The 53,014-nt window shown below is 70.7% G+C and carries 66 protein-coding genes (2 of these 66 only partly in view); 32 read left to right on the top strand and 34 right to left on the bottom strand.

Features of this window, described 5'->3' with window-relative positions; genetic code table 11:
• Both BJ965_RS05255 and BJ965_RS05250 read right to left on the bottom strand, forming a co-directional pair.
• Positions 1–89, bottom strand: the beginning of a protein-coding gene (locus BJ965_RS05255) for a CoA transferase subunit B (RefSeq protein WP_184907591.1). 556 nt of this gene lie to the left of the window's left edge; 89 of the gene's 645 nt are visible here — the first part of the coding sequence; it begins with the start codon at positions 87–89; the stop codon falls past the left edge of the window.
• On the bottom strand, positions 89–844 hold the full coding sequence (locus tag BJ965_RS05250; protein WP_184907590.1) for a CoA transferase subunit A: 756 nt from the start codon (positions 842–844) through the stop codon (positions 89–91). The genes BJ965_RS05255 and BJ965_RS05250 overlap by 1 nt, the downstream gene beginning before the upstream one ends.
• A 206-nt stretch (positions 845–1,050) precedes the next feature.
• Between BJ965_RS05250 and BJ965_RS05245 the strand changes: the two genes are divergently transcribed.
• Complete coding sequence (locus BJ965_RS05245) at positions 1,051–1,515, top strand: MarR family winged helix-turn-helix transcriptional regulator (protein WP_184907589.1); 465 nt, start codon at positions 1,051–1,053, stop codon at positions 1,513–1,515.
• A 67-nt stretch (positions 1,516–1,582) separates the two neighbouring features.
• Here BJ965_RS05245 and BJ965_RS05240 read toward each other — a convergent pair whose 3' ends face one another.
• Positions 1,583–2,566 (bottom strand): DUF3048 domain-containing protein, encoded by a 984-nt coding sequence (locus BJ965_RS05240; RefSeq protein WP_184907588.1) that lies wholly within the window; start codon positions 2,564–2,566, stop codon positions 1,583–1,585.
• 203 nt (positions 2,567–2,769) lie between these two features.
• Here BJ965_RS05240 and BJ965_RS05235 point away from each other — a divergent pair, with 203 nt between their 5' ends.
• On the top strand, positions 2,770–3,960 hold the full coding sequence (locus BJ965_RS05235; protein ID WP_184907587.1) for a zinc-dependent alcohol dehydrogenase: 1,191 nt from the start codon (positions 2,770–2,772) through the stop codon (positions 3,958–3,960).
• A 21-nt stretch (positions 3,961–3,981) separates the two neighbouring features.
• On the opposite strand, the gene BJ965_RS05230 is transcribed toward BJ965_RS05235, so the two are convergent.
• Both BJ965_RS05230 and BJ965_RS05225 read right to left on the bottom strand, forming a co-directional pair.
• Positions 3,982–5,046, bottom strand: coding sequence for an ATP-dependent DNA ligase (locus BJ965_RS05230; protein ID WP_184907586.1), 1,065 nt, complete (start codon positions 5,044–5,046; stop codon positions 3,982–3,984).
• A gap of 135 nt (positions 5,047–5,181) precedes the next feature.
• Positions 5,182–5,451, bottom strand: a complete 270-nt coding sequence (locus BJ965_RS05225; RefSeq protein WP_184907585.1) for a hypothetical protein — start codon at positions 5,449–5,451, stop codon at positions 5,182–5,184.
• A 181-nt stretch (positions 5,452–5,632) separates the two neighbouring features.
• Between BJ965_RS05225 and BJ965_RS05220 the strand changes: the two genes are divergently transcribed.
• The 13 genes from BJ965_RS05220 to BJ965_RS05160 all read left to right on the top strand — a co-directional run bounded on the left by BJ965_RS05220 (position 5,633) and on the right by BJ965_RS05160 (position 12,154).
• Positions 5,633–6,028, top strand: a complete 396-nt coding sequence (locus BJ965_RS05220) for a hypothetical protein (protein WP_184907584.1) — start codon at positions 5,633–5,635, stop codon at positions 6,026–6,028.
• Positions 6,025–6,162, top strand: a complete 138-nt coding sequence (locus BJ965_RS05215) for a hypothetical protein (protein WP_184907583.1) — start codon at positions 6,025–6,027, stop codon at positions 6,160–6,162. Before BJ965_RS05220 ends, BJ965_RS05215 begins: the two co-directional genes overlap by 4 nt.
• Positions 6,159–6,716, top strand: a complete 558-nt coding sequence (locus BJ965_RS05210) for a hypothetical protein (RefSeq protein ID WP_184907582.1) — start codon at positions 6,159–6,161, stop codon at positions 6,714–6,716. The genes BJ965_RS05215 and BJ965_RS05210 overlap by 4 nt, the downstream gene beginning before the upstream one ends.
• Positions 6,713–7,084 carry a DUF6907 domain-containing protein gene (locus BJ965_RS05205; RefSeq protein WP_313666723.1) on the top strand — a complete coding sequence of 124 codons (372 nt, stop codon included), beginning with the start codon at positions 6,713–6,715 and terminating at the stop codon, positions 7,082–7,084. Before BJ965_RS05210 ends, BJ965_RS05205 begins: the two co-directional genes overlap by 4 nt.
• Positions 7,081–7,278: a hypothetical protein gene (locus BJ965_RS05200; RefSeq protein ID WP_184907581.1), complete on the top strand. Its 198-nt coding sequence runs from the start codon at positions 7,081–7,083 to the stop codon at positions 7,276–7,278. Before BJ965_RS05205 ends, BJ965_RS05200 begins: the two co-directional genes overlap by 4 nt.
• A complete protein-coding gene (locus BJ965_RS05195) occupies positions 7,275–8,615 on the top strand; it encodes a hypothetical protein (protein WP_184907580.1) in 1,341 nt (446 codons plus the stop codon). The genes BJ965_RS05200 and BJ965_RS05195 overlap by 4 nt, the downstream gene beginning before the upstream one ends.
• Positions 8,612–8,785, top strand: coding sequence for a hypothetical protein (locus tag BJ965_RS05190; protein ID WP_184907579.1), 174 nt, complete (start codon positions 8,612–8,614; stop codon positions 8,783–8,785). The genes BJ965_RS05195 and BJ965_RS05190 overlap by 4 nt, the downstream gene beginning before the upstream one ends.
• The gene (locus tag BJ965_RS05185) at positions 8,782–9,099 is read left to right on the top strand and encodes a hypothetical protein (RefSeq protein ID WP_184907578.1); all 318 of its coding nucleotides are present in this window, start codon (positions 8,782–8,784) and stop codon (positions 9,097–9,099) included. The genes BJ965_RS05190 and BJ965_RS05185 overlap by 4 nt, the downstream gene beginning before the upstream one ends.
• Position 9,100: 1 nt before the next feature.
• A complete protein-coding gene (locus tag BJ965_RS05180) occupies positions 9,101–9,271 on the top strand; it encodes a hypothetical protein (protein WP_184907577.1) in 171 nt (56 codons plus the stop codon).
• Between the two features lie 2 nt (positions 9,272–9,273).
• Positions 9,274–9,486 carry a pre-toxin TG domain-containing protein gene (locus tag BJ965_RS05175; protein WP_184907576.1) on the top strand — a complete coding sequence of 71 codons (213 nt, stop codon included), beginning with the start codon at positions 9,274–9,276 and terminating at the stop codon, positions 9,484–9,486.
• A 79-nt stretch (positions 9,487–9,565) separates the two neighbouring features.
• The gene (locus BJ965_RS05170) at positions 9,566–9,781 is read left to right on the top strand and encodes a hypothetical protein (protein ID WP_184907575.1); all 216 of its coding nucleotides are present in this window, start codon (positions 9,566–9,568) and stop codon (positions 9,779–9,781) included.
• On the top strand, positions 9,774–9,950 hold the full coding sequence (locus BJ965_RS05165) for a DUF6257 family protein (protein ID WP_184907574.1): 177 nt from the start codon (positions 9,774–9,776) through the stop codon (positions 9,948–9,950). Before BJ965_RS05170 ends, BJ965_RS05165 begins: the two co-directional genes overlap by 8 nt.
• A gap of 86 nt (positions 9,951–10,036) precedes the next feature.
• On the top strand, positions 10,037–12,154 hold the full coding sequence (locus tag BJ965_RS05160) for an FtsK/SpoIIIE domain-containing protein (RefSeq protein ID WP_184907573.1): 2,118 nt from the start codon (positions 10,037–10,039) through the stop codon (positions 12,152–12,154).
• A 221-nt stretch (positions 12,155–12,375) separates the two neighbouring features.
• Here BJ965_RS05160 and BJ965_RS05155 read toward each other — a convergent pair whose 3' ends face one another.
• The 3 genes from BJ965_RS05155 to BJ965_RS05145 form a co-directional block, all read right to left on the bottom strand.
• Positions 12,376–12,957: a hypothetical protein gene (locus BJ965_RS05155; protein ID WP_184907572.1), complete on the bottom strand. Its 582-nt coding sequence runs from the start codon at positions 12,955–12,957 to the stop codon at positions 12,376–12,378.
• A 59-nt stretch (positions 12,958–13,016) separates the two neighbouring features.
• On the bottom strand, positions 13,017–13,337 hold the full coding sequence (locus BJ965_RS05150) for a PadR family transcriptional regulator (RefSeq protein ID WP_184907571.1): 321 nt from the start codon (positions 13,335–13,337) through the stop codon (positions 13,017–13,019).
• A gap of 206 nt (positions 13,338–13,543) precedes the next feature.
• On the bottom strand, positions 13,544–14,275 hold the full coding sequence (locus tag BJ965_RS05145; protein WP_184907570.1) for a hypothetical protein: 732 nt from the start codon (positions 14,273–14,275) through the stop codon (positions 13,544–13,546).
• A 262-nt stretch (positions 14,276–14,537) separates the two neighbouring features.
• Between BJ965_RS05145 and BJ965_RS05140 the strand changes: the two genes are divergently transcribed.
• The 7 genes from BJ965_RS05140 (at position 14,538) to BJ965_RS05110 (ending at position 19,579) form a co-directional block, all read left to right on the top strand.
• Positions 14,538–15,104, top strand: a complete 567-nt coding sequence (locus tag BJ965_RS05140) for a hypothetical protein (protein ID WP_184907569.1) — start codon at positions 14,538–14,540, stop codon at positions 15,102–15,104.
• 165 nt (positions 15,105–15,269) lie between these two features.
• Positions 15,270–16,010: a DUF6879 family protein gene (locus BJ965_RS05135; RefSeq protein ID WP_184907568.1), complete on the top strand. Its 741-nt coding sequence runs from the start codon at positions 15,270–15,272 to the stop codon at positions 16,008–16,010.
• On the top strand, positions 16,007–16,855 hold the full coding sequence (locus BJ965_RS05130) for a helix-turn-helix domain-containing protein (protein WP_184907567.1): 849 nt from the start codon (positions 16,007–16,009) through the stop codon (positions 16,853–16,855). The genes BJ965_RS05135 and BJ965_RS05130 overlap by 4 nt, the downstream gene beginning before the upstream one ends.
• Positions 16,856–16,942: 87 nt before the next feature.
• Positions 16,943–17,404 carry a hypothetical protein gene (locus BJ965_RS05125; protein ID WP_184907566.1) on the top strand — a complete coding sequence of 154 codons (462 nt, stop codon included), beginning with the start codon at positions 16,943–16,945 and terminating at the stop codon, positions 17,402–17,404.
• Positions 17,401–17,808, top strand: coding sequence for a hypothetical protein (locus BJ965_RS05120; protein ID WP_184907565.1), 408 nt, complete (start codon positions 17,401–17,403; stop codon positions 17,806–17,808). Before BJ965_RS05125 ends, BJ965_RS05120 begins: the two co-directional genes overlap by 4 nt.
• 90 nt (positions 17,809–17,898) lie before the next feature.
• Positions 17,899–18,438, top strand: a complete 540-nt coding sequence (locus tag BJ965_RS05115; RefSeq protein ID WP_184907564.1) for a class IV adenylate cyclase — start codon at positions 17,899–17,901, stop codon at positions 18,436–18,438.
• A 61-nt stretch (positions 18,439–18,499) separates the two neighbouring features.
• Positions 18,500–19,579, top strand: coding sequence for a radical SAM protein (locus BJ965_RS05110; RefSeq protein ID WP_184907563.1), 1,080 nt, complete (start codon positions 18,500–18,502; stop codon positions 19,577–19,579).
• 111 nt (positions 19,580–19,690) lie between these two features.
• Here BJ965_RS05110 and BJ965_RS05105 read toward each other — a convergent pair whose 3' ends face one another.
• The 15 genes from BJ965_RS05105 to BJ965_RS05035 form a co-directional block, all read right to left on the bottom strand.
• Positions 19,691–20,332, bottom strand: a complete 642-nt coding sequence (locus BJ965_RS05105; protein WP_184907562.1) for a hypothetical protein — start codon at positions 20,330–20,332, stop codon at positions 19,691–19,693.
• The gene (locus tag BJ965_RS05100; RefSeq protein WP_184918052.1) at positions 20,329–20,550 is read right to left on the bottom strand and encodes a hypothetical protein; all 222 of its coding nucleotides are present in this window, start codon (positions 20,548–20,550) and stop codon (positions 20,329–20,331) included. Before BJ965_RS05100 ends, BJ965_RS05105 begins: the two co-directional genes overlap by 4 nt.
• 144 nt (positions 20,551–20,694) lie before the next feature.
• Positions 20,695–21,342, bottom strand: a complete 648-nt coding sequence (locus BJ965_RS05095; protein WP_184907561.1) for a hypothetical protein — start codon at positions 21,340–21,342, stop codon at positions 20,695–20,697.
• Positions 21,343–21,371: 29 nt separating this feature from the next.
• Entirely contained in the window at positions 21,372–22,079 is a 708-nt protein-coding gene (locus tag BJ965_RS05090; protein ID WP_184907560.1) for a hypothetical protein, read from the bottom strand.
• A gap of 80 nt (positions 22,080–22,159) precedes the next feature.
• Complete coding sequence (locus BJ965_RS39850) at positions 22,160–22,462, bottom strand: WhiB family transcriptional regulator (RefSeq protein ID WP_184907559.1); 303 nt, start codon at positions 22,460–22,462, stop codon at positions 22,160–22,162.
• Positions 22,459–22,641: a hypothetical protein gene (locus BJ965_RS05080; protein WP_184918049.1), complete on the bottom strand. Its 183-nt coding sequence runs from the start codon at positions 22,639–22,641 to the stop codon at positions 22,459–22,461. Before BJ965_RS05080 ends, BJ965_RS39850 begins: the two co-directional genes overlap by 4 nt.
• A gap of 541 nt (positions 22,642–23,182) precedes the next feature.
• Positions 23,183–23,599, bottom strand: coding sequence for a hypothetical protein (locus tag BJ965_RS05075; RefSeq protein ID WP_184907558.1), 417 nt, complete (start codon positions 23,597–23,599; stop codon positions 23,183–23,185).
• A gap of 91 nt (positions 23,600–23,690) precedes the next feature.
• Entirely contained in the window at positions 23,691–23,963 is a 273-nt protein-coding gene (locus BJ965_RS05070) for a hypothetical protein (RefSeq protein WP_184907557.1), read from the bottom strand.
• Positions 23,960–25,345 carry a replicative DNA helicase gene (dnaB, locus tag BJ965_RS05065; protein ID WP_184907556.1) on the bottom strand — a complete coding sequence of 462 codons (1,386 nt, stop codon included), beginning with the start codon at positions 25,343–25,345 and terminating at the stop codon, positions 23,960–23,962. Before dnaB ends, BJ965_RS05070 begins: the two co-directional genes overlap by 4 nt.
• Entirely contained in the window at positions 25,291–26,034 is a 744-nt protein-coding gene (locus tag BJ965_RS05060; RefSeq protein ID WP_246545840.1) for an ATP-binding protein, read from the bottom strand. Before BJ965_RS05060 ends, dnaB begins: the two co-directional genes overlap by 55 nt.
• A complete protein-coding gene (locus BJ965_RS05055; protein ID WP_184907555.1) occupies positions 26,034–26,927 on the bottom strand; it encodes a helix-turn-helix domain-containing protein in 894 nt (297 codons plus the stop codon). The genes BJ965_RS05060 and BJ965_RS05055 overlap by 1 nt, the downstream gene beginning before the upstream one ends.
• Positions 26,924–27,142, bottom strand: coding sequence for a hypothetical protein (locus tag BJ965_RS05050; RefSeq protein WP_184907554.1), 219 nt, complete (start codon positions 27,140–27,142; stop codon positions 26,924–26,926). The genes BJ965_RS05055 and BJ965_RS05050 overlap by 4 nt, the downstream gene beginning before the upstream one ends.
• Positions 27,139–27,768, bottom strand: a complete 630-nt coding sequence (locus tag BJ965_RS05045; protein ID WP_184907553.1) for a hypothetical protein — start codon at positions 27,766–27,768, stop codon at positions 27,139–27,141. The genes BJ965_RS05050 and BJ965_RS05045 overlap by 4 nt, the downstream gene beginning before the upstream one ends.
• Before the next feature lie 139 nt (positions 27,769–27,907).
• Entirely contained in the window at positions 27,908–28,123 is a 216-nt protein-coding gene (locus tag BJ965_RS05040; RefSeq protein WP_184907552.1) for a helix-turn-helix transcriptional regulator, read from the bottom strand.
• Positions 28,123–28,344, bottom strand: a complete 222-nt coding sequence (locus tag BJ965_RS05035) for a helix-turn-helix transcriptional regulator (protein ID WP_313666718.1) — start codon at positions 28,342–28,344, stop codon at positions 28,123–28,125. The genes BJ965_RS05040 and BJ965_RS05035 overlap by 1 nt, the downstream gene beginning before the upstream one ends.
• Positions 28,345–28,523: 179 nt before the next feature.
• On the opposite strand from BJ965_RS05035, the gene BJ965_RS05030 reads away from it, so the two are divergent.
• From BJ965_RS05030 to ligD, 3 genes are all read left to right on the top strand, one after another.
• Positions 28,524–29,108: a helix-turn-helix domain-containing protein gene (locus tag BJ965_RS05030; RefSeq protein ID WP_184907551.1), complete on the top strand. Its 585-nt coding sequence runs from the start codon at positions 28,524–28,526 to the stop codon at positions 29,106–29,108.
• Between the two features lie 49 nt (positions 29,109–29,157).
• Positions 29,158–30,366 carry a site-specific integrase gene (locus BJ965_RS05025; RefSeq protein ID WP_184907550.1) on the top strand — a complete coding sequence of 403 codons (1,209 nt, stop codon included), beginning with the start codon at positions 29,158–29,160 and terminating at the stop codon, positions 30,364–30,366.
• Positions 30,367–30,519: 153 nt separating this feature from the next.
• Positions 30,520–31,551, top strand: a complete 1,032-nt coding sequence (gene ligD / locus BJ965_RS05020) for a non-homologous end-joining DNA ligase (protein ID WP_184907549.1) — start codon at positions 30,520–30,522, stop codon at positions 31,549–31,551.
• Here the strand turns inward: ligD and BJ965_RS05015 are convergent.
• Both BJ965_RS05015 and BJ965_RS05010 read right to left on the bottom strand, forming a co-directional pair.
• Entirely contained in the window at positions 31,538–33,682 is a 2,145-nt protein-coding gene (locus BJ965_RS05015; protein ID WP_184916779.1) for an OmpL47-type beta-barrel domain-containing protein, read from the bottom strand. The genes ligD and BJ965_RS05015 overlap by 14 nt on opposite strands.
• Positions 33,683–33,726: 44 nt before the next feature.
• On the bottom strand, positions 33,727–36,207 hold the full coding sequence (locus BJ965_RS05010; protein ID WP_184907548.1) for a ThuA domain-containing protein: 2,481 nt from the start codon (positions 36,205–36,207) through the stop codon (positions 33,727–33,729).
• 189 nt (positions 36,208–36,396) lie between these two features.
• Between BJ965_RS05010 and BJ965_RS05005 the strand changes: the two genes are divergently transcribed.
• Positions 36,397–37,404: a multicopper oxidase domain-containing protein gene (locus BJ965_RS05005; protein ID WP_184907547.1), complete on the top strand. Its 1,008-nt coding sequence runs from the start codon at positions 36,397–36,399 to the stop codon at positions 37,402–37,404.
• Positions 37,405–37,511: 107 nt separating this feature from the next.
• Positions 37,512–38,549 carry a LacI family DNA-binding transcriptional regulator gene (locus BJ965_RS05000; protein ID WP_184907546.1) on the top strand — a complete coding sequence of 346 codons (1,038 nt, stop codon included), beginning with the start codon at positions 37,512–37,514 and terminating at the stop codon, positions 38,547–38,549.
• 39 nt (positions 38,550–38,588) lie between these two features.
• On the opposite strand, the gene BJ965_RS04995 is transcribed toward BJ965_RS05000, so the two are convergent.
• Positions 38,589–39,374: a VOC family protein gene (locus BJ965_RS04995; RefSeq protein ID WP_184907545.1), complete on the bottom strand. Its 786-nt coding sequence runs from the start codon at positions 39,372–39,374 to the stop codon at positions 38,589–38,591.
• Positions 39,375–39,600: 226 nt separating this feature from the next.
• On the opposite strand from BJ965_RS04995, the gene BJ965_RS04990 reads away from it, so the two are divergent.
• Positions 39,601–39,846, top strand: coding sequence for a WhiB family transcriptional regulator (locus BJ965_RS04990; RefSeq protein WP_030841026.1), 246 nt, complete (start codon positions 39,601–39,603; stop codon positions 39,844–39,846).
• 142 nt (positions 39,847–39,988) lie between these two features.
• On the opposite strand, the gene BJ965_RS04985 is transcribed toward BJ965_RS04990, so the two are convergent.
• From BJ965_RS04985 to BJ965_RS04965, 5 genes are all read right to left on the bottom strand, one after another.
• Entirely contained in the window at positions 39,989–40,966 is a 978-nt protein-coding gene (locus BJ965_RS04985; protein ID WP_184907544.1) for an acyl-ACP desaturase, read from the bottom strand.
• Positions 40,967–41,158: 192 nt separating this feature from the next.
• Entirely contained in the window at positions 41,159–41,935 is a 777-nt protein-coding gene (ddaH, locus tag BJ965_RS04980) for a dimethylargininase (RefSeq protein ID WP_184907543.1), read from the bottom strand.
• Between the two features lie 192 nt (positions 41,936–42,127).
• Positions 42,128–44,509 (bottom strand): Orn/Lys/Arg family decarboxylase, encoded by a 2,382-nt coding sequence (locus BJ965_RS04975; RefSeq protein ID WP_184907542.1) that lies wholly within the window; start codon positions 44,507–44,509, stop codon positions 42,128–42,130.
• Positions 44,510–44,646: 137 nt separating this feature from the next.
• Entirely contained in the window at positions 44,647–46,923 is a 2,277-nt protein-coding gene (locus BJ965_RS04970; protein ID WP_184907541.1) for an ATP-binding cassette domain-containing protein, read from the bottom strand.
• Between the two features lie 10 nt (positions 46,924–46,933).
• Positions 46,934–48,559 (bottom strand): ABC-F family ATP-binding cassette domain-containing protein, encoded by a 1,626-nt coding sequence (locus BJ965_RS04965; protein ID WP_184907540.1) that lies wholly within the window; start codon positions 48,557–48,559, stop codon positions 46,934–46,936.
• Between the two features lie 310 nt (positions 48,560–48,869).
• Here BJ965_RS04965 and BJ965_RS04960 point away from each other — a divergent pair, with 310 nt between their 5' ends.
• On the top strand, positions 48,870–49,514 hold the full coding sequence (locus BJ965_RS04960) for a GOLPH3/VPS74 family protein (RefSeq protein ID WP_184907539.1): 645 nt from the start codon (positions 48,870–48,872) through the stop codon (positions 49,512–49,514).
• Positions 49,515–49,610: 96 nt separating this feature from the next.
• On the opposite strand, the gene BJ965_RS04955 is transcribed toward BJ965_RS04960, so the two are convergent.
• Positions 49,611–50,027: an SsgA family sporulation/cell division regulator gene (locus tag BJ965_RS04955; RefSeq protein WP_184907538.1), complete on the bottom strand. Its 417-nt coding sequence runs from the start codon at positions 50,025–50,027 to the stop codon at positions 49,611–49,613.
• Between the two features lie 305 nt (positions 50,028–50,332).
• Here BJ965_RS04955 and BJ965_RS04950 point away from each other — a divergent pair, with 305 nt between their 5' ends.
• Both BJ965_RS04950 and BJ965_RS04945 read left to right on the top strand, forming a co-directional pair.
• The gene (locus BJ965_RS04950) at positions 50,333–51,379 is read left to right on the top strand and encodes a WD40/YVTN/BNR-like repeat-containing protein (protein ID WP_184907537.1); all 1,047 of its coding nucleotides are present in this window, start codon (positions 50,333–50,335) and stop codon (positions 51,377–51,379) included.
• Between the two features lie 70 nt (positions 51,380–51,449).
• The gene (locus tag BJ965_RS04945) at positions 51,450–51,773 is read left to right on the top strand and encodes a plasmid stabilization protein (protein WP_184907536.1); all 324 of its coding nucleotides are present in this window, start codon (positions 51,450–51,452) and stop codon (positions 51,771–51,773) included.
• Positions 51,774–51,795: 22 nt separating this feature from the next.
• On the opposite strand, the gene BJ965_RS04940 is transcribed toward BJ965_RS04945, so the two are convergent.
• On the bottom strand, positions 51,796–52,089 hold the full coding sequence (locus BJ965_RS04940) for a YciI family protein (RefSeq protein WP_184907535.1): 294 nt from the start codon (positions 52,087–52,089) through the stop codon (positions 51,796–51,798).
• A gap of 62 nt (positions 52,090–52,151) precedes the next feature.
• Between BJ965_RS04940 and BJ965_RS04935 the strand changes: the two genes are divergently transcribed.
• Complete coding sequence (locus BJ965_RS04935) at positions 52,152–52,844, top strand: endonuclease V (RefSeq protein ID WP_184907534.1); 693 nt, start codon at positions 52,152–52,154, stop codon at positions 52,842–52,844.
• On the opposite strand, the gene BJ965_RS04930 is transcribed toward BJ965_RS04935, so the two are convergent.
• On the bottom strand, positions 52,832–53,014 hold the 3' portion of the coding sequence (locus BJ965_RS04930) for a hypothetical protein (RefSeq protein WP_184907533.1). The gene runs 12 nt beyond the window's last position; the window shows 183 of its 195 coding nt (coding positions 13–195); the start codon falls outside the window, past its right edge — the gene reads right to left on this strand; its stop codon occupies positions 52,832–52,834. The two genes, BJ965_RS04935 and BJ965_RS04930, sit on opposite strands and share 13 nt — an antisense overlap.

Genomic DNA, 53,014 nt, shown 5'->3' with positions numbered 1-53,014 from the left:
GTGGGCAGGCCGATGCCGAGATTGACGTACTGGCCGTCCCGCAGCTCCCGCGCCGCCCGTGCGGCCATCTCCTCGCGCGTCCAGGCCATCAGGACCTCACCGTCCGCTGCTCGATCTTCTTGTCCGCGGCCTGCTCCGGGGTGAGCGCGAGCACTCGCTGCACGAAGATGCCCGGCAGGTGCACCGTGTCCGGGTCGATCGCGCCGGGCTCCACCAGCTCCTCCACCTCGGCGATCGTGATCCGCCCGGCCATCGCGGCCAGCGGGTTGAAGTTCCGGGAGGACTTGTTGAACACCAGGTTGCCGTGCCGGTCGCCCTTCCAGGCCCGGATCAGGGCGAAGTCGGTGCGGATGCCTCGCTCCATTACGTACTCGGTGCCGTCGAACTCCCGGACCTCCTTCGGCGGTGAGGCGAGGGCGACCCCGCCCGCACCGTCGTAGCGCCAGGGCAGCCCGCCGTCGGCGACCTGGGTGCCGACGCCGGCCGGGGTGTAGAAGGCGGGGATCCCGGCGCCGCCTGCCCGCAGCCGCTCGGCCAGGGTGCCCTGCGGGATCAGCTCGACCTCCAGCTCCCCGGCCAGGTACTGCCGGGCGAACTCCTTGTTGGCGCCGATGTAGGAGCCCGTGACCCGGGCGATCCGGCCGGCGGCCAGCAGCACCGCCAGGCCCGACTCCATCGCCCCGCAGTTGTTGGAGACCACCGACAGCCCGGCCACCCCGCGCTCGTACAGCGCCTGGATCAGCACGTTCGGCACACCGCTCAGCCCGAAACCACCCACCGCGAGCGACGAGCCGTCCGGCACGTCGGCCACCGCCTCCAGGGCTGTGGCGACCACCTTGTCCATCCGAGAAGCCCCATCTCTTCCGAGCGACCCGACCAGATTAATCAGGGCACTGAGTATTTCGGTAAGCTGTCCCTCACGCTGCCATCGGTGCGGTGGGGCGTCAAGACCTAGGTAAATAGGCCTGTGACTCTCTGCAGAGGCGGCAGACAGCCGCCGATGCGTTGAGTATTGTTCAGTGCACCGACGAAGACGACCGAGGGGTGCACATGGCGGCCGCGGACCTCACCACCCACCCCGGGCACCTGGCCCGGCGGCTCCAGCAGGCGCACTACCTGCTGTGGAACACGATGGTCTCCGAGGAGATCACCTCGCCGCAGTTCGCCGTCCTCAACGCCCTCGTCGACGAGCCCGGCGTGGACCAGCGCACGGTGGGGGAGCGGGTGGGGCTCGACCGGTCCACCATCGCCGAGGTGATCAACCGGCTCAGCCGGCGCGGACTGCTCGACAAGGTCCGCGATCCCCAGGACGGCCGCCGCTCCCTGCTGCACCTCACGGACGAGGGGGCGCGCACGCATCGCAAGCTGACCGTGCGCACAGCCCGCATGAACCAGGTGTTCCTCGCCCCGCTGACCGCCGACGAGCGGACGGTCTTCTTCGACCTCATCCGGCGGGTCGCGGACGCGGCCGAGGGGCTCCGCAATCCGGAGGAGCCCCTGGTGGCGCCCGGCTGACGACCGCGGTCCGGGCAGGCCGGCCGGCCAGGGCGGGCCCGTCGGAGCGGACCGGAAGGCGGGCCGGTCAGGGCGTCTTGGCGAACACCACCCACACCTGGCCCTTCGCGAAGTTCACCGGCGTGCCGTCACCGGTGGTGAACGTCGTGCCGTCCACGGCCTTCTCCCGCTTCCAGCGCACGTCCCAGGCCCGCCCGTCGCGCAGCACCGTCGCCTTCCCCGAGCCGACCGTCTCCGTGTACGGCGTGTTGTTGCCGAGGAAGTCCCGGAAGGCGGACTCGCGCACCTTCACGTACTGCACGACGACCGTCGCGGCGGCCATCCGCTGACCGTCGGCCGTCGTCGCGGGCATGCCGTCCATGCCGACCAGCCAGCGGTCGCGGGAGTCCGACCAGGTGAAGGTGAAACCGGCCGCCGGGTAGCGCACCGTCCGGGACGCCGTCGCCGTGCCGCCCGCGGGTGCCGCCCCGTAGTGGAAGCCGGTGGTCAGGGCGCTCGTGCCCGGGGCCTCGGGCACGAGCCGCTCGGGCCGCAGGTAGAGGTTGTGCGGGGTGGGTCTGCCGGAGTCGCGGAAGAAGGCGTCGGCGGCGTTGCCCGGCGTCTCCGCCCGCAGCGGCGCCTCGCCGATCAGCGGCAGGAGCTTCTTCTGCGCGCCGGAGAAGGCGAGCGTGGGCCGACCGTACTGGCGCAGCAGCTCCAGATCCGACTCGCGTGCGCTGCGCACCGGTCCGACCGTCTCCGGCAGCCGGGTCGCGTACACCGCCATCAGCCGGCTCAGTCCGCCCTCGACCTGCTCCGCGTAGACCACGTCCGCGGCGTCGACGCCCGTGTGCGGGCGGGCCGGGGAGGCGTTGTCGATCTTGACGACGAGGGCGGAGGGGCCTCTCGCCGAGGGTGATTCCCCCTGCCCCGACTCCTTCGGCGATCCGCGTCCGTCGTCGCCCGGTCCGCCGCCCCCGCCCGTGCAGCCCGCCGCCAGGGCGGCCGTCACCGTGGCGGCCAGCAGCGCCGCCGTCGTCGCGGCGCGCCGTCCGCGCGCTCCTCGTCCCATGCCCACCGTCGCCACCGCGCCTCATGTCATCGATCTGACTTGATTGTGCGCTTATCTGAACATCAATGCCCATAGTCGATCGTTCTTGACGAGGAAGTGTCTCCGCCGCGTCCGTCGATCGGCGCAAGGTTCGGCGCGGGGCGTCCGGGTACCCGGACGTCGCCGTACGACCGACGCGCACGCTACGGAGGGAGCGCGAGGCGATGAGGGCAGTGACCTGGCAGGGCAAGCGGGACGTGCGGGTGGAGAACGTGCCCGATCCGACGATCCAGGAGCCGACGGACGCGGTCATCCGCATCACTTCCACCGGACTGTGCGGATCCGACCTGCATCTGTACGAAGTGCTCACCCCGTTCATGACGCCGGGCGACATCCTCGGCCATGAGCCCATGGGCATCGTCGAGGAGGTCGGAGCCGGTGTCCCGGACCTCCAGGTGGGGGATCGGGTCGTGGTGCCGTTCCAGATCGCCTGCGGCAACTGCTGGATGTGCCTGACCGGCTTGCCCACCCAGTGCGAGACCACCCAGGTCCAGGGCGAGGGCATGGGCGCCGCCCTGTTCGGCTACACCCGCCTGTACGGCGCGGTGCCGGGCGCCCAGGCCGAGTACCTGCGTGTTCCGCAGGCGCAGTTCGGCCCGATCAAGGTCCCCGAGGGCCCGCCCGACGACCGCTTCGTCTACCTCTCCGACGTCCTGCCCACCGCCTGGCAGGCCGTCGCCTACGCCGACGTCCCGAAGGGCGGCAGCATCGCCGTGCTCGGTCTCGGCCCCATCGGCGACATGGCCTGCCGCGTCGCGCAGGTGCAGGGCGCCGGGCAGGTGTTCGGCGTGGATCTGGTGCCGGAGCGGCTGCGCCGGGCGAAGGCACGGGGCGTGGAGACCTTCGACCTGCGGTCCTTCGACGACGAGAAGGAACTCGTCGAAGCGATCCGCGACCAGACCGACGGCCGCGGACCCGACGCGGTGATCGACGCCGTCGGCACCGAGGCCCACGGCAGCGCGGCCGCGCGCCTGGTGCAGAACGCCGCGGCCGTCCTGCCCCGCAAGATCGGCGCCCCCATCGCCGAGCGCTTCAGCGTCGACCGCCTCGCCGCGCTCCACACCGCCATCGAGCTGGTGCGCCGCGGTGGCACCATCTCGCTGTCCGGCGTCTACGGCGGCATGGCCGACCCGCTGCCGCTGCTCACCCTGTTCGACAAGCAGATCCAGATGCGGATGGGCCAGGCCAACGTCCGCCGCTGGAGCGACGACATCATCCCGTACCTCACCGACGAGGACCCCCTCGGTGTGGACGACTTCGCCACCCACCGGGTGCCGCTGTCGGAGGCCCCGCATGCGTACGAGATGTTCCAGCGCAAGCAGGACGGCGCGGTCAAGGTCCTGATGCAGCCCTGACCGGCGCCACCCCGACAGACGCTAGGAGCCGAGGATCTCCGCCAGGTCGTAGCGGACCGGTTCCTCCAGCTGCGCGTAGGTGCAGCTCTCGGGGGTCCGGTCCGGGCGCCAGCGGCGGAAACGGGCCGTGTGCCGGAAGCGCTGCCCGTTCTCCATGTGGTCGTACGCCACCTCGGCCACCCGGTCCGGCCTGAGCGGCACCCACGACAGGTCCTTGCGGCCCGACCAGCGGCTCGGCGCCCCCGGCAGCCGGGCCTTCTCGTGCGCGGCCTCCTCGGACCAGGCCGCCCACGGGTGCCCCGTCACGTCGTCCAGGCGCAGCGGCTCCAGCTCCTCCACCAGTTCGGCGCGCCGCTTCATCGTGAAGGCGGCGGACACCCCCACGTGCTGGAGGGCCCCCCGGTCGTCGTACAGGCCCAGCAGCAGTGACCCGACGACCGGACCGCTCTTGTGCAGCCGGTACCCGGCGACCACGACGTCCGCCGTCCGCTCGTGCTTGATCTTGAACATGGCGCGGGCGTCCGGCCGGTAGCGCACGGTCAGCGGCTTGGCGATGACCCCGTCCAGTCCCGCCCCCTCGTACTCCTCGAACCACTGCCGCGCCACCTCGATGTCGGTGGTCGCCGGTGCCAGGTACACCGGCGCCCGCACCCCGGACAGCACCCCGGTCAGCCGCTCCCGCCGCTCGGTCAGCGGCGCGTCCATCAGCGACTCGTCCCCCAGCGCCAGCACGTCGAACACGACGAGTGACGCCGGGGTCCGCTCCGCCAGCATCCGCACCCGCGAGTCCGCCGGATGGATCCGCTCCGTCAGCGCGTCGAAGTCCAGATGCCCCTCGCGCGCGATCACGATCTCCCCGTCCACCACGCACCGCTCCGGCAACCGCTCCCGCACAGCCGTCACGAGCTCGGGAAAGTACCTGGTCAGAGGCTTCCCGGTGCGGCTGCCCAACTCGACCTCGTCCCCGTCGCGGAACACGATGGCCCGGAACCCGTCCCACTTCGCCTCGTACTGCATGCCGGCGGGGATCGCCGCCACGGACTTGGCGAGCATCGGCAGGACAGGGGGCATCACCGGCAGATCCATGGACCGACTCTACGAGCCGTCCATGGTGTCCGCCTGTTATGCGTGGCGTCCGCAAAAGCCCATGTCACCTGCGGATTCGACGCGGTCTCAGAGCAGGTGTGTGAGACGAGTGTGAGACGACGCCCGGCGGGATCCTCAGGCGGAAGCTGACGGCTCCTGCTTCGGCCTGCCGCCCTTGCGGGCACGGCGCTCGGCGAGTTCCTGTTCGGCCCTTTGGAGGTCGGCTTGATCCTCGTCGGTGCCGTGCTCCAGGACCCGGGCCTTCATGTGGTCCAGGACGTCGTTCGTCCGGTCGGTACCCAGTCGCTCGCACACCCGTCCGTACGCCTGCCACAGCGGGTCCGGCACTCGAATCGGCCGCGGGGTCGTGTGCCTCTTCGGCGCCTCGCTGGACTGCTCAGCCATCGCTCTCCCTCTCGTAGATACACGGAATCCTCGCATGGGGGCTTGTGTATCTACAAGGTTCCCGATACTGTGTATCTACAAGGTTAAGCCCCCCGGAAACGGGGGCGGCCCCAAGCCGGTGTTTCCGCCAAGTCCCACCGGCCCGGGGCCTCACGACCACCTGAGACACCAGGAGATCGCTATGACGCATCCTTCCATCCGCCGCGAGCGCCGCACCAACCGCCGCACCCTGCGTGCCGAGCTCCGCCGCCGCGCCGCCGCCACCCGCCTCGCCGCCTCGTGCCGGCGCCGCCCCCGCAGCCTCGCCACCGTGGCGATCGCCGCCGGGGTCGACCGCACCACCGCCGCCGGCTGCGCCAACGGTCTGCGCACCGTCGCCAAGCGGATCGGCCTCACCCCCGCCGCGACCGCCCGCACCCGCCGCACCGTCGCCGGTGGCCGCGCCCACCGCACCCACGGCGTCTCCCGCTACACCCTCGGCCAGGTCCGGGTGCTCATCCGGGCGTACAAGCCGCGCAAGCCCGAGTACAAGGCCGCCGTCGCCCGCATCGCCGCCCTCGCCGGCGGTGCCCGATGACCGCCTCCCACAACCCGCGCGCCTGCCAGCTCTGCGGCTCGCTGCGCCACCCGGCCACCGCCAAGCAGGGCCGAGAGCTCGCCAAGCACCTCGCCCAGCAGCCTCTGCCCCAGCAGAAGCGAGACGACCGATGAGCCGGACCCCGGCCGAGCAGGCGCCCACCACCACGGCGGGCGCCCTGCCCCCGGCCCTCCCCAGCGACCTCGCCGTCGCGGCCCAGGTCGCGCAGCAGATGCTCACCGACTACGCGCACGTCGACCACGGTGACCTGTTCGCCCTCAACCAGGCGCACGGCGCCATCCGCGAAGCCCTGCGGATCGTGCTGCGCGCTGTGGGAGTCGAGCCGGACGAGGCGGTTACGGGATCGCGTAACCCCGCCGACCTGGGAGAACGCTGCCCGGCCGCGCACCCCGAGGACCCCACCCCGTGCGACGGGCCTCCGGTCGTCACCTTCCTCGACTCGACGAACGCCGGCGCCAAGGGCTGCGAGCACCACGGCGCCCGCTTCCTCGCCTCCATCACCGGTGGCCGCGTCTACGCCCTGCCCGATGCCCCCGACGGCGCGGCCATCCGCGTGTTCAAGGCCTCCGCCTACATCCACCCCTTCCCCTGGCTGGAGTCCGCGCCGCGCACCCGCCCGGAGCAGCGCAGCCACGCCGAGAACCGCGCGAGGGGTGAGGCCGAGTGACTCAGCACCTGCCCCGCACGGTGACCGTGCCCGTCCTGGTCACCAGGTCCCTGGAGATCGAGGAGCCTGACTGGTGCGCCGGCCGTCACGGCGGCCACGCCGAGTCCAAGGTCGACGTCACCCACTACGGTCTCGAGCACGCCATCGGAGCAGGCGACTTCAACCTGCTTCGCGCCATGCTCGCCCAGGCCCCGTTCGCCGAGCGCGCCACCACTGACGTCGTCCTGTACGTCGAGCAGCAGGACCTCACCGGGTCGTACACGCCCGACGAGGTCGAGGAGCTGGCCGACGCCCTCGTCGAAGCCGCCGCCCGCCTGCGCGCCCTCAGCCGTGAGCTGGCCGCGATCCTCGCCCGAGGTGACCAGTGAGCGGCACCGCCCTGGTGCGCCGCCCGACCGAGGCCGCCGCCCTGCGCGCGGCGGCCCGGTCCGCCCGGCGCCTCCCCCCTGTCCCCGCCCTGATGGCCGCGCTGCTCGACGCGAACGAGCGCCGCGACCGTGAAGGCGTCTGCCTCGCCGCGCACCGTGCCGTGCGCGCCGCCGCCCCGGAGGTGGGCGAATGAACTCCGTACTGATGTGGGCCCAGGCCCACCCCCTGCCCGCGGTCCTCGTGGCCGTCACGGTCCTGGCCGCTGTCGTCGCGCTCGCCGTGGCCGGCCGCAGGGCCACGCGCCGAGTACCGGCCGCCGTCCTGGTCGCCGCGCTCGCCGCCCTCGCCTGCACCGCCTACAGCGCAGACACCTCGTGGCGGTTCGCCGAGCACAGCCTCAACATGGTGTCGACCACCGAGCGCGGCGCGATGTTCGCCGCCGCCGAGCTCGCCCTGTTCGCCTGCGCCCTGATGGCCCGCCAGAACCTCCGCACCCAGGGAGCACCCGGCGTCCCCGGCGCCCTCGTCTGGTTCATCACCGGCGTGCAGGTCATCCCCGCATACGCCGAGTCCGGCATCGTCGGCGGCACCGTGCGCGCCGTCGTCGGCCCGGTCCTCGCCGCGCTGCTGTGGCACCTCGCCATGGGGATCGAGCTCCGGCACGCCAGGCCCGGCACTGGCTCGGGCAGCCTGCCCGCCCTGCTCGCCCGCGAGCTGCGTGAGCGGCTGCTGTCCCGCCTCGGTCTCGCAACCCGCGACCGCACCGCCGAGCAGATCACCCGTGACCGGTGGACGGTCAAGGCCGTGGGCCTGGCCGCGAAGCTCGCCGACATGAAGCCCGGCGCCCGGGGCCGCGCCCGCGTCGCCCGGCGGCTGTCCGTGGCTGTGGGCAAGGCGCAGGCCGGCGCGTCCGAGGAGCAGCGCGCGAAGCTGCTGGAGCTGCTCGCGGCCCGCCGGCACGCCTCGTCTCTGGCGACGATCGACCTGGCGTCGCCGTGGGAGACGGGCGAGGAGATCACGGTGGAGCGGGTGCCCGAGGAGCGGCCCGAGCTCCCGCCCGCGCGGCCGGACGTGGTGCCCGCAGGGGTGAGCCTGCTGCCGATCGTGGCCCGGCCCGAGCCGGTCGAGGTGACCACTAACCAACCGCGGGTGCCGTACCGGTGGGACCGCATCAAGGGGCGCCTGGTGGACGTCGAGGAGCCCGCCGAAGTGGTCATGCCGGACGTCGCGGCAGTGGACCCGTGGGCGGACAAGTTCCCCTTTCAGACGACCATCGGCCAGCCTCCGCAGGTGACCAACTCGGTGCCCGCCGAGACCGGCCGCCAGGTGGTCACCGAGGTCATCACCCTCACCCCCGCTGAGCTGCGCCGCAAGGCCCGCGCCCTGAACAAGGAAGCGGTCAGGTCGAACGGCCGGTCGGTGACCATCAAGACGCTTCAGGAGGAACTCGGCCTGTCGCGTCGAGAGGCGACCGACCTTCGCCGCGAAGTGGTCACCACGGCGCTCTTCACGGGGGAGGCCCGGTCATGAAGTGGCTGTTCCTCGGCGCCCTGCTCGGTGTACTGCTCACCGTCCCGCAGGCCCTCGACCTGACCACCTCCGCCGTCGACGGACTGGCGTCGAAGCCCCTGCTCGTCGCGTTCGCCCTCGGTGCCGTAGCCCGCCCGCACCTGCCCCTGCCGAGGAGGTGGACGCGATGAGCGACGCCCTGGAGAAGGCCGAGGCCGCCGCCCGAGAGGCCGCCGTGGACACGGCCGCCGTACAGATCGCGCTCGCGGCCGTCGAACTGGCCAAGGCCGCTACCGCCCAGCAGCAGCCCGCGCACTCCACTTGCCAGCACGAGCGCAAGCCCGGTCGTAGCACCGGCGAGTGGCTCGGCATCAGCTGCGCCATCTGCATCGGTGGCGTCGGTATCGCGTTCGCCTCGATCGCCATCGCCATCGGCGGCATCTCCGTCGCGATCCTCGCCCTCGTCCTGCGCTCCATGTGGCGCGACTACCAGAAGGGCCGCTGACATGCACTTCCACTGCCCCGATTGCCACCCGCAGCTACAGCGCGGTGTCACCCCGGCGATCTGCGGCGCGACCATCCCCCTGCCCATCGCCGGCAACGGCCCGGAGCGCAAGTGCCCGGCCTGCGCGAGGGCCCTGCGCCAGCACAAGGCCAGCCACAAGAGGGGCCGCTGACCATGGGCATCTTCCGCCGCACCGAAACGGCATCGGACGCCGCGGACCGCACCACCCGCATCCTTCAGGGCGTCGAGGACGCCTACGCCGCCCGCACCGGAGACCCCGTCGACGGCGGCCCGCTCGACGAGTTCGAACAGACCGTCCTCGGCGGAGCCGTTGCGCCGCCCGGTGTCGACTACCCGCCGCCCGGCCACGGCTACCCCCGCCGCTGACCTGGCCCTTCCGTCCCCCACGGCCCGACCGTGGGGGAGCGGTGGGGCCGGACAGCCCGGCCCACAACCAGGAGGAACCATGACCCGCGACCAGGCCTTGCAGCAGGCCCGATACGCCGCGCTTCGCGCCCACGACCTGGCGACCGAGGCCGAGCGCCTCGCCCGGCACGAGGACTTCCGGCCCAAGGCACCCGCGTTCGCCGCAGCCGGCACCGTCTGGGCGAACACCGCCCAGGCCTACGCCGCCATCGGCGCCGCCCTGCCCGAGACCGCCGAGGAGCCCACCCATGGCTGACGACCTGAGCCTCAGCGACTACACCCCCGGCGAGCTCGCGAAGCTGAGCCTGCTGACGGCCCGGATGGCGAAGCGCGGCCTGGCCGGTATGGACGTCGACCTCTCCGACCTGAAGCGCAAGGCCGAGCGCATCGAGCAGCAGGCCCTGCGCCGCAAGCAGAAGCCGTAGCTACACCCCGGGGCGGCCGTCAGCTGCCAGGCGAAACCGGCCGCCCCGGGCCCCGGACCGCTACAGAACGACCGGAGACCCACATCATGACGGACACCCTTACCCCGCCCGTAGTCAACGGCCACGACAAGCCGCAGGTGAGCCTGCTCAAGTTCGCCCCCGAACCGGTCGTCGAGGAGACGCCCGGGGTAGAGGCGGTCGACCGCCCGAACAACCCGTTGGCCGACTGGCTGACCGTGCCCGACGTGCCGATCCTCCCGCCCTGGGCGCGGTCCGTGGCGTCCCTGAAGGCCAACACGGCGGCGTTCTGCCGGCTGTCCTGGTGGCACTCCCGTTACCACCTGCTGCGCGTCCCCAAGTACGCGTTCCGCATGACGTGGCTCGCCTCAAAGGGCCTGTGGCGGGCATCCCGCGGACTGTGGCCGACGCTCACAGCGCACGATCAGAGCGCAGCCGTGAAGGCCCTGCGCGCGCAGTTGAAGGTCAAGCCCGACGACGTCGACCTCGCCGTCCGGTACGCGCTGCTGCACCGCGAGCGCACCCTCGCCCGCCGGTGGCGGTTCGGCGCCGCTGCGATCGCTGTTGCGGGCGCTGCCGCGGGCTGGCCGCTGGCGCCGACGCCCCTACAGGCCGGCATGGCCGCCGCCGTGACGATCCCCCTCGTCTTCCTGGGCCGGGGCGATGACGTGCAGCTGCTCGACAACGCGACGCCGCCGCTGCGCGTCGACATGACCGCGCAGCAGCTCAACGACGCGCTCCGCGCGGCGGGCCTGCTCAAGCAGGGCAAGGGCGACGGCGACGGGCCCCGGGTCACCTGCGTGATGGGACCGGTCCGCGACGGCCGCGGCTGGGCGGTCATCTTCGACCTGCCCAAGGGCGGGGGGAAGACGGCCGCTGACGTGCTGGCGAAGCGCACGGCGATCGCCGCCGAGCTGGGTGTCGACGAGATTCAGGTCATCGCCTCCCGCGTCCGCGCTGCGGCCGGCGGCAACGCCGGGCGGGTGTCGATGTGGGTGGCCGACGACGACCCCTACCTCGGCACGCCGAACCCGTCGCCGCTGGTCAAGGCCGAGACGTTCTCCGTGTGGGACCCGATCCCGTTCGGACAGGACGCCCGCGGTACCCGCATCACCGTGCCGGTCATGTGGCAGTCGCTGTTCTTCGGCGGCCTCCCCCGCCGCGGCAAGACGTTCACGCAGCGCCTCATGACCGCGGCCGGCCTGCTCGACCCCTACGTGCGGCACTACGTCGCCGACGGCAAGGGCGGCGCCGACTGGATGCCCATGAAGGCCGTAGCGCACCGGCTGGTGATGGGCGCCGAGGACGACGCGGTCGAGGCGCTGAAGGCCATGCTGAAGGAGCTGCTGGCGGAGATGGAGCGCCGCTTCGTGCTGCTGCGCGGCTTGCCCGTCTCTGTGTGCCCCGAGGGCAAGCTGACGCCGACGATCGTCGAGAAGTACAACCTGCCGGTCATCTTCGTCACCATCGACGAACTGCAGGAGTACTTCACCGCCATGGAGAAGGACGACCGCGACCAGGTCATCAACGACCTGTGCCGCATCGCCCGGCGAGGCCCGGCAGCCGGGTTCATCTCCAACTTCGCCTCCCAGCGGCCCGACGCCGACTCGGTGCCCACCAAGCTGCGGGAGATCATCACCCTGCGGTACTCGACGCAGGTCGTCGACCAGACGTCCAGCGACATGGTGCTCGGCAAGGGCAAGGCCGCCCAGGGTGCCGACGCCTCCGTGCTGTCCGAAGAGCACAAGGGCACGGGCGTGCTGGTCACCGGCCCCGCCTCGTTCGTCACCGTGCGGGCCGACTTCCTCGACGGGCCGGCGTTCGCCGAGATCTGCCAGCGCGGCCGCGCCCTGCGGCAGAAGCACAACCAGCTGACCGGCGACGCCGTCCAGGACGTCACCGCCGCAGCCGACCAGGCCGGCTTCACCATCGCTCCCGTCCTGTCCGACTGCCTCACCGTGATGCGGCACGCCGCCCGCATGCACACCGTCGACCTGCTGCAGCGCCTGGAGAACCTCGACGAGGACTACGGCGACTGGGACGCCGAACGCCTCGCCCGGGAGCTCGAGGACGCGGGCGTGAAGCGCACCACGAAGCAGGTGAACATCGGCGGGAAGAACCTCGCCGGCTACCGCCGCGAGGACCTTGAGGCAGCTGTGCCGCCCGAGCTGCTCGACGCCCGGTAGACCCCCACCCCTCTACAACCGGCCCCGGAACGCCCCGCGGCCCCCCTCTACCCACACCAGTGGATCTAGAGGGGGGCCGCTATCCGCGTATAGGGGGGGTGTAGTGGCCGCTGACCTGCGAAGTAGTGGCCATAGAGGGGGAGGTCTCCCCGTCCCGCTGGAGCACCCCATGCCTGGCTCTGAGCGCTGAGCCCGGGTCCACGGCCAGGACGCCGAGTGTCCTACTCCTCAGGCGTGCTGCTCGCTGCGAGTTCGATGCCGCGGAGGCGGCGCAGCCAGCGGAAGAGGCCTGTGACCGCGAGGGCGCATGCGCCGCACCACGCCCAGCCTTCCGTGAGCAGCATGTGCAGGCCGTCCGTGGCCTGGATGTAGACGATCTGCGCGCCAACGGTCAGGACCGTGGCAGTCCGCGTCCGGGACTCAGCGGCCAGCAGCCAGTCCACAGGACGCCAGGCGGGGGCGGCCATGTCATGGACCCGCATGCGAAGTGCCGCGAGGACGTAGCCGCGGGCAAGCCGACGCTTCTGCCGTGCCGTCAGTACCAGGCCGGTGTCAGGGTCCCCTGCGAGATCCGCCAGCCATACGGGCCGCATGTTCCGCCGGCGTCCGGCGAGCCGAGCAGCGAGCGAAGCAGCGCCCGATCCGGCGCGCTCGCTGTGCTTCCAGCGCTCCAGGTAGACGAGATTAGTCAAGAGGATCGTGTTCGCAAGCGCGCCCGCGGCCGTAAGCCCAGAGTCCCAGTGCTTGAGCAGGCCAGGGTCTTTGAAGACCTCGAAGAGTGCGCCCAGCATGGCGAAGATCAATGCCAAGACCAAGGGCCCGGGGATCTTGTCCTGCAGCCTCGCTGACGATGATCGGCGGGTCATCCGGCGCCTCCGGCCAGGCCAAGGCCGAATCGACGCCGTCGAGCTCTGCGGTCTTCCAGGACTGCGTGGGCCTGCGCCCTGCCGGTGCCGGTCAACTCGTAGTAGCGGCGCGCGGGGCGTCCCGGGTGCGGAGCCGTTTCATCCCAGCTTCTGACCCAGCCGCGTTCTGTCAGCCGGTCGAGGATCGGGTACACGGTGCCGGAGCCGAGGTCTGCGTCTCGGCAGATGCTCAGCCCCCACGCGGGAGCGTCGCCGGTTGCTTCCAGGAGAACTTCGAGCACGGCGATGGTCGGCTTGGTCAGCCGAATGGTCGTCATATCCCCAGTAGACCATGTGTCGAGTACGAGATACAAGGGTCGTCGAGGGTAGGGGCTGTGGAGGCGCGGCGAGGTCCTGCAAGCCGTGACACGCGCCGCAGCGAGCGCACAACGCGTGGCGCCGCACCCACGAGGCAGGCAGTCGCTGACGCACCGACAGACCCTCGCCCAGCGCGCTCGCCTTCGGCGTCGTCGAGAATCCCGGCTCAATCAGGTCTATCACCCGATGATCCGACCGGCTGCTGGCCCGTCGCTCCGCCATCCGGGGCGGTGTCTCCGTCGGCAGTCCCGCCGTCCGCGGTGCCGCCGTCGGTCTGGCCTTGGACTTGCCCCTCGGGGGCGCTCGGGGTCTGGCTCGCGTCGCTGGAACGCCATTCCTTGAGCCCTTGGCTGAACAGTGTGCCGCCGAGCTTCTTACATGTGTGCTGAATTACGCCGCCCACCATGTCATCGCCAAGTAGAAGAGCCGCCAGGCCTGCGCCATACGTCAATGCGCCACTGATCATCTTCAGGGAGCCACGCGTCTTGGGACCCAAATCCCCTACAGTCGCTTCACCCGATCGAAGGGCTTCGACCTTGTATAGGAGTCCCTTGATCTCTTCTGGGGCCTGACTGTCCAGATGCTCGATCGCCTCACGGAGGAGCCCTGAAACAGCTTCTGGGCTGGCTACGCCCCACTCGGCGAAGTCGCCGTGGCTCGTAATACTCTCCTCGAAATCGTCCGCAAAGCGACACAGGAATGGCTTCTGCTCATGCAGAAAAGTCAGCGCCGTAGCCATCTCAATGCCAACATCAATGAGCTCGCGGTGGGCGTCCGAGTCCATGGCCGGGATCTCTGTCCCCAACTGCACTGTCCAAGTGTTGTCCAAGCTCACGACATAAATGCATGTACTGGCGAGGTTCGCCGCCGCTCGCTGCTCCGCGATCGTCAATGACATGAAAACGGCCTCCTAGGCAGCACCGACGTGCCTACACGTCACGCTAAGCGCCCGTGAACATGGACACCTGTGGAGATAGACCAGCTCGGTGAAGGTTGCCGCTGCCGGTGCCGTGCAGTCACCGCAATCGGGATTGGCGGGGCGGGGTGGACATATCCCCCCTCTGGCCGGCCAACATGGTCACAAGACGGCTACATGCCTCACACGCGGCCTTCACGGGGCGCATGATGCCCATTCGGAAAAACAGCACCTCGGGGGGATCATGCGCACCCGCGCCATCACCACTACTGCCGTCCTGCTGCTCGCTCTGAGCGCCTGCAGCAGTAGCACTGAGCCGCGCACCACGCCGAAGGCCAACAAGCCGGCGGCAGAGAAGAGCACGGCGGATCCGAAGCCCAGCCCCGACAAACCCCGGGCCTTCGGACAGGAGCTCACGTTCACCGACGACGGCATCACGATGGGCATCACGGTGCTCGGCTACGAGCAGGACACCTTCCACCCGCAGACCTCAGCTGACGCGGAGTTCGGCACCACCGGCTACACCTGGGCCGCGGTAGAGATCAAGGCCTGCCTGAAGAAGGGCACAAGCGGGGTCACCCGATACCCCTGGGCCCTGGCCTACGCGGACGGGGCACGGATCGAGCCGAGCAGCGCGACCTATGGGGACTTCCCCAAGCCCGAGTACCCATACGAAGCGAAGATGAAGGCCGGCGACTGCGTCCGCGGCAAGACCGTCTTCGCCGTGCCAGCCAAGCAGCGGCCCGAGCAAGTGCTGTACACACCGGAGTCGCTGGATACCCCGGCAGAGTGGACCGTCCCGAAGGCGTGAGAAGAAGCCCCCAGCGGTCCCGTTACGGGCCGTCTGGGGGCTTCTCCGTGTTGCGCGCAATCCGCGGCTGACGTCCTCGGCCAGCAATCTGCTGCAATCCGTGAGCGCCACCGCGCAACCACCGCGCATCCTGGGATCTCCAACCGACCAGGACTCGGAGGCGACATGGCGCTCAGGTTCCTCGGCACCACCAGCGATGACGGTGACTGCCCCACCCTGTACGAGATTCCGGAGACAGACGAGATCCTCGTGCAGGGTGACCGCGAGACCGACCCGCAGCACCTCGTGCAGCTGCGCGACGTCAAGCCGTCCGAGACGTTCGTCCGCGTCCCCCGCAGCCTGCTCACCCGGTACGCGCCCCGCACCGCTGCACCCGAGCTCCGGCCGTTCGCCTCGATCTCGCACCTGTTCCGCGAGTTCCGGCACACCGCGTTCCGCCTGGAGACCCGCCGCGGCTACGCCTCCGACCGCCAGTCCCCGCTCTGGCCGAAGTGGCTCGCCGGCGAGGACGTCGCCGCCGAGCCGGCCAACGCCTGGCGGCAGAACGTCCGCGCCCAGGTCGAGCAGGGCAAGCGGTTCGAGCGTGTGCGCCTGGCCGACGAGCCACTCACCCAGGGGCAGGAGTTCCTGCTGGCCCGCGCCCCGAGCAACGTCGAGGCCGGGGAGGACATCCGCCATCTCCCGCGCAGCGAGGCTCACGCCCTGCGGCTGCCGGACCATGACTTCTGGCTGTTCGACTCCAAGATCGTGGCCCGGTTCGCGTTCGACGAGGACGACACCACCCTCGGCGTGTACGTCACCGAAGACCCCGCCGAGGTGCTCGCAGCCTGCCAGGCCCGGGACGCTGCCTGGCATCACGCGGTACCTACAGCCGAGTTCGCGAAGCGGGTAGCTTCAACCGTGTGACCACCGACTTCCAGACCGCACGCGAGGCCCTCGGCGCGCGCCTGCGGGAGCTGCGCACCGAGGCCGGTCTGGAAGGTAAGGACATCGCCAGCAAGCTGGGATGGCAGACGTCGAAGGTCTCCCGGCTGCAGAACGGCAAGCAGACCCCTACCCGCGCCGATCTGACCGCGTGGACGAACGCGGTCGGCCGCCCGGACGCCGAGCCTGAACTGCACGGCCTGCTCGCCGGCCTGGACATGAAGCAGCGGCACCGCTCGTGGCGTCGGCAACTCGCGGGCGGGCACCGCGGCCGGCAGGAGATCGCCGTCCGGCAGACCGAGAACACGACGCTGATCCGGGGCCTCGAGGTCTCCCGCATACCGGGCCTGTTCCAGACTCCCGAGTACGCGCGGGTCATCTTCGACAGCAACGCCGAGTTCCGCGGGATCCCGCCCACCACCGAGGCGGCCGTTGAGACGCGCATGCGCCGTCAGGAAGCGCTGTACGACCCCGCGAAGACGTTCCGGTTCCTCGTCTGCGAAGCGGCCCTGTACCACCGCTCGTGCCCGGTCGAGGTGATGGCCGAGCAACTCGACCGGCTGTACAACCTCGTCGGGCAACGCCGGATCGAGCTCGGCATCCTGCCGTTCGGCACCCAGCTGCGCCGCACCGCGCCGCACGCCTTCTGGATCTACGACTGGCGACTCGTCATCGTCGAGACCATCAGCGAGGAACTGTGGCTGACTGGTGACGACGACGTCCAGCTGTACGAGCGGGCGTGGGACTGGCTCGCCGAGGCCGCCGAGTACGGGACGCCGGCGCGGCGCCTGATCGGCCGTGCAAGGGCCTCTCTCGACCTCACCTAAGCAACCGGGCGCAAGCCTCCTGCCCGTGCGCGCAATCGCGCGCAATCGCCGCCCAGAGGCGCAATCGGCCTCCGTAGCGTCCCGCTCATGGCCCTTCCGAAGTACACCGAGCGGTACCTGGCGGGGGACTCGTGGCTCGCTGGCTGCTCCACGCACCCCGCCCTCGTGCGCGAGGCGTGGAGCCTTGAGGCCCTGGCACCGATCCCGTCCGGCAGGGCGTGGCTGGCGGCTGAAGCTCCGCTCGTCGCGAGCATGCAGGCGCACGACCGGATCCCTTCCGAGCGCCGAGGGCCAGTCGTCGCCGATCCGACCTTGGACACCGCCTGGTGGCTCGTGCCGCTCGATGCCGCCGACGAACTGGCCGACCTGCGGACCGTGACCGTGCATCCGGCTGGTTGGCCACTCCACTGCCCGCCGACGGGCTGGCCTGTCTGCGGCCGCTTCTGGCTCACGCGCCCTGACGGATCGGGCGAACTCACTGACCCTGCCGTACTCGCCGCCGCCTTCGGCCCTGGCGGGTACCGACGCCCAACGGAGGCACCGGCATGACCATCACCGAGACTCAGACCGAGACGCCCGAGGTCACTGACGAGCTGTCGAGGCTCTGCAAGCAGCTGGCGCGCACCGCGAAGTCGTCGCGCGACAAAGCGGCCGTTCAGGCGCTGGTCGAGGAGCGGACCATCCTGGAGCTCCCGGCCGTCCAGCGCGCCCTGATCGTCGACACCAGCCGAGGCGCCAAGGTCAGCTTGGAGTCACTGTCCGGACGCCAGTACGGCCTCGGCTTGGACGCACAACAGCTCTCGTTCCTCGGCCTGGTCCTGTCGATGTTCGGCATCGGCATCACCACCCTCGCCGCCGTGCAGGACCTCGATGACCGCCGACTGCCGATCCTCCTCCGCGCCATCCTGCGGCTCTCCGGGAACGAGACGATCGCCGTGGGCACCCGCCTGTAGCCCGGGCCCCGTGAGGGGCGTTGCCGGGCTGCCGCCCCCTACGCTGCACGGTCGTTGGACACCAGCAGCAACCCAGCGATCGGAGACTCCATGGCAGGCATTGAGTTCGAAGCGAAGGCCCTCGACGTCGACCCCGCGAAGATCGCACGGCTCATCACCGAGGCCGGCGGCACCTGCACGACCGGCACCCGCCTTATGCGGCGGTACGTGTACGACACCATCCCGGCCGTCCCTGGCCGGTGGGCGCGGCTACGCGACACGGGAGGCGACGTCACGCTCTGCGTGAAGCAGATCAGCACGGACGCCGTCGACGGGACCCACGAGACCGAGGTGACCGTCGACAGCTTCGAGGAAGCCGCCACGCTGCTGCGCCTCATGGGCCTGACACCCCACGGCTACCAGGAGAACCGGCGCACCTCGTACACCCTCGGCACTGTCCGCCTGGAGGTCGACGAGTGGCCACGCATCCCGCCGTATCTGGAGATCGAGGCCGACGACGAAGCGCAGGTGTGGACGGCCGCCGCCGCGCTGGGCATCGACCGTGACCAGCTCACATCGATCAACACCACCAAGGTCTACGGCCTGTACGGCATCGACCTGGACTCCATCGCCGACCTGCGCTTCGAGTAGGCCGGCGCCTGCGACACCAGCCGGGGTACCGCGCCCCGACCGGCCCGGAGAAGGGGGCACCATGCACGACCTGAGCGACGTGCCGGTGGAAGTGAAGCCCGACCGCACCCTGCGCGTGAAAATCATCGACGCATGCGGTCTCGCCTGCTCGTTCTGCCACAACGAAGGAACACCCGTCGCCGCACCGGGCAGCACCGGACGTGTGTCCATCTACCTCCGCACCAACGGCGCCGACTTCCTGCCCGCCCGGATCGCCGCCGACACGGACTTCGCCCTGGCCCTCGCCGCCGTGCGCGGCAGCCTCCCGACGAACGAAGTGCACTTCACCGGCGGCGAGCCGACACTGCACCCCGACCTGCCCGGCCTGATCACCATCGCCCGGCGCCTCGGACTCACCGTCGGGCTCACCTCGAACGGCGAGAACGGCGCCGCGGTCCTGCCCGCCGCCGCAGCAGCCGGCCTCGACCGCATCAACCTGTCCGTGTTCGGCACCACCCCAGCCGAACTCGCCGCCGTCCAGGCCCCGCGCCTTGCCTCACCCAAGCTCGCCGAGCGCAAGCTGGCCGCCCTCGACGCGACCATCGAGACCGCGACCGCACACGGCATCAAGGTCTCCGCCAACATCGTGATCCCCGACCGCGGCCATGTCGACCGCGTCCTACGCATCATCGAGCAGCACGGCCGCTCCGTCGTGGTCCGGATGCTCGTCTCTCTGGAGGACGGAGGCGCCTCCCTGGCCGCCATGCAGGACGTCGTCGACCACCTGGGCGCCGTGCCGGTCCGCCGCATCATCACGGCCGGGGCATCGGATCAGCGGGTGCGGTACCGCCTGCCCGACGGGCGCACGCTGTACGCGAAGAGCATCCGGCCCGTGCGCCTCCCCGAGACGTGCACGGACTGCCGCTTCAACAACCCCGACGACTGCCAGGAGGGGTACTACGGCGTCCGCCTGTACCGCGCTGCGGACGGCCCGTTCATGGTCGGCGTGTGCATCCAGCGCATGGACCTGTGCGTGCCGCTCGGCGAGTTCGTGATGAGCCAGCGCTGCCGCGAGGTGGCGACCTTCCGCGACGACGAAGCGGCCCGGCTGACCCGGCTGCACGCCACGCCGGCAGCGACCGGCGGACCGACCCCCGGCTGACCACCCGCCCGGCGCCGCCCCACAGATGCCCGTCCGCCCTCAGCACCCCCGCCCTCGTGGCGAGAGGGCGGGCGGGTTACCGCCTTGGAGTTCCTGGCCAGTGCCGGGCCATCAGGGCCGCACTACCGCCGCCTTGACGTGGCCGATCCGCACGCCGGTGTGGACCCAGATGCGGTATCCGGCCTGCCGAGCGCGCTCGCAGAATGTGTAGTCCTCGGCGTACGGGTCGCCGTCCACGACCGAGTAGTCCCACCAGGGCAGGCGCGCCGTGGGCCGGTCGGTTCGCATCCGCAGGAACACATCCCGGTGCACCAGGAGGAAGCCCGTGCCGACGAGGGCGACCTCCATGAGGCAGTTCGCGGGCGGGTGCAGCACCGGTTCGAGCCGGCCTCCCACGGTCCTGAAGGCTTCCCCTACCTCCTGCCCGTCGTGCTGGTCGAAGCCCTTGCAATGGCCCGCGACGATGGGCCGCTCCGCAGCGTCCGCCGCCTGAAGCAGCGTGAGGACGTGGTCAGGGGTGAACACCATGTCGCTGTCGATCTGAAGCAGCCAGGGCGCGCCCGAGGCGAGGAACATCTCGGTGATGCCGTGGCGGGAGACGGCGAGGTGAGGACTGCTCAGGTAGGTCACGTGGTCACGTATGCGCGGCCGGGTCCGGTCGTCCTGGTAGAGGCAGACGACGGACTCCAGGAACATCGTGGTGACGTGGGAGGGAGCGCACCAGGCGAGATAGACATCGCCTCCCGCACTCACCCCTCCTCTCCCGCCCGCAGCGACGCCACAGCGCCATCCAGCAGCCGCAGACGCACCCGTCTGATGTCGGCCCGCACCTCCGGGCGTTGACGCCACCGGCGCACCGTCCTGCCCGACACCCCAATCTCGGGGCCTATCTCCTCCGGCACCCGGCCCATCGCCAGCAACACCGCCGCCCGAACTTGCGGCGGGAGTTCCTCATGTTCACTCGTGGCCATAGCTGTCCACCTCCTACAAAGATCGTACGGGGGCATGCAAGTCGACATGCAGAGACACCGGCGCTGTATTGGTGTATTCATACAAACGCGGAAGCGCCCGGCACCCTCACCAGGGAGCACCGGGCGCCACGCCCTACGGAACCGTCAGCGACGTCTCTCCGCCCGCACCAGCCCGAGCAGGACATCGCGGCCCTCAACCGCCGACAGCCCGCCGTATGGAGGCCACACAGCCCGCGCAAGCGGATGCCGCGGCCACACCTCCGTCACCCGCTCCGACAGACACCGCCCCAACACCCCACCCGCATCCACGAGCGGCCACTTCACCCCCGCGATCCAGGCCGACCCGTCCAGGTTGGCGCCCGTCTCCTCGTCGTCCTGGTGCCGCAGACCCCGCCGCTCCAACTCCGCCCCCGCCGCCCGCACAGCACGGTCGTGCGCGTCCAGCGCGGCCAGCGCCCGCCCCATCGCCCGCTCGGCCTCAACGACAGCCCTCACCGCCGCCAGCCGCGACGACCCGAGCTCGGCGACCGTCCCGGCCATCTCCCGCGCCGCCGCCTCCCCAGCAGCCGCACGCGCCTCCCGCACGACCTTCTGCTGCTCCCACTCCTCACGCAGTACCTTCGCCCGCACCTTCGCGTGCTCAGCCCGCCCGATCGCCTCCTGATGACGCTCGTACGCATCGGCACTCCCCGGGCTGCGGCTGTACCTCCGCTCCGCATCCCTCAGGCTCTGCTGTGCCTCCTCGGCATCCGTCTCCGCCTGCTCCAGCTCATCCGCCGTGACCATCACCATGGTGTTCCTCTCCGCCCTCGAACCCGACTTCACTTCGACCCGCGCAACACGTCCGCCAACTGCAGGCGCGCCGGCGCCTTCACCCGGTCCGGCGCCGACACCTTCGCCACCACACCCGGCACCCCCTGCTCCACCGCGATCGCCGCCCCCATCAGCGCACCAAGCAGGTGATGCCGCTCCGACACCCGCGACTCCACCACCCGCCGCGTCACCCAGGCGGCCACTGCCCCCTCGTTCACCGGCTCCAACACCCGGCCATCGAGCTTCAGCCGCGCCTGACCAAGCGCAGTGCGGTCCCCGCCCGCGTCACCGCCGCGGATGTCGAGGCCCGCCCCGCCCAGCACGTCGGCGTGAGCCTCCACCGCCACGTTCCACGCCGCCGTCGCCGCCACCAGCTGCACGAGGGCCGCCTGCGCCCCCTCCAACGCCCCCACGAGGTCCCGCTCCCGCTCCGCCATCTCCACCCCGGCCGCCCCGATCTCCGCCGCCGCAGCCTTCTCCAACACCGGACGCGACGCCCGCCGCCGCTCCTCCTCCACCTGCGCCGTGTACGCCGCCCGCAGCTCACGGGCGTTGGCACGGAGCTGCGCCGCCAACTGCGACACCTCCGTCAACCGCAGCGCCGCCATGTCGCTGTACGGATTCGCACCCAACGCCTCCGCCGCCGCATCCCGCAGCCCCTCCTGCTCGACCGCCCGCGACTCCGCCTGCACAACCTGCTGCTCGGTGATCCTCATGCCGTTACTCCTTGATCCGTCCTACCGGTAACCGAGTGGACACACGTCCGCCCGGGTCATTCACCACCACCAGGGCCCCGCTACGAGGCCGCTGCCCCTACCCCCACTGCCGGGCCCCCACGGCGCCGCCGCTCACGCTCACGCCGCGTCGTCCCACCCCACACCCCGAACAGTTCGGGCCGGTCCAACGCGAACGCCTCGCACACGTCGAGGAAGCTGCACCCGTCGCACAACGCTTCGGCGTCCGACTGCCGCAGACCCTCGACGAAGTAGGCGTCCGGATCCACACGGCACTGCACCGGCTCCCGCGCCTCGACCACGAAGTCGGGGATCCCGAGCGCCAACGCCGGCCGGGCACCCGCGAGGTTGTGGCCGCCGCTCACTCGGCGCCCTCGTTCAGCCGCCAGTTGAGCCCGAGGACCGCCAGGCCGGCGGCCAGGAAGCCCGCGGTCGTCGACCAGGTGAAGACACCCGTCGCCAGCAGACCGAGGCCCGCCGCGTCCATGAGCTCCGACCGCACCCGCAGCAGCACCTCACCAGCCCGCCGGGCCCTCGCCTTCACAGTCGGCCCTCACGCTCTCTGCGTACCCTCTCGGCCGCCGCAGACAGCCCGGAGCCACCCCGAGCCCGCCCCGACACCTGACCGGCCCTCACAGCCGCCCACAGCAGCGCGATCCCTAGAGCCGTCACACACATCACGGCCACCGCCGCGAAGCTCCATCCGTTCACCGTCCACCTCCTTGTTGTCGCCGCACCCGCCAACACCCACAGCGGAGCCAACCCAGTCCAGTTTCCAAACCCACAAGGCCCTGCCCACAGACCAGCCGCCGTGCCCGCCGGAGCCAACGCCCCACCCGCCGGGGTCAAGCTCGGGCTCGGGCTGCGGCTCGGGCCCGCCTCGCCGCGCGCGCCCGGGCCGCGGGCGAGCAGCGCCAACCCTTCACCGCGCCCACCGTCCACAAGACAGCGGCCACGCTGAGGAGACTGATGGAGATCGTGTTCAGGGTCATGAGGTAGTCCTCTCTGAGGCCGAGGTGGGCTGGCCCCGGGATGCGGGGCCAGCCGTCGAGTAGCGGACGCGCCGGCTACTGGTGTCCCGACTGTTAGTTGGTCGCGGCGAGGACCAGGCGACTCTGGCCCCCGTGGATACCGCGCAGGACGTCATCCCAGTCGGTGTGAGTGAGCCACTCCTTCTCCATGAGGTGGGCGGTCCAGTCGAGGAGTTCGCGCCAGGTGCTGATGCGGTCGGCCTGGATGCTGTAGGCGCTGGCGTCCTGGCTGGGGTCGCAGGCGTGGTGATGGGCCTGCCACTGGACGGCCTCGGGGTAGCTGAAGAGATCAGTGGCGCTGCACATCCGACCGCCGGCGAGGGGCTCGCCCTCCGGAATGGTGTGGGCGCGGTTCCACTCAGCCACGGCCTTGACCACGGCGTTGATCTGGCTGTTGTCGACCCAGAGGTATCCGGTAGCGCCGTCGATCGGCTTTCTGCAGGTGTCGCAGATGAGGTGGAGGTCTGCCATGCGGTCTCCTGAGTGAGGTACGGATGGTCTTCAATATGACGGTATGGCCCGCGCGGATCACTCGCCCGCGAGTCGGGCACGAAGGCACTGCTCATCTGTGCGGTCGGTCGTTCGCAATGGCCGCACCAGGCGAGAAGCGGCCGGGCCAGAGCTGGGCCAGGTGCTCGGCGACCTCCGGGGTGAGCCCAGGCGAGCGTGTGCCGTCGGGCCACGCCCCCGGCCGCGCACGGGGAGTCGACAGCACCCTCGGCGCGGTGCGCGGCTTGGGAGCCTTGATCGTCAGGCCGCTCGACATGAGGACCAGCGCGGCGAGGTCGCCCTGCTCTCGCGCCGCCGCGATGTCCTGCTCGCTGATGCCGTTCACGACAGCGCCATGTCGACGAAGCGGGAGTAGTGCAGCTGCGCAGCGACGGTGATGGTCGCCGTCGGGCCGTTGCGGTGCTTGCCCACGATCAGGTCGGCCTCGCCGGCGCGCGGCCCTTCCTTCTCGTAGGCGTCCTCGCGGTGCAGCAGGATCACCATGTCGGCGTCCTGCTCCAGCGACCCGGACTCTCGGAGGTCAGCGACCTGGGGCTTCTTGTCGCTGCGCTGCTCCGGCCCGCGGTTCAACTGGCAGAGCACGATGACGGGCACTTCCAGCTCCTTCGCCATGAGCTTGATCGACCGGCTCATGTCGGAGACCTCCTGCTGCCGGTTCTCCTGCCGCCGCGACATGCCGGAGGTGAGGAGCTGGAGGTAGTCGATGACGACCAGGTCGAGGCCGGCGCGGTGCTTCAACTGGCGGCAGCGGGCCTTGATCTGCATCACCGTCTGGTTCGGGGTGGCGTCGATCGTGAGCGGTGCCTTCGCGATCCGCGCCGAGTTGTCCGCGAGCCGAAGCCAGTCGGTGTCGGTCATGGTGCCGCTGCGGATGTGGTGCAGCCCGATGCGGGCCTCCGCCGAGGCGATGCGGTGCTGTACCTCTCGGCGGGACATCTCCAGGCTGAAGAACACCGACGGGCGGCCGTGCCGGATCGAGCACGAGCGGACCACGTCGACTCCGAGCGTCGACTTCCCGAGCGCCGGCCGCCCCGCGACGATGACCATCTGCCCGGGGTGCAGTCCGTTCGTCAGCGCGTCGAGGTCGGCGAACCCGGTCGGTACGCCCATGGCGCGCCCGTCCCGCTGGAGCGCTTCCAGTTCACTGACCATCTCGCCGAGGTCTTCGCCGATCAGCGCCGAGTCGGGATCCTCGCGAACCTGCGCGGCCGCGTTCAGCTCCGCCTGGGCGGCGTCCAGGGAGGCGGCGGCATCGGCCCCTCCGTAGCCGAGCCGCACGATCTTCGTGCCCGCCAGGATCATGCGGCGGCGCAGCGCACAGTCGTGCACGATCTCCGCGTGATGCTGGGCGTGTGCGGCCGTCGGGACCTGGTTGACCAGGTTGTGTACGGCGGCCGCACCACCGGCCTTGGCGAGGACGCCCTGCTCCCGCAGGTGGTTGGACACGGTGATCGGGTCGACCGGCCGGCCGCCGGTGTAGAGGGCGAGGATCGCGCCGTACACCAGCTCGTGGTGAGGCTCGTGGAAGTCGCTCGCGCCGTCGAGGATCTCCACGACATCGGTGATCGCGTCCGTGGACAGGAGCATCGCGCCGAGCACGGCCTGCTCCGCAGCCGAGTCGTGCGGCAGGGGCCGCTCGTAGGTCTCCTCGTTCACGAACGGGCCCCCTTCCGGCGGTCGTCGCCCTTGAGGGTGATCCGGTCGCACATCTCCGTCAGCCGGGACGCGACCCGGCCGCCCAGCGCGTCACGCAGTTCCGTCGGTGGCAGGTTGCTCGTGAAGATGCTCGGGAGGCACTCCTCGTACCGGTGGTTGATCAGCCGGTAGGTGATCTCCTCCACCCACTCGGTCCACTTAGACGCGCCCAGGTCGTCGAGGACGAGGAGGTGCGCGTTGGCGATCCGCTCGAACGTGCTCTCGGAGTCCTCGCCGTCACGGGGGCGCAGGCTGGCGTACAGGTCCGCGGCGGTGTGCATCTGCCACCGCACTTGGGTGCCGGTCTCGGCGACCGCGCCGAGCAACGACCAGGCGTAGTGGGTCTTGCCGGTGCCTGTCGGGCCGACCAGCAGCAGCGATTTCACAGCGTGCTGGTTGGCGGCGAACTGCTCGGCCCACGCGGTGGCCTGCTCGTCGGGGCACACCCCATTGAAGCGGCGAGGCACCCTCGCCTCGAAGTAGTCCATGGCCTGCCGACGGTGCTCTGTGACCTGCTCGGCGAAGTGGTCGCGGAGGAACTGGACGTCGTCGGGGGTCAGGTCAGACAGACAGAGGTGGCCCGTGAAGTGCCGCTCAAGCCGGTCGTATCCGTCGTAGGCGCCAGGGGTGGGGAGGGCGTAGCGGCCAGGCGGAATACCGAGGCCGGCGAAGTCGACGGTGAGCTTCGAGCGCTGGTTCATCAGATGAGGTCCTCGTCGTAGACGGATTGGTCGTCGGGGTTCTGATAGGGCTTGTTCTGCTGCTGCCGGAGGGCCTGGCGACGCAGCTGGTCGTACTTCTCGCGGAGCTTCATGGGCGTGAGGATGACCGCCTGCCAGAAGCCGTCTGCGTGGGCCCAGTTGATGGCGGCGATGGCCTGCTCGGGCGTGATGCCGTCCTTGTCGAGCATGAGTCGGGCGGCGTTTCGCCACTGAGCGGTGACGGTGGGGCGTTTGCTGCCGGTCTTCTCCAGAACGTCGGCGAGATGGGCGCAGATCGCTTCGACGTCGCCGAGGTGGGGCTTGTCTCCGGGGATGGGCCCGGCCTGGGTTGCGGTCTTCTGCGGCTTGCGCTTCGGCTTGCTACCGGAGTCGCCGGTACTGGAGTCGCGCGCCGTAGATGTCTTTGGGGACTCCTGGGACTCATAGGGACTCTTGGGGTGCTCTGTGCGCCTAGCCCTAGGCGCACTCTGCGCCTTGCCCTGGGTGCTCTCTGCAACTAGGGGCTGGGCGCTCTCTGCACCTAGGTGCTCTGTGCGCCTAGCTCCGGGCGGGAGCGTCAAGGAGTAGTGCGTCCGTGCGTGCTCCACCCGAGCCCTCTTCTGCTCAGGACGGTCACGGCCGATCCACCCATCCGTTTCAAGGCGGTCGAGGTGACGCTGAACCGTGGCGCGGTTCAGCCCCGTCGCCTCGGCGAGGGTGCTGAGCGAAGGCTGGAAGCGGTCCGCGATGACGCCGCTGTCCATGTCCGCCCACGTGGCGATGGTCAGCGCGAGGTGCCGCGACGGCGGCGGCAGATCACTCCGCCTGATCGCGCGCTCGAATTCGAGGCGGCCGGGCTTCGACCGCGCTCCGCTGCCATCGTGCTGGGTCACTCGACGTCGTCCTTGCGATCGTTGTCGAAGCGGGCGTGGAACTCCCACGTCTGCCAGCCGTGTGCGGCGAGGCGTCGGAGTTCGGCGCGGGCTTCAGCCAAGGTCAGTCCGTAGCGGGCCGCGATCATGCGGGCCCACCGGTCAGGCGAGGGCCGTCCCGGGCTCCGCCCGGCCACGAGCCGGGCGGAGCCGACGAGGGCCGGGCCGCTGGTCACGCGCTCAGGGCCCGGAGCCGGGCGCTGATGTCGGCGACGAGCAGGCCGGCCGTCTCGTCGCTCGCCGACGGCACCGTCCGCTTCAGCACGCCCGGCAGGATCTCCGGCAGCGCGGCGAGGACCCGCTCCAGCGCAAGCGCCGGGTTCTTCGCCGCCGCCGTACTGGCGTGGATGTCGCGCGCCATCTCGGCGAACGCCTGCTTGCCGACGGCGGTGATCTGCCCGTTGGCCACGGTCGCCTGCTCGCCTCGGCACGCCGGGCAGATGCGGATCGGCGAGCCGTCGATGTGAAGCCACTTGTCCGCGTACAGAGCGGCGGTGTCGTCCACCTCGCTGCGGCATCCGTGGCAGCAACCGAGCTTGCGGATGTCGTCGAGGGCGTCGGCCGCGCTGTCGTATGGGCCGACGAACACGCGGTGCCCGTCGACGTGCGGGACGGTCAGGTCGACGCTTCCGTCTTCGGTGATCTCCGGGGTGATGCCGCGCAGCTGGCACTCGCGGGCCAGGGCGCCGAGGATCTCCACGGCGTCGCCGGTGGGGTGCTGGCGCGGCTCGTCGGCGAGGAACGGCAGGGCGCGGCTCGTCGGCGTGGTGTCCTGGGCAGCGATGGTCGTAAGGTGGTTCATGACGTCCTCTCCAGTCGGATGAATGGCGGGCCCCGGGATCAGTCGCCTGGCAGCGACCCGGGGCTTTGCTGTGGGTGGGCGTTCTGGCTCCTGCGCGTCGTCGGAGTTCGCACCTCCGGCGCTTGCGCAGGAGCCGCTCTCACGCGGCTTCGAGTACGGCCACGAGAGACGCGGTGATGACGACGTGGCGGCTGCCGAACGAGAGGGTTCGTACGGGCGCCTCGCCGCGCTTGATCAGCTCGTAAAGCTGCGACCGGCTACAGCCGAGAGCGCGCGCGGCCTGCGGCACGTTCACGGTGGCCGGCCACTTCTTCACATCAGCGAGCGTCGGCGCCTCGGCCTTCTTCGTGGGCATCAGACGACCGCCCGAGCGTTCAGGTAGCGCTCGACGTCGCTGCGGCGGTACCGGACGCGTCCAGCCCTTCCGGGACCGAGCTTCGTGAAGGGGATGCCGACCCGCTGGGACCGGTGGTTCGCCAACGTCTGCACGCTGAGCTTGGTGAGCGCCGACGTCTCTCGCGGGGTCAGCCACTCATCCTGCTGGTCCGTGCAGACAGCGGTTCTGGTCGTGGACACAGCCGCTCCTTGTCTTGATTTTCCATGCAAGACTTGCGATATCCCGGTAACCTCCGGGATAGTGGCGACAGTAGCGGACCGGACGCCCCCGTCGCAACTATCCAGACAACATCTGGAAAATCTCGACGAATGCGGGGCCTGTGAGACAGGTGGATCGAATGAGCGCTACGGCGCGCACAGTGGCCGACAACGTCAGGCGGTTGCGCACCGCGCGAGGCATGAGCCTGCGCGCCTTGGCGGCCGAGCTGAAGGAGATCGGTCACCCGCTGAGCTCTGACGCCCTCAACAAGATCGAGAACGGGCGGACGCCGGCGCCGGGGACTGAGGAGCCCAAGCAGGTTCGCCGCGTTGACGTCGATGAACTCATGGCGCTCGCGCAGGCTCTCCGCGTCTCCCCGATGTCCCTGCTACTGCCCTGGACGGAGACCCCGAACACCCCCGCGGAAGTCACCGCCGCTGGCACGGTCGAGGCCCGGGCGGCTTGGGAGTGGGCGAACGGACAGAAGCCGTTGACCGTCTGGAATGAAGAGGACCGTTACGGGGAGTTGCTGCGCTTCCGGGTCGACTCGACGCCAGCATGGGCGCGGACTGTGCTCGACGACCGCTACAACGAGATGCTCACGGCGTCCGTGACGAAACTGGCGAAGTTCGGTGGGCAGGGTCGCATGGACATCAGCCGCGACGGCATCTCCGTGTACGACACCGAGGGGCGCCTTGTCGAGCGCACCGAATGGACTGCCAAGCAGGTCAAGGCAGAGGAGTGAGGCGACCGGCGCGCTGAGGTCGGGGCACCACTGACTGAGAGGAGGGGGTGTGGCCGAGATCAAGAAGGTCACTCTCAAGAACGGCAAGACCCGGTACCGGTTCGTCATCGACCTCGGCCGGGACGAGAACGGCAGACGTAAGCAGCTCACGGTCACCAAGGACACCAAGGCAGAAGCACTCAAGGAACGCGCCCGAATCCTGCACCAGCGGGAAGCCGGCACGCTGATCGTCCCCGACAAGATCACCGTGGGGGAGTGGGCTGACGAGTGGTTCGCCAAGAAGAAGGAGGACCTGGAGCCCACCACGGTCCCCAACTACGAGACACAGCTCAGCTACATCAAGGATCGCCTGGGCAGCATCCGGCTCCAGGAGCTCACCGAGGACCACTGCGAGGCGTTCGTCCAGTGGCTGTTGACCAACGGCCGCAGGCGCCCCGTCACGGTGCTCACTGGGGACCCGGAGCGGCCGGTGGAGACGGTCACCGGTCTGCGCCCCAGCAGCGTGGACACGGTCCTCGCCAGGCTGAAGGAGATTCTGGGGCGGGCGTTCGTCAGGCAGATGGTCCGGGCGAACGTCGCCGAGTACGTGCACGTCCCCCGACAGGCCCGTAAGCAGGACAGGCGCCGCAACCCCGTCAGCAAGCCGTGGGCCGTCACCGAGGTCCAGCAGTTCGTCACCGGCATCCGTGACGACCGCCTCTGCGCCCCGCTCATGGAATCGCTGATCGGCATGCGACCGGCCGAGGTGGCCGGCCAGCGCTGGGAGCAGGACGTCGACCTCACGCGCGGCACCGTGTCGGTGCTCAACACCAGGACCATGGTCCGCAACCACTACACCGTGGAGAAGGACACCAAGACCACCAGCGGGGAGCGGACACTTCCGCTGCCGAGGCTGGTGTGGGATGCCCTGAGCCGCTTCAAGACGCTCCAAGCCCGTGAACGCCTCGCGGCGGGCGAGGGGTACACCCAGTCCGGCTACGTGCTCGTCGACGAGCTCGGCGTGCCCCTGAACACGCGCCGCCTACGAGAGCGCGCCTGCGAGCTGATGGAGGAGCTGCACCTGCGCCGGGTGCGCCTCTACGACGCTCGGCACGCCGTTCTCAAGTACCTCGCCGTCAACGGGGTGTCCGACGTCGTGTTGGCCGCCTGGGCGGGGCACACGAACGCCGCCTTCACCAAGGCGAAGTACGTCGCTCCGGACGCCGAGGATCTCCGTGAGGCTGCGGCGGCACTCGACGGTCTCCACGGGTTGGGGTGAGAAATTGTGAGAGAAAAGCATCTGCGCGGAGGGCGGCATGCCGTCTGAACTGTGGCTATTCGGTTCTCCGCAGATCCATGGACCGATTCTGCTCTGATACGCCCCGAGGTGCCCGATATGCGAGGTGTGCGGGCTACGCCTACCGTGGCGGGCATGGGTGACGCGGTGGAACTGGAGGTGGCCGGCCGGACCGTACGGCTGTCCAGCCCGGACAAGATGTTCTTCCCGGAGCGCGGCTTCACCAAGCTGGACCTCGCCCGTTACTACATCGCCGTCGGCCCCGGCATCCTGCGCGCCCTGCGCGACCGGCCGACCACCCTGGAGCGCTACCCGGAAGGCGTGAACGGCGAGAACTTCTTCCAGAAGCGGGCGCCGAAGAACATGCCCGACTGGATCCCGACCGCACACATCACCTTCCCCAGCGGCCGCAGTGCCGACGAGATGTGCCCCACCGAGGCCGGGGCGGTGGTGTGGGCCGCCCAGTTCGGCACCCTCACCTTCCACCCCTGGCCGGTACGCCGCGACGACGTCGACCACCCCGACGAACTCCGCATCGACCTCGATCCGCAGCCCGGCACCGACTACGACGACGCCGCCCGCGCCGCCCACGAACTGCGCGCGGTGCTCGACGAGTTCGGCGGACTGCGAGGCTTCCCCAAGACGTCCGGCGGCCGGGGACTGCACGTCTTCGTGCCCATCGAACCGCGCTGGACCTTCACCCAGGTCCGCCGCGCCGCCATCGCCGTCGGCCGGGAGATGGAACGGCGGATGCCCGAGCGCGTGACCATCAAGTGGTGGAAGGAGGAGCGGGGCGAGCGCATCTTCCTGGACTACAACCAGACCGCACGCGACCGCACGATCGCCTCCGCCTACTCCGTACGCCCCCGCCCGCACGCCCCCGTCTCCGCACCCCTGCGCTGGGACGAGGTCGGCGTCGCGCACCCCCAGGACTTCGACCTCGCGACCATGCCCGCGCGCTTCGCCGAACTCGGCGACGTGCACGCGGACATGGACGACACGCGTTACTCCCTGGAGGCCCTGCTCGACCTCGCCCGCCGCGACGAACACGACCACGGACTGGGCGACCTGCCGTACCCGCCCGAGTATCCGAAGATGCCGGGGGAGCCCAGACGGGTACAGCCGAGCAGGGCCCGCAAGGAGAAGGAGCCTCCTACAGCTCCCTGATCCGGATGTCGCGGTACGAGACCACATCCGTCGTGCCGTGCACCTGGAGCCCGATGTAGCCGGAGGAGAACCGCCGACCGTCCGTGCCGGGGTCGTCCGAGCGGGGCGGGCTGAACTCCTGGCCGCCGGTGTTGTCGAACTCGTTGATCAGCACGCCGTTGCGGAACACCGAGTAGTGCTGGCCTTCCACACGGACCTCGTAGTCGTTCCAGGTGCCCTTCTGCGTCACGCCCGCGCCGGCCAGGCCCACCCGGTCGAAGCCGTAGACCGATCCCGTCTTGTAGATGTCGCCGTCGGGCCGGTCGAGCACCTGCACCTCGTGCCCGTACTTGATGGCGACCCACTCGGGGCGGGACTCCTCCGGATGGTCGTGGACCCACGGGAAGCGCACGAACACACCGGAGTTGGCGTTGCCCGTGCCCGGGGCGTCGTCCCGCCACTGGAGCTTCAGCGAGAAGTCGCCGTACTTGCGCTGCGGGAACCACAGCATGCCCATCCCGGGCGTCGTGGTGCTGGACGTGATCGTCCCGTCCTGGTTCAGCCCGAACGAACCGCCGCCCACCTGCTGCCACTTGGCGAGGGACTCCGCGGTGCCGTCGAACAGCGCCCGGTAGCCCTCGGTCTGCCCCGGCTTGCCGATCCCGGACTGCCGGGCCGCCTTCCGGATCGCCCTGGACTCCCGCTGGTCGATCACGCCTTCCTTCAGCAGCGCGGCGAGGACGGAGTCCACGTGCTTGAGGAACAGCGCCTGGGACGTCCACTCCTTCTCGTCCTCGATCAGCTCGCCGATCCGGCAGCGGTTGTCCGTGACACGGTTGCGCACGCCCGAGTCGACCGTGCCGACGATCACCGTCAACCGCTCGTCATACTCGGGGCAGTCGGGCGCCGGGACCTGCCCGGAGACCACCGTGAAGGCCACCGTGCGGGCCGCGGCGGTGTTGCCCGCCTTGTCCGTCGCCCGGTACGCCACCGTATGAGCGCCCGCCCGGTCGACCACCACCGGCGCCGAGTACGCCAGGTAGGGGCCGCCGTCCAGCGAGTACTCGATCCGCTCGACGCCCGAGCCGTGCTCGTCGGTCGCCGTGACCGTCACCCGGGCGCTGTTGACGTACGCCCCGGCGGAGTTCTTCGTGCCCTCCACGGTCACGCCCGTCACCGGCGCGGTGGTGTCCGCGGGCGGCGCCGCGACGACCGTGAACCGCACGTTCTTCTCGGCCGCCACGTTGCCCGCCTTGTCGGTGGCGCGGTAGCGGACCGTGTGCGCACCCACCTGGTGCACCATCACGGGCGCTGTGTACGGCTGCCAGGCACCGGAGCCGATCGCGTACTCGATGGTGTTGACCCCGGTCCCCGTGTCGGAGGCCGAGACGGTGACCGTCGCCATGTCGATGTACGCCCCGTCGGCGTCGCGCTCACCGCTCACCGTCGCCGAGGTCTCCGGCGCGGTGGTGTCGTCCGACTGGGGAGCGACGACCGTGAACGCGGCGCTCTTGTCGGTTGAGACGTTCCCCGCCTTGTCGAACGCGCGATAGCGGACCGTGTGGCTGCCGACCTGGTCGACGACGACCGGCGTGGTGTACGGCTGCCAGGCACCCGCCTCACCGATCGCGTACTCGATCCTCTCCACACCGGAGCCGCCCTCGTCGGTGGCGTGCAGTGCCACGCTCGCCGAACCGACGTACTCGCCCTGCGCGTTCTGCGTGCCGCTCACCTGCGCCGACGCCTCGGGCGCCGTGGTGTCCTCGCCGGTGCCCTCGGTCACCGTCAGGATGCCCTGCATCTGGCCGTGGCCGGGGATGGTGCAGTGGTAGAAGTACCGGCCGGGCGTGAGCGTGACCTGGGCGGTGTGCTTGCCGCCCTGGGCGTCGTTGGGGTTGGCCAGGATGTTGAGCTGCACGTCGCTGTTGAACTCGGGGTCGCTGGTCACGAACGTCAGTGTGTGCGGCATGCCCGTGGTGTTGCCGGTGGCCGCGCTGTTCTCGAAGACGATCGTGGCCGTCCCGGCGACGGCCGTCTTCGGCGCCGAGAGGTACTTGTCGATGTCGTTGCCGGCCGTCCAGGTGAGCACCTGGTCGGCGGCCTCCTTCCCGGGCTGCCCGGCGGCGGGCAGCGCCTGCACGCCGAGCATCATTAGCAGGGCGGCCAGCAGGGCGGCCCAGACTCTTCGGTGCCGGATCACTCGGTCCCCCTCGCCAACTGGCCGACGGCCGGGGTGGGCCCGCCGCCCTTGTAGGTGACCCGCCACAGGGCCGACTTGGAGTCCGAGGTGAAGAAGCCGCGCCCGTAGTCGAGGACGTACAGCGCGCCGTCCGGACCGAACTTCCAGTCCATGAGGTTCTTGATGCCGTCGTTGCCGATCGGCACGATCTTCTTCAGCGACTCCGCGTGCACCGGCAGACCGCCGTCTCCTTGCGTCTTCGGGTCCATGAGCACCGCGTTGCGCGGCTGGTCGGCGTCGTAGAAGTCACCGACGAACCACTTGCCGTCCCAGTACGCCGGCCACTTCACGGCGCTGTCGGCCGCGACCGTGCCGTAGCGGTAGACCGGCCCGTTCATCGCGGCCTGCCCGCCGCCCTTCAGCCAGGGCAGCCGGTAGGTGGCCTCCGCCGGCTTGTACGACGGGACGCCGTTCGCGTCGCGCGGGTAGTCCGGGCCGCCGCCCGAGGGCGAGTACCAGATGTTGTTGCCGGTCACCGGCGGCAGATTGACCAGGCCGTCGTTGTTCGGCGACTCGTTCTTCGGGTGGTCGCAGTCGTACCAGCCCAGCGGCTTGGACGGATCCGGCAGATTCCGGTCCCGGTAGGGCTGCTTGTTGCCCATGCAGTACGGCCAGCCGCGGTTGCCCGCCTCGGTGATCGCGGCGAACGTGTCGTACTTGGCCGGGCCCCAGGTCGTCGACGGCGCACTCGCGTCGGGGCCGACCCAGCCCGCGTAGAGCACGTCGGTCGACTTGTCGACGGAGATGCGCGCGGGGTTGCGGACGCCCATCACATAGATCTCGCCGCGCGTCTTGCCGCCGCCCTCGTCGGGCTCCTTCCCGGTGAAGAGATTGCCCGCGGGGAGCGTGTACGTCCCGTCCGGCTCCGGGTGGATGCGCAGGATCTTGCCGTTGAGGTTGTTGGTGTTGCCCGCGGTGCGGCGCGCGTCCGCGAAGGAGACGCCCTTGTAGTTCGGCTCCGGGTTGTTGCCCGAGTAACCGGAGCTGAAGCCACTGGAGTTGTTGTCACCGGTGGCGATGTACAGGTTGCCCTTGGAGTCCCAGGCCATCCCGCCGCCCGCGTGGCAGCAACTGTGGATCTGCACCGGCCATTTCAGCAGGACCTTCTCACTGGCGAGGTCCAGCTTGTTCGTGGCCCGATCGAGCGTGAACCGGGAGACCCTCCGCTCCGCCATCCGCGTCTCGCGGTCGATCCGCTCGTGCGGTGTGTAGTGCAGATACACCCAGCCGTTCTGCGCGAACCGCGGGTCCAGCTCGATGCCGAGCAGCCCCTCCTCGACCTTGACCAGCTCGTCGCCGCCGCCCTTGTTGCCGAAGACGGTGAGCGCCCCGGCCAGGGTGACCTGCTTGGTCTTCGGGTCGTAGACGTGGATCTCGCCCTTGCCCTTGCCGATGTCGGGGTTGTTCCAGTCCGTGATCACGGGCTGCGAGGAGTCCGCGCCGCCCCGGCCGATGTAGAACACCCGGCCGTCGGGCGCGGTGACCATCCCGTGCGGCTCGCCGATCTGGTCGTTCTGCCCGGGCTGGTTAGGCTTGGTCAGCCGCTCCGCCGCGTAGTTGGCGTTGATGGTCGCCTTGCAGTCGGCCTGCTCCAGCCGGGTCGTCCACATCAGCGCGCCGCGCAGATGATCGCGGAAGTCGGTCTCGTCGTACGACGACACCGTGCCGCCCATGCCCGTGTAGAAGGACCGTCCGCCGTCGTAGTCACGGCACCAGCTGACCGGATGGTCCCAGCCGTTGGAGCCCGAGCCCGGCTGGTACGTCGACTCGCGGACCCGGGCCACCGTGTGCACGTCGCCCGACGGGTTCTTCACCCAGTTCAGCCACTGGTCCGGGCGCTTCCACTGCACCGGCAGGTCCTTGGTGGCGGGGTGCCCGCGGTCGCCGACCTCGACGGTCGCGCGCTGGACGGCCGTCGGGCTGGAGGCGGCCGGACGGGCACCCACCAGGCCGGTGAACCAGTCCGAGTACGGCTCCGCGCGCGCCGCGTCATGAATGCCGACGAACCCGCCGCCGGCCTCCATGTACGCCTCCAGGCCCGCCTCCTGCTCCGCGTCGAGGACGTCGCCCCCGCCGGTCAGGAACACGATCGCGTTGAAGCGGCCGAGCCTCGTCTCGTCGGTGAACACCGAGGCGTCGCCGGTGGCCTGCACCTTGAAGCGGCGGTTCGCCGGGCCGGTCAGGCCGATGTCCTCGATGGCCTCGATCCCGGCGTTCACCACCGGCGACTCCTCCCCGGCCGCCGCGGAACCGTGGAAGATCAGCACCCGTACGTTCGCGCCGCCCGGCGGCGACTTGATCGACATCGTTGTCAGCGGGGGTTCGGGGAAAGGGCGCGCGTTCGCGGCCGGGCCCGACAGCAGCCCGGCGGTCACGACCCCGGCGGCAACGGACGCCGCCCAGACGCGTCTTGACTTGCTCAACCCTCGTAAGTGCATGGGCACCTCCTCGGTCACAGCAACACCGCCAAGGAAGCTAAACCGCTTTGCGCGTCTCGCCAATACCTATGACCGAGATGGCACCAACTTTGTCTTGAGTGTGGATAAACGGGAGTGCGGCCGGTACCGTCGCACAGGTTCATCACAGGTACGCCTCCGTAAATGCCTTACCAGGGTGGGGAGTTCCGCATGGACAGACGCAGCTTCAACCGGCGGGTCCTGCTGGGCGGCGCGGCCGTCGCGACATCGTTGTCCGTGGCGCCGGAGGCCGTGAGCGCCGCCGGACCGGTGAAGACGGCGCCGGCCGGGGGTGAGGTGAAGCGCATCAAGCTCTACGCCGAGAAGCTCCCCGACGGACAGATGGGCTACGGCCTGGAGAAGGGCAAGGCGAGCATCCCCGGCCCGCTGATCGAACTCAACGAAGGCGACACGCTGCACGTCGAGTTCGAGAACACGATGGACGTGGAGGTCAGCCTGCACGTCCACGGTCTGGACTACGAGATCACCAGCGACGGCACGAAACTGAACCGCAGTCATGTCGAGCCGGGCGGCACCCGCACCTACACCTGGCGCACCCACGCCCCCGGCCGCCGCAAGGACGGCACCTGGCGCTCGGGCAGCGCGGGCTACTGGCACTACCACGACCACGTCGTCGGCACGGAACACGGCACTGTGGGGCTGCAGAAGGGCCTCTTCGGCCCGGTGATCGTCCGCCGCAAGGGCGACGTCCTGCCCGACCGGACCCACACGGTCGTCTTCAACGACATGCGCATCAACAACAAGCCGCCGCACTCCGGGCCGGACTTCGAGGCCACGGTGGGGGATCGCGTGGAGTTCGTCGTGATCACGCACGGCGAGTTCTACCACACGTTCCACATGCACGGTCACCGCTGGGCGGACAACCGCACCGGCATGCTGACCGGCCCCGACGACCCCAGTCAGGTCATCGACAACAAGATCACGGGTCCGGCCGACTCCTTCGGCTTCCAGGTGATCGCGGGGGAGGGGGTCGGCGCCGGCGCCTGGATGTACCACTGCCACGTCCAGAGCCACTCCGACATGGGGATGGTCGGACTGTTCCTGGTGAAGAAGCCGGACGGCACCATTCCGGGGTACGACCCGCACGAGCACGGCGAGCCGGCGGGCGGCGGGCACGAGCACGGGGAGGAGCCGGCGGGCGGCGGCCACGAGCACTGACGGGCGGCTGCTCTCCCCGTCCGTGCCGGTCGGCACGCGAGAGCGCTCTCACCACGCCGTGTGTCCGGGGCTATCCTGATCCGCAGCCGCAGGTGAGGAGCCCTGAAGTGACCGACACAGCGCCGCGTCCCACCCTGGAGGCCGTGGCCGCCCGGGCCGGTGTCTCGCGGGCCACCGTGTCCCGTGTGGTCAACGGCGGAGACGGGGTGCGGGACATCCTCGTGGAGCGGGTCCGCAGGGCCGTCGACGAGCTCGGGTACGTGCCCAACCAGGCCGCCCGTTCCCTGGTGACACGGCGGCACGACGCGATCGCGGTCGTCGTCGCCGAGCCGGAGACCCGGGTCTTCGCCGACCCGTTCTTCGCGCTCCAGCTGCGCGGCATCAGCAAGGAGCTCACCGCTCACGACAACCAGCTCGTGCTGCTGCTCACGGAGGGCCGGGACGACCACGCCCGCGTCGGCCGCTACCTCGCCGGCGGACATGTCGACGGGGCCCTCGTCTTCTCCCTGCACCTCGACGATCCGCTGCCGGAGCTCATCCAGCGGGCCGGCATCCCCACCGTCTTCGGCGGGCGGCCCGGCTGGAGCGGTGACCGGCGCGAGGTGGTCTACGTCGACAGCGACAACCGCGGCGGTGCCCGCGACGCCGTCCGCCACCTGGCCGGTCTCGGCCGCACCCGGATCGCGCACATCACCGGCGCCCTCGACCAGACGTCCGCCGCCGACCGCCTCGACGGCTACCGGGACGTCATGGTGGACGCCGACCCGCGGCTGATCGCCGAAGCCGACTTCACTCCCGCCGGGGGTGAGCGGGCGATGCGCGAGCTCCTGGAGCGCTGCCCGGACGTGGACGCGGTGTTCGCCGCCAACGACCTCATGGCCTCCGGGGCGTTGCGCGTCCTGCGCGGGGCCGGCCGCCGGGTCCCCGACGACGTGGCCGTGATCGGCTTCGACGACATGCGGCCCGTCGCGGAGCAGACCGACCCGCCCCTCACCACGGTCCGTCAGGACATAGAGGAGATGGGCCGCCTGATGGCCCGCCTGCTGCTGCGCGGCCTGGACCGGGACGCCCCGCGGGAGGGCGTCGGGGCGACCCCGTCGAGCGTGGTGCTGCCGACGACGCTGGTGCGGCGGGGGTCGGCCTAGAGTTGCTCCGGCGGGAGGCGTGACAGGTCTCCGCCCGCCTCAGCCCTGCCGCGGCTCGCTGTGGATCACCGCGAAGCGGGCGCCGTACGGGTCGGCGAGTTTGGCGAGGCGGCCGACGGACGGGAGGTCCGTCGCGGGGAGGCGGACCGTGCCGCCCAGCTCCTCGGCCCTGGCCACGAGGGCGTCCGGGTCGGCGACCTCGAAGTACGGCAGCCAGTACGCTTCCTCCTCGCCCGGGTCGTCGGCCAGCGGGACGACACCGCCGAACATGGCGTCCTCGCTCTCACCGGCGGGGTTGAACGTGGTGTACGTGCCGCCGGCGAAGTCCGCGCCGAAGGTCTCCAGACCGAGCACGGAGTGGTAGAAGGCCGCCGTGGCCGGGACGTCCGCCGTGTACAGCTCGACCCAGCACAGCGAGCCGTGCTCCCGGACGACCTCCAGGCCCTTGTTGCGGCCCGGCTGCCACAGGCCGAAGGGCACCCCGGCCTGGTCGGCGAGGATCGCCATCCGGCCCAGGTCCTGGACGTCCATCGGCTGCACCGCCACCGAGCCGTGCGCCTGCTCGGCCGCCCGGGCCGTGGCGTCCGCGTCCGGCGTCTGGAAGTACACCGTCCAGGACGGCGGGCCCTGCTCCGGCGTGGTCTGCATGCCCCCGGCTGCCGTCCTGTCCCCGAGCCGGAACAGGCCGTACCCTCCGACCTTCGGGCCGCCGGGCTGGAACCGCCAGCCGAACAGCCCGCCGTAGAAGGCGGCGGCGCCGTCGATGTCGGGGGTGCCGAGATCGATCCAGTTCGGCGCGCCGGTGACGTAACGGGTGGTGAGCATCGTCGCCCTCCTCGCACAGGGGCCCGTCGTCTGTACTGCCGAGTCTTTCACCGCGCGGTGCCGACCGCCGCCGGAGCGCCGCCGAGGCGTGGTTTCGGATGTCTCCGCGCGCCGCCGTGCGCCGACCCCGTCGGGCGGGCCACCATCGAAGCGGCCGGGGGCCCGTGAACGCGGCGTTGATCCCGCGTTGATCGAACGTTTTTCGCCGCCCGCAACGCTTTCGGACATGCACATCGACACGATCACCTCGCCCGAACTCGAATGGCAGCAAGAGGCGTTGTGCGCGCAGACGGGGGCGGACTTCTTCTTCCCCGAGCCGGGCAGTTCGGTGCGGGAGGCGAAGCGGATCTGCGGTATGTGCCCGATCCGCGCGGCCTGCCTGGAGTACGCGCTGGACCACGACGAGCGCTTCGGCGTCTGGGGCGGTCTTTCGGAGAAGGAGCGGCTGGAGCTTCGGCGCGTGTCGCGGTAGCCGTCGCGGGAGTGGGGCCTGGCGCGGGAGTGGGGCCCGCGTCGGGAGCGGGGGACGGCCCCGCTCTGTCCGCGGCCGGACCCCGCAGGGCCCCGGCCGCTCGTCGCGGCCGGGGCCCTGCGTCCGTGTGTGCCGGTCGGCGTCAGGCGCCGGCCCGGGCCGCCATACGGGCCTTGCGGGCGGCCAGCTTCTCGTCGAACTTCGACGCCTCGGAGTCCAGACCGCCCAGGAACAGGCCGAGCTCCTCCTGCGCCTTGCGACCCTCGGGGCCCAGGCCGTCGATCTCCATGATCTTCAGGAAGCGAAGCACGGGCTGGAGCACGTCGTCGTGGTGGATGCGCATGTTGTAGATCTCGCCGATCGCCATCTGCGCGGCGGCCCGCTCGAAGCCGGGCATGCCGTGGCCGGGCATCCGGAAGTTCACGATGACGTCGCGCACCGCCATCATCGTCAGGTCGGGCGCCAGCTCGAAGGCCGCCTTCAGCAGGTTCCGGTAGAAGACCATGTGCAGGTTCTCGTCGGTGGCGATGCGCGCCAGCATGCGGTCGCAGACCGGGTCCCCGGACTGGTGGCCGGTGTTGCGGTGCGAGACGCGGGTCGCGAGCTCCTGGAAGGCCACGTAGGCGACCGAGTGCAGCATCGAGTGCCGGTTGTCCGACTCGAAGCCCTCGCTCATGTGGGACATCCGGAACTCCTCCAGCTTGTCCGGGTCCACCGCGCGCGACGTGAGCAGGTAGTCGCGCATCACGATGCCGTGCCGGCCCTCCTCCGCGGTCCAGCGGTGCACCCAGGTGCCCCAGGCGCCGTCGCGGCCGAACAGCGAGGCGATCTCGTGGTGGTAGCTGGGCAGGTTGTCCTCGGTGAGAAGGTTGACGACGAGCGCGATCCGGCCGATCTCGGTGACCTTGGACTGCCCCTTCTCCCAGGCCTCGCCGTCCTCGAAGAGACCGGGGAAGTTGCGCCCGTCGCTCCAGGGCACGTACTCGTGCGGCATCCAGTCCTTGGCGACCTGCAGATGCCGGTTGAGTTCCTTCTCGACCACTTCCTCCAGGGCGTACAGCAGCTGGGCGTCGGTCCAGGCGCCGGCGGGGCTGCCGAGGTGCGGAGTGGTGATCGTCATGGACTCTCCAGGGGGACAAGCGTATGAGCGGTGAGCGGTGAACCTACGGCATCGTAGGCTACGTTTCCGTAGGTTACGAGGCCGTAGGTTAAGAGTGCTGTAAAGGCCGCTGATCAGCGGGGCCACCCGACGGCGCGTCGGGCCTCCCGGACCCGCAGGTCGGGAAGCCGGACGGGGAACGTGTGCCTCCGGTCAGACGTACAGCTCCCGCAGCCGCACCGAGAGGCACGTCACACATCCCTCGAGCTTCTCGAACTCGCTGATGTCCACGACGACCGGTTCGTACCCGAGATCGGCGAACAGCTCGGCGGTCTTCGGCGCGCTCGCCGCCATCAGCAGCTTGTCGCCGCCGAGCAGGACGACGTGCGACCCGGCCTCCTCGGGGACCGGCAGGAAGCGCGCGAACAGCGACGGCGTGTCCATCTTGGGGATGTGCCCGATGACCGTGCCGTCCGGCAGCGCCGTGACCGCCGACTTCAGGTGCAGCACCTTGCTCACCGGCGCGGAGACGACCCGTGCGCCGAGCGGCTCGAACGCGGCGCGCAGCTGCCGGACGCCGTCGGCGTTGGTACGGCCGCCCCGGCCCACGTAGACGGTGTCGCCGATCTTCAGGACGTCTCCGCCTTCCAGCGTGCCCGGGTCCCAGATCCAGTTCACCGAGCAGCCCAGACCGGCCACGGCCTCCTCGACCGCGGCGGTCTCGTCACGCCGGGAGTCCGCGCCCGGGCGCGCGATCAGGGCCACGTTCTTGTACATCACGACCGTGTCCTCGACGAACACCGAGTCCGGGCAGTCGTCCGCGGGGTCCACCTCGATGGTCTCCCAGCCGTGTGTGCGCAGGGCCTCCACATACGCCTCCCACTGCTCGACGGCGAGGCCGGCGTCGACCTTCTCCCGCTCGATGTGCGTCACCAGCCCTTCGGCGAGGCGCGGGCTGGGGCGGCGGACGAGGGCCTTCTTGCTGGGCACGAGCGTGACTCCGTATCGGATGGGACGTGTCGGGGCCGCACCGACAGAGCCTCCGGGATCGACCGGAACCCATCGGGCGTCGGCCGCCATCATGCAGGGCGAACGGGGGAGAGGACAGCCCTGGGGAGCGGCGGAGGGGGTGGAGGGGCTGCGCCACCGCCCGCCAGGTACCCCGTCCGCGTCCCTTCGAACTCAACCCACCGGCCCGGCCCCCTCCAGCCCCCGCCGCTGCGCCGGCGTCACCGCACCGGCGGCGGTCTCCTCCCGTTCGTCCGCACGCAGGCACTCGATCAGGTAGTCGCCCGTGTCCGGGTCACGGGTCACCCCGTGGGTCTCGCTGCCGAAGCCGGGGAAGTGGCGGTCGAAGGACTCCAGGGCGCCGAGGTAGCGCAGGAGGGGGCCGTCCGTCTCTCCGACGCTCTCGCCCGGCATGAGGACCGGGATGCCGGGCGGCGTCACCGTGACCATCGCCGCGGCGACCCGGCCCGGCGCGTCCGTCAGGCGGATCCGTTCCGTGCCGCCGCGGATCAGACGCTGGTAGCACAGCTGGGGCGGGGCGACGGGCTCGGGCAGTTGCTGGAAGGCGGTGTCCAGGAGTTCGACCAAGCGGGCCTCGCGCAGATGGCCGTGCATCTCCTGGCACAGGTCGCGCAGCGTCAGCCCGGCGTAGCGCCGCGGGTGCTCCGCGACCAGCGCGGGCAGCACGCGGTCGAGAGGGGCGTCGCCGTCGTAGAGGTCCTTGAAGTCCATGAGGGCGTCCAGCAGTGTGCCCCACTTGCCCTTCGTGATGCCCATGGAGAACAGCACCAGCGTGGTGTAGCTGTCGGTCTTCTCGACGACGATGCCGCGCGTCGTCAGATACGCGGTGAGCACCCGTGCGGGGATGCCCTGGTCGGACATCACTCCGGTCGCGCCGAGCCCCGGGCAGGTCAGGGTGACCTTGATCGGGTCGAGCATGCAGTAGCCGTCGGTCAGTCCGGGGAAGCCGTGCCAGTCCGCGTCGGGCGCCAGGTGCCAGCAGGACGGCTCGGTCCGCAGCAGGTCCGCCGGTGCCTCGTCGAAGGGCAGGCGTTGCCCGCTCGCGGGGTCCGTCACCTCGTCCGGCTGCCACACCCCGAAGAACCACGGCGGCCGGTCACCCGCGGCCTCGATCCGGCGCCCGATCCGCACCATCTCCTGGCGGAACCGGATCGCCTCGGTCACCGCCTCGTCGACCAGCCACTGCCCCTGCGGGCCGTCCATCATCGCCGTGGCCACGTCCAGCGAAGCGATCATCGGGTACAGCGGCGACGTGGTGCCGTGCATCATCAGGGCCTCGTTGAACCGGTCGTGTTCCACCGGCGCCCGCGGCGCGGGCCTGACGTGCACCATGGCGCCCTGCGACAGGGCCGCCAGCAGTTTGTGGGTGGACTGCGTCGCGAAGACCGTCGGCCGGTCGGGGCCGGGGAAGGCCTCCTCGTCCACCGACATGCCGTAACGCCCGGCGTAGAGCGGATGGAAGCGGGCGTACGCGAACCACGCCTCGTCGAAGTGCAGCCGGGGCGTGCCGGTGGCGAACGCCCGGGCCGCCGCCACCGCGTCGTAACACAGCCCGTCGTACGTCGAGTTGGTGAACACCGCGTACTGGGCGCGCGAGGAGACGGCGTCCGCGGTCAGCGGATTCGCGGCGATCCGTGCCGCCACCGAATCCGCCGCGATCTCGGCCGGCGGCAGGGGCCCGGCGAGGCCGTAGCCGTTGCGGGTGGGGACCAGGTACACCGGTCGCGCGCCCGAGACGACCAGGCCGTGCAGGACGGACTTGTGGCAGTTGCGGTCCACCAGGGCGATCTCGTCGCGGGTCACGCTGAAGTGGCCGACCAGACGGTTGCAGGTGGAATCGCCGTGCAGCACGAAGTATGTGTGGCCGGATCCGAAGACCCGCGCGGCGTTGCGCTCCGCCTCGCCGATCGGCCCGGTGTGCTCGAACAGCGAGCCGAGCTCCTCCACCGAGATCGACAGGTCGCTGCGCAGCAGCCGCTCCCCGAAGTACTCGTGGAACGCCCGGCCCACGGGCGACTTGAGGAAGGCGACACCGCCGGAGTGGGCGGGGGTGTGCCACGAGTACTCGTGTGCGTCGTCGAAGCGCCGCAGGGCCTTGAAGAACGGTGGGAGCAGCGCGTCCTGGTAGGCGCGCGCGGCGGTGGTGATCCGCCCGGCGATGAACGCCGGCGTGTCCTCCAGCGGCCACACATAGCCCACCACCGACTGCGACACCCACAGCGGCAGCTCGCGCAGCCCTTCGTCCGCCATGACCAGGAACACCGGCAGGTTCTGGAACCGGCGGCCGATCCGGCGCAGCACCGTCGCACCGCCCGGCCCGTCTCCGGCTCCGGGCGGGAGGTCCCAGGCGACCACCGCGGCGGCCAGCCCGGCCTCGGTCCTGAGCACCGCCTCGGCGTCGGCGACGCTCACCACCCATCGCACCTGTAAGCCGCGCGTCCGGATCCCCTCGGCGATGCGCGTCAACTGCCCGGCGGTGGCGCCCCCGTCGTCCGGATGCTCCGCCACCGCCACGAGAACCGTGCCGTCGGTCATGCCGTTCCCCTCCCCGGTGGCCCGCGCCACCCCCTTCCAGTGTTCGCGGGCCCCGCACGCATGATCGGTCGGCGGCGGCCCAAACCACCCCATCGGTTCAATGAGCGGATCGCGCTTTGACGTCTGTACACCCCGGCTCACGGGCGGTGCCGCACCGCCCGTCGCAGGTGCTCGCCGGTGAACGACACCTGCGCCTCGAGGAGTTGTCGAGGCGTCCCCTCGAAGACGATCTCGCCGCCGGCCCGGCCGCCGTCCGGGCCGAGGTCGATCACCCAGTCGGCCCGGGCGATCACGTCGAGGTTGTGCTCGACCACGACGACCGTGTTGCCCGCGTCGACCAGTTGGTCCAGCAGGGCGACGAGGCCCTCCACGTCCGCCATGTGCAGGCCGGTCGTCGGTTCGTCGAGCACGTAGACCGCGCCCGTCCGGTGCAGTCGCGTGGCCAGCTTGATGCGCTGCCGCTCGCCGCCGGAGAGCGTGGAGAGGGGCTGGCCGAGGGTCAGGTAGGTGAGTCCGACGTCCCGCAGGGCGCGCAGCCGGCGTTGTACGCCCGGGTCGCCGAAGAAGCCGAGGGCCTGCTCGGCCGTCATCTCCAGGACGTCCGCGACGGAACTGCCCCGCACGGTCAGCCGCAGCACCTCCTCCTTGAAGCGCCGACCCTCGCAGTCGTGGCAGGTCGTCGTCACCGGGTCCATGAAGGCGAGGTCGGTGTAGATGACGCCCCGGCCCTCGCAGGTGCCGCAGGCACCACCGGAGTTGAAGCTGAACAGGCCCGCCTCGGCCCCCGTCTCGCGGGCGAAGATCTTCCGGACCGTGTCCATGATCCCCAGGTAGGTCGCCGGGGTGGAACGGCCCGAGATGCCGATCGACGACTGGTCGACGACCACGGCCTCCTCGTGCGCGGCGGTGAGCTCCCCGGCCAGGGTGCTCTTCCCCGACCCGGCGACCCCGGTCACGGCGGTGAGCACACCGGCCGGGAACCGTACGGTCACGTCCCGCAGGTTGTGCCGGTCGGCGCCCTTGACCCACAGCTCGCCGGTGGGCTCCCGCACCTCGTCCTTGACCGCCGTACGGGTGCGCAGGCAGCGGCCGGTGAGTGTGCCGGAGGAGGCCAGTTCCCGCGGTGTCCCCTCGAAGACCACCGTGCCGCCGCCGGCACCGGCGCCCGGACCCATGTCGACGACATGGTCGGCGAGGGCGATGACGTCCGGGTCGTGCTCGACGACCAGCACCGTGTTGCCCTTGTCCCGCAGCCGCAGCAGCAGGTCGCCGAGGCGGCCCACGTCCCGCGGGTGCAGACCGACGCTCGGCTCGTCGAAGATGTACGTCATCCCGGTCAGACTGGAGCCGAGGTGCCGCACCGTCTTCAGCCGCTGCCCCTCCCCGCCGCTGAGCGTGGCGGTCTCCCGGTCGAGGCTCAGATAGCCGAGGCCGATCGCCTCGATGCGCTCCAGCGCGGCCACGGCGGCCGAGGCGATCGGACCGGCCACCGGGTCGTCGATCTCCTTCAGCACGGCGATCAGGTCCGTGACCTGCATCCGGGTGCAGTCGGCGATCGACCGGCCGTTGATGCGGGTCGCGAGCGCCGCCGCGTTCAGACGGGCTCCGCGGCAGCCCGGGCAGGTGCCCTCCACCAGGAACGCACGGACCAGGTCCCGGGTCTTCTGGCTCATGGCCGACAGGTCCCGCTTCAGGTACAGCCGCTCGAAGCGGACGGCCAGCCCCTCGTAGTCGGTGGTCCAGGTGCCGCCGCTGCCGTTGACGGTGACCTTGCTGCCGGGCCGTCCGCGCATCAGGAACTCCCGCTCGGCGGCCGTGAACCGTCCCACCGGCTTGTGCGGGTCGAGATCGGCGCTGTTCGTGTACGCCTGGCCCTGCCAGGTCCCGGCGGCGAACGGCGGGAAGCGGACCGCCCCCTCCGCGAGGGAGCGGCCCGGATCCAGGATGCGGTCCCAGTCGGGCCGTACCGTCCGGCCGAGGCCGTCGCACTCGGGGCACATGCCCGACGGGTCGTTGAACGAGTAGGCCGTCGCCGGCCCGGCGCTCGGGGTGCCGTGCCGCGAGAACAGCACCCGCATCACCGAGTAGACGTCCGTCATGGTGCCGACCGTCGACCGGGAGTGGCCGCCGACCTGCCGCTGGTCGACGACGATCGCCGGGGTGAGGTCCTCCAGGCCGTCCGCGTGCGGCCGCTCGAATTTGGGCAGCCGGTTGCGGACGAACCACGGATACGTCTCGTTCAGCTGGCGCTGCGACTCCACCGCGATCGTGTCGAAGACGACGGACGACTTCCCCGACCCCGAAACGCCGGTGAACACGGTCAGCCGGCCCTTCGGGATGCGGAGGGTGACGTCCTTGAGGTTGTTCTCGCGTGCTCCGGTCAGGGTGATGGCATCGTGTGCGAAGTCGGTCATGCCACCGACGCTAGGAGTAAATCCCGACAGCCTCTGGCGTGATTTCCCTCAGTTCTCCTTCCTCCAGCAGCAGCCAGCGCGTGATGCCGATCGACTCCAGGAACGGCAGGTCGTGGGCGGCCACGATCAGCGCTCCCTCGTACGACTCCAGGGCCGTCGTGAGCTGCCGGACGCTCGCCATGTCGAGGTTGTTGGTCGGCTCGTCCAGCAGGAGCAACTGCGGTGCGGGCTCGGCCAGCATCAGAGCGGCCAGTGCGGCCCGGAAGCGTTCGCCGCCGGACAGCGTCGCCGCCTTCTGGTCGGCGCGGGCACCCCGGAACAGGAAGCGCGCCAGCCGCGCCCGGATCCGGTTGTTGGTGGCGTCCGGCGCGAACCGGGCCACGTTCTCGGCGACCGACAGCTCCCCGTCGAGGACGTCGAGCCGCTGCGGCAGGAACCGCAGCGGGACGTGCGCCACCACCTCGCCGGCCTCGGGGGCGAGCTCGCCGGTGATCGTGCGCAGCAGCGTGGTCTTGCCCGCGCCGTTGCGTCCGATCAACGCGACCCGCTCGGGCCCGCGCAGGTCGAGGCCGCCCTTCACCCGGGCGCCGTACCGGAGCCCGAGATCCTGGAGGGTGAGGACCGTACGTCCCGGCGGCACCGCCGTGTACGGCAGGTCGACGCGGATCTCGTCGTCGTCCCGTACGGCCTCCACCGCCTCGTCGAGCCGCTCCCTGGCCTCGGCGAGCTTCTCCTCGTGCATGATGCGGTGTTTGCCCGCGGACTCCTGCGCCGCGCGCTTGCGCGCCCCCATGACGATCTTCGGCTCGCGCTTCTGATCCCACATCTTCTGCCCGTACCGCTTGCGGCGGGCCAGCTTGACCTGCGCGTCGGCCAGCTCGCGCTTCTGCTTGCGGAAGTCGGACTCGGCGACGCGCACCATGCGCTCGGCCGCTTCCTGCTCGATCTCCAGCGCCTCCTCGTACGCTGAGTAGTTGCCGCCGTACCAGGTGATCTCTCCGGAGCGGAGATCGGCGATCTGGTCGACGAGCTCCAGCAGTTCACGGTCGTGACTGACGACGACCATCACGCCCGGCCAGGACTGCACGGCCGCGTACAGCCGCCGACGGGCGTACAGGTCGAGGTTGTTGGTCGGCTCGTCCAGCAGCAGCACGTCGGGCCGGCGCAACAGCAGCGCGGCCAGCCGCAGCAGAACCGACTCGCCGCCGGACACCTCGCCGATGGTGCGGTCCAACTCGACGTGCCCGAGCCCCAGTTCGCCGAGCGTGGCGAGGGCGCGCTCCTCGACGTCCCAGTCGTCGCCGACAATCTCGAAGTGCGTCTCGGAGACGTCGCCGGTTTCGATGGCGTGCAGGGCGGTCCGCTGTGCGGCGATGCCGAGGGCCTCGTCGACGCGCAGGGTGGTGTCGAGCGTGACGTTCTGCGGCAGATAGCCGACCTCGCCGGCCACGCGGACGGTGCCGTCGACGGGTGCGAGTTCACCCGCGATCAGCTTCAACAGGGTCGATTTTCCTGATCCGTTGACGCCGACCAGGCCGGTCCGGCCGGGGCCGAACGCGACGTCCAGGCCCTCGAAGACGGGGCTGCCGTCGGGCCAGGTGAACGCAAGGGACGTGACGGTGATGGAGGTGGACATGGGGCCTCACTCGCGGTTGCTCGAAGCGGTCGGGGGCAAACGCGTGTCGAGACACCTGCGACCAGGGGGTGAGGTTCCATGGGCACATCACGGACATGAGAAATGCCCTGCACCGGAGGGACGGCTCGAACGCCGAGGTCGCACGCAGCGCACACCACGGAGGGGGTGTGACGCGGTGTCTCAGGACCTCAGACGAGCAACGTCCTTCTCCAATCGGCGGCAACAGGGACGCTCTACACCGTAGGAGGGCGTCCTGAGCCTGTCAACGCATTAACGTGCGACCCGATCTTCCCGCTCCGAGGAGGCCCCCGTGTCCAACGGTCCGCTCACGCCGCCGGCCCGGCTCTGCCTGCTGGCCTGGGACGCCGGGGGACCGGCGGCCGGCGCCACCGCGCACCGGCCCGGCCCGGTGCGGGCCGCCGCCCTCGTCGAGCTGGCCCGGCGCGGCCTGCTCACCGACGAGGACGGCATCGCCACGCCGGTCGACCTGGACGCGAGCGCGGGTGACGCGGCCCTCGACGGGCTGCTCGAACTCGTCCGCGAGTCGCGCCCGCACCCCTGGCGGACGTGGGTGGCGCTGCGGGCACGGGTGACGTTCGACGCCGTGCGGGAGCAGCTGGTGGCCGAGGGTCTTCTGCGGGCGGAGAAGAGACGGGTCCTCGGCGTGTTCCCGACCGTGGAGTACGCGCTGGAGCGCGTGGCCGTCGTGGAGGCGCTGCGGGAGGAGACACGGCAGATCCTCCGAGGCATGCTGCCGGTCGCCGGGCTCTCCGAACGGGACGCGGCGGTCGCCGTCCTCGCCGCCGCGGCGGACCTCCTCGACGAGACCACCCCTGACCGGCGCATCGAGCAGCTGGCGGAACGGGCGGGCGCGTCGACGCCCGGGCTGGGAGCGATCGTGCGCGAGGTGAGCGCGGCGGTGGCAGCGGGACACGCGGTGGCGACGTCGCCCTGAGACTCCGGGCGGGGACCCGCCGGGACCCGCCGGGCGCTGACGGACACGCGCTGGGCCGCACCGAGGCCGGCGCCTTCCCGGTGCGGGCCCGTCAGCTCAGCACGCGTCCCGCATCAGCTCGGCGAGGCCGTGGTCCAGATCCAGCTGGAGATGCTCCAGCCCCACGGGCACGAGTTCGCTCGTGGCCTCCAGGAACCGGCGGATCTCGCTCGAGCGGACGTGCACCACGGCGGTGCCCTCCGGGGCGTGGAACTCCAGCACGGTGCGGTCGTAGCCGTAGGGCCGCACGCGCACGTCGCCCTGCCCCTCGGCGCTCTTCTGGCCCGCGGCGAGCAGCTCGCGGGAGAAGGTCCAGCAGACCTCGACGCCCTCCAGCGTGGCCGGTGCGGGGAAGGTCATGCAGACGGCGAAAGGGTCACGCCGGTCGTAGTGCAGCGTCGCGGGAATGCTCGGCATACGCGGCGCGGCGGCGACGAGGCGGGCCTCCACGGGCTGCTCGATGACGATGGACAACGCCTTGCTCCCTTGTGACGGCTGGACGGACACTTCCGGGCGGATGAGGCCGGGCATGGGAAGAGACGACGGAATCAGCCAATCCGTGCACACGAAATGCGAGTGACCTCCGTCACCGCGTTCATGCACCAGAGTGACGTGACTCTCCTCGTGTGTCTCCAAGGGCACGTGTGGCGCCCGCCCCACCACGCGGAGCACCCGCGAGGCCATCTGGACGGCACCCGGGCGGTGGGCTAGCTTCCCCGGCCATGAGGCGCATGGGGAGCACGCGACGGACGGGACGAACACGCAGCAGGGCGACCGCGATGGCGGCCTGCGCGGCGGCACTGGCAGCCCTGACCGCCGTACCGGCACAAGCGCACGAACCGGAGGGCCGGCTGCCGCACTGGCAACTCAAGGACACCGGCGCCCCGGAGGCACGGTTCCGGGGCCTCGCCGCCGTCAGCCGGACCACCGCATGGGTCGCCGGCACCGGTGGCACCGTGCTGCGCACCACCGACGGCGGAGCGACCTGGCGGAACGTCTCGCCCCCGGGGGCGGGGGAGTTGCAGTTCCGGGACGTCGAGGCGTTCGACGCGCGCCGGGCCGTGGTCCTGGCCATCGGCGAGGGCGAGGCCTCCCGCGTCTACCGCACCGACGACGGCGGAGCGACCTGGACGGAGTCCTTCCGCAACACCGAACCCAAGGCGTTCTACGACTGCCTCACGTTCTTCGACCACCGCCACGGTCTCGCGATGAGCGACCCGGTGGACGGGAAGTTCCGCATCCTGTCGACCGGCGACGGCGGCCGCAGCTGGAAGGTGCTGCCGGACCGGGGCATGCCGGCCGCGCAGGAGGGCGAGGCCGGATTCGCGGCGAGCGGTCAGTGCCTGGTGACGTCCGGGCCGAAGGACGTCTGGCTGGCCACCGGCGGGGCGCCACGCGCGCGTGTGCTGCACTCCGCCGACCGGGGACGTACCTGGACGGCCACCGACACGCCCCTCCCGGCGGGCGACCCGGCCCGGGGCGTCTTCGCACTGGCCTTCCGCGACCGCGCCCACGGCCTCGCCGTCGGCGGCGACTTCCGCCCCGACCAGCCCTCACCGAGCGCCGCCGCCCGTACCTCCGACGGCGGCCGCACCTGGCGCCCGGCCGGCACCGCACCGCCCGCCTACCGCTCCGGCGTCGCCTGGCTCCCGCACAGCCGCACCGCGGCCCTCGCCGTCGGGCCCACCGGCACCGACCTCACCACGGACGCCGGCCGCACCTGGCGGACCGTCGACACGGGCTCGTACGACACCGTGGACTGCACCCCGGACCACGGGTGCTGGGCCGCCGGCGAGAAGGGCCGGGTTGCCCGCTTGGAGCACTGAGAATGCGAGGTGCCCTGATCGTCGGCAGTGTGGGTACTCGTTCACTGATCGTGAAAGGAAGTGAGCGGACATGCCACGCGGTTCGAGCTCCAAGCGGGAGCGCCAGTACGAGCACATCAAGGAGAGTGCGGAGGACCGGGGCGAGAGCACCGGCCGCGCCAAGGAGATCGCCGCGCGGACGGTGAACAAGGAACGCGCCCGCTCCGGCGAGTCGAAGACCGCCAGCCGCACCTCCACCCAGGACATGTCCTCCGGCAAGCGGGGCGGTCAGCGCTCGGGGCAGGGTTCCCAGGGGCCCACCTACGACCAGCTGTACCAGGAGGCCAAGCGCAAGGGCGTCGAGGGCCGTTCCAGCATGAACAAGAGCCAGTTGCAGCGCGCGCTGGACAAGTGAGGCGGATACCTCAGCGGATACCTCAGGGGGTCTCCCGGTAGGCCTCCAGCGCGGGCGCGGTCTTCGTCGCCACGAACTCCGTGACGCGGTACGCGCACACGCCCGCGGTGACGAACGGGTCCTCCGCGATGATCTCCTCGATCCGCGTGCGGCCCCCCGCGACGGCGATGATCACCCCGCCGTCGCGGGGGTTCTTGCGTCCGGACGCGAGGAAGACCCCCTGCCGGTACTGCTCGTCGAGCCACACCACATGCTCCTCCAGCACGGCGTCGACGGCTTCCAGCGGGGCGGTGTAGGTCAGTTCCAGCACGAACATGAGCGGGAGCCTACCCCCGGGCACCCGCCCGGCCGCCGGGCAGCCCGTAGGCTCTGGACACCATGACGACCGTACCCATCCCCGAGGACTGGCCCGCCACCGAGGAACAGGCACACGCCGTCCAGGACGCACTGCGCGCTCGTGTGATCCTCGACGAACCCGGACCGCCGCCCGGCCAGGGACATGTGACGGGGGTCGATGTGGCGTACGACGACGAACGGGACGTCGTCGCGGCGGCGGCGGTCGTCCTGGACGCGTCGAGTCTCGGCGTGGTCGCGGAGGCCACCGCGGTGGGCCGGGTCTCCTTCCCCTACGTGCCGGGGCTGCTCGCCTTCCGTGAGATCCCCACGGTCCTCGCCGCCCTGGAGGCCCTGCCCTGTCCGCCCGGCCTGGTCGTCTGCGACGGCTATGGCCTCGCCCACCCCCGCCGCTTCGGCCTGGCCAGCCACCTCGGCGTCCTGACCGGTCTGCCCACGATCGGCGTCGCGAAGAACCCCTTCACCTTCTCCTACGACGACCCGGGCACCGCGCGCGGCAGCTCCTCCGCGCTGCTCGCCGGCTCCGAGGAGGTCGGCCGGGCCCTGCGCACCCGGGACGGCGTCAAGCCGGTCTTCGTCTCCGTGGGCCATCGGGTGACCCTGGACCAGGCTTGCGCGCACACCCTCGCGCTGACCCCCGCCTACCGCATCCCGGAGACGACCCGCAGGGCGGACGCGCTGTGCCGCGAGGCGCTTCGGAAGACCTACTCGGCCTGACCCTCCACCCGCCAGCGGCCCACCTCACGGTATTCCGAGTCGTAAACGGCCGACTCGTCTCCGGGGACGAGTTCGTAGTGGCGCAGATTGCCGGCCCAGTACCTGAGGATCCGGCCCAGTTCGCCCGCCGGGTCCTTCGTCAACGCCGCGTCGTCCAGGGAAACTTCCAG

The organism is Streptomyces luteogriseus, assembly GCF_014205055.1.
In the GTDB taxonomy this organism is placed as follows: domain Bacteria; phylum Actinomycetota; class Actinomycetes; order Streptomycetales; family Streptomycetaceae; genus Streptomyces; species Streptomyces luteogriseus.
The sequence above is the reverse complement of the archived record's forward strand: the minus strand, read 5'-3'. Positions and strand labels throughout refer to the sequence as shown.

What these genes read in the sequence shown, in the direction of transcription:
- BJ965_RS05125 (WP_184907566.1), top strand. Translation starts at nt 16,943, where the DNA reads ATGGCCCTTCCGAAGTACACCGAGCGGTACCTGGCGGGGGACTCGTGG.
- BJ965_RS05210 (WP_184907582.1), top strand. Translation starts at nt 6,159, where the DNA reads ATGAGCCGGACCCCGGCCGAGCAGGCGCCCACCACCACGGCGGGCGCC.
- BJ965_RS04965 (WP_184907540.1), bottom strand. Translation starts at nt 48,559, where the DNA reads ATGTCCACCTCCATCACCGTCACGTCCCTTGCGTTCACCTGGCCCGAC.
- BJ965_RS05040 (WP_184907552.1), bottom strand. Translation starts at nt 28,123, where the DNA reads ATGCCCACGAAGAAGGCCGAGGCGCCGACGCTCGCTGATGTGAAGAAG.
- BJ965_RS04970 (WP_184907541.1), bottom strand. Translation starts at nt 46,923, where the DNA reads ATGACCGACTTCGCACACGATGCCATCACCCTGACCGGAGCACGCGAG.
- BJ965_RS05245 (WP_184907589.1), top strand. Translation starts at nt 1,051, where the DNA reads ATGGCGGCCGCGGACCTCACCACCCACCCCGGGCACCTGGCCCGGCGG.
- BJ965_RS04950 (WP_184907537.1), top strand. Translation starts at nt 50,333, where the DNA reads ATGGCGGCCTGCGCGGCGGCACTGGCAGCCCTGACCGCCGTACCGGCA.
- BJ965_RS04985 (WP_184907544.1), bottom strand. Translation starts at nt 40,966, where the DNA reads ATGACGATCACCACTCCGCACCTCGGCAGCCCCGCCGGCGCCTGGACC.
- BJ965_RS05195 (WP_184907580.1), top strand. Translation starts at nt 7,275, where the DNA reads ATGAACTCCGTACTGATGTGGGCCCAGGCCCACCCCCTGCCCGCGGTC.
- BJ965_RS05180 (WP_184907577.1), top strand. Translation starts at nt 9,101, where the DNA reads ATGCACTTCCACTGCCCCGATTGCCACCCGCAGCTACAGCGCGGTGTC.
- BJ965_RS05185 (WP_184907578.1), top strand. Translation starts at nt 8,782, where the DNA reads ATGAGCGACGCCCTGGAGAAGGCCGAGGCCGCCGCCCGAGAGGCCGCC.
- BJ965_RS04935 (WP_184907534.1), top strand. Translation starts at nt 52,152, where the DNA reads ATGACGACCGTACCCATCCCCGAGGACTGGCCCGCCACCGAGGAACAG.
- BJ965_RS05215 (WP_184907583.1), top strand. Translation starts at nt 6,025, where the DNA reads ATGACCGCCTCCCACAACCCGCGCGCCTGCCAGCTCTGCGGCTCGCTG.
- BJ965_RS05095 (WP_184907561.1), bottom strand. Translation starts at nt 21,342, where the DNA reads ATGGTGATGGTCACGGCGGATGAGCTGGAGCAGGCGGAGACGGATGCC.
- BJ965_RS05165 (WP_184907574.1), top strand. Translation starts at nt 9,774, where the DNA reads ATGGCTGACGACCTGAGCCTCAGCGACTACACCCCCGGCGAGCTCGCG.
- BJ965_RS05110 (WP_184907563.1), top strand. Translation starts at nt 18,500, where the DNA reads ATGCACGACCTGAGCGACGTGCCGGTGGAAGTGAAGCCCGACCGCACC.
- BJ965_RS05225 (WP_184907585.1), bottom strand. Translation starts at nt 5,451, where the DNA reads ATGGCTGAGCAGTCCAGCGAGGCGCCGAAGAGGCACACGACCCCGCGG.
- BJ965_RS05140 (WP_184907569.1), top strand. Translation starts at nt 14,538, where the DNA reads ATGCGCACCCGCGCCATCACCACTACTGCCGTCCTGCTGCTCGCTCTG.
- BJ965_RS05060 (WP_246545840.1), bottom strand. Translation starts at nt 26,034, where the DNA reads ATGAACCAGCGCTCGAAGCTCACCGTCGACTTCGCCGGCCTCGGTATT.
- BJ965_RS05160 (WP_184907573.1), top strand. Translation starts at nt 10,037, where the DNA reads ATGACGGACACCCTTACCCCGCCCGTAGTCAACGGCCACGACAAGCCG.
- ligD (WP_184907549.1), top strand. Translation starts at nt 30,520, where the DNA reads ATGGGTGACGCGGTGGAACTGGAGGTGGCCGGCCGGACCGTACGGCTG.
- BJ965_RS05175 (WP_184907576.1), top strand. Translation starts at nt 9,274, where the DNA reads ATGGGCATCTTCCGCCGCACCGAAACGGCATCGGACGCCGCGGACCGC.
- BJ965_RS05230 (WP_184907586.1), bottom strand. Translation starts at nt 5,046, where the DNA reads ATGGATCTGCCGGTGATGCCCCCTGTCCTGCCGATGCTCGCCAAGTCC.
- BJ965_RS05135 (WP_184907568.1), top strand. Translation starts at nt 15,270, where the DNA reads ATGGCGCTCAGGTTCCTCGGCACCACCAGCGATGACGGTGACTGCCCC.
- BJ965_RS04990 (WP_030841026.1), top strand. Translation starts at nt 39,601, where the DNA reads ATGCACATCGACACGATCACCTCGCCCGAACTCGAATGGCAGCAAGAG.
- BJ965_RS05250 (WP_184907590.1), bottom strand. Translation starts at nt 844, where the DNA reads ATGGACAAGGTGGTCGCCACAGCCCTGGAGGCGGTGGCCGACGTGCCG.
- BJ965_RS05120 (WP_184907565.1), top strand. Translation starts at nt 17,401, where the DNA reads ATGACCATCACCGAGACTCAGACCGAGACGCCCGAGGTCACTGACGAG.
- BJ965_RS05190 (WP_184907579.1), top strand. Translation starts at nt 8,612, where the DNA reads ATGAAGTGGCTGTTCCTCGGCGCCCTGCTCGGTGTACTGCTCACCGTC.
- BJ965_RS05235 (WP_184907587.1), top strand. Translation starts at nt 2,770, where the DNA reads ATGAGGGCAGTGACCTGGCAGGGCAAGCGGGACGTGCGGGTGGAGAAC.
- BJ965_RS05170 (WP_184907575.1), top strand. Translation starts at nt 9,566, where the DNA reads ATGACCCGCGACCAGGCCTTGCAGCAGGCCCGATACGCCGCGCTTCGC.
- BJ965_RS04975 (WP_184907542.1), bottom strand. Translation starts at nt 44,509, where the DNA reads ATGACCGACGGCACGGTTCTCGTGGCGGTGGCGGAGCATCCGGACGAC.
- BJ965_RS05010 (WP_184907548.1), bottom strand. Translation starts at nt 36,207, where the DNA reads ATGCACTTACGAGGGTTGAGCAAGTCAAGACGCGTCTGGGCGGCGTCC.
- BJ965_RS05005 (WP_184907547.1), top strand. Translation starts at nt 36,397, where the DNA reads ATGGACAGACGCAGCTTCAACCGGCGGGTCCTGCTGGGCGGCGCGGCC.
- BJ965_RS05240 (WP_184907588.1), bottom strand. Translation starts at nt 2,566, where the DNA reads ATGGGACGAGGAGCGCGCGGACGGCGCGCCGCGACGACGGCGGCGCTG.
- BJ965_RS05100 (WP_184918052.1), bottom strand. Translation starts at nt 20,550, where the DNA reads ATGGCCACGAGTGAACATGAGGAACTCCCGCCGCAAGTTCGGGCGGCG.
- BJ965_RS05115 (WP_184907564.1), top strand. Translation starts at nt 17,899, where the DNA reads ATGGCAGGCATTGAGTTCGAAGCGAAGGCCCTCGACGTCGACCCCGCG.
- BJ965_RS04945 (WP_184907536.1), top strand. Translation starts at nt 51,450, where the DNA reads ATGCCACGCGGTTCGAGCTCCAAGCGGGAGCGCCAGTACGAGCACATC.
- BJ965_RS04995 (WP_184907545.1), bottom strand. Translation starts at nt 39,374, where the DNA reads ATGCTCACCACCCGTTACGTCACCGGCGCGCCGAACTGGATCGATCTC.
- BJ965_RS05145 (WP_184907570.1), bottom strand. Translation starts at nt 14,275, where the DNA reads ATGTCATTGACGATCGCGGAGCAGCGAGCGGCGGCGAACCTCGCCAGT.
- BJ965_RS05015 (WP_184916779.1), bottom strand. Translation starts at nt 33,682, where the DNA reads ATGATGCTCGGCGTGCAGGCGCTGCCCGCCGCCGGGCAGCCCGGGAAG.
- BJ965_RS05045 (WP_184907553.1), bottom strand. Translation starts at nt 27,768, where the DNA reads ATGAACCACCTTACGACCATCGCTGCCCAGGACACCACGCCGACGAGC.
- BJ965_RS05150 (WP_184907571.1), bottom strand. Translation starts at nt 13,337, where the DNA reads ATGACGACCATTCGGCTGACCAAGCCGACCATCGCCGTGCTCGAAGTT.
- BJ965_RS05220 (WP_184907584.1), top strand. Translation starts at nt 5,633, where the DNA reads ATGACGCATCCTTCCATCCGCCGCGAGCGCCGCACCAACCGCCGCACC.
- BJ965_RS05090 (WP_184907560.1), bottom strand. Translation starts at nt 22,079, where the DNA reads ATGAGGATCACCGAGCAGCAGGTTGTGCAGGCGGAGTCGCGGGCGGTC.
- BJ965_RS04940 (WP_184907535.1), bottom strand. Translation starts at nt 52,089, where the DNA reads ATGTTCGTGCTGGAACTGACCTACACCGCCCCGCTGGAAGCCGTCGAC.
- BJ965_RS05075 (WP_184907558.1), bottom strand. Translation starts at nt 23,599, where the DNA reads ATGGCAGACCTCCACCTCATCTGCGACACCTGCAGAAAGCCGATCGAC.